This is a genomic window from Acetobacter persici, from assembly GCF_018256955.1.
In the GTDB taxonomy this organism is placed as follows: domain Bacteria; phylum Pseudomonadota; class Alphaproteobacteria; order Acetobacterales; family Acetobacteraceae; genus Acetobacter; species Acetobacter persici.
This window is the reverse complement of the sequence record NZ_JAERKU010000003.1, coordinates 342,249-399,919: the sequence shown is the minus strand read 5'-3', so window position 1 is coordinate 399,919 and position 57,671 is coordinate 342,249. Positions and strand designations below refer to the sequence as shown.

Below are 57,671 nucleotides of genomic sequence, written 5' to 3'. Positions count from 1 at the left end.
ATCCCTAATCTGTCTTCCCGTGAAGAGAGTTTATCTGGTTGAGCAGGGCGATCCGATAAGGCAGGAGCAGATCAGGCGGACGTTCTGCGGACCATAAAAGGTCAAGGTGGGTTCCATGAAAATTACAGAACAGCTCACATCTGCCGTCACCAAAACGGGTGACTTCATGACACTGGCCAGTCAGGATGTCTCCGGCATGCTCTCCCTTCTGAATGACCTGCTCGGTCCGGTGCCCCGCCCGGATGCCCCCAGTAAGCTGGAACAGCGGGCCAGTGCGGCAGGGATGATCGACGTTATTCGTCTCTGGCAGAGGCAGGATGATGCCCCCGCCGCCACGGAAGAAGAAATCCGCCAGTTCTTTACAGAAGAAGAACTGACCCGGTTTTCCAATGAAACCGGACTTTCCGCCACGGCAACGCTCAGCATGCTGCAAACACTCCTGCCACGGTGCGTCAGACGCCGGGCATTGCATGAGCCGTTTACGCGCTGTTCTTGACACGTCCCGGCTTTGCGGCTTTCTGAGGGGGCAGAGAGGCAGGTTTTTACAGGTCTGCGCACCATGAAACCTGTCCTCTGCCAGACGTAATCAGATAGTCTCGGGAGCAGTCTTTTTTGGAAGGCTGTTAAAGGGGCAAAGCCTCTGCTTGCAGTATGCCTTGTTGCTCTGCCTCGAGACGATCTGGTGACAGAAATGCTGTGTCACGGGATCAACGCCACTATGCCACTCCGCTTCTACCAGTCCATCAGGTTGGTAACCTGCTGATGTGGCGTCGGTTTTTTCTTATCATGCTGCTCTACTCCGGGCCGACTACCACTCTGGCCGCGCCAAAACACAGGATTGCCTCGCTCAATCTGTGCACTGACCAGCTTGTGCTGATGCTGGCAAAACCCGAAAATATAGCGGGGCTTAGCCCCATGGTGCGTGACTGCCAGAATTCTGTGCTGTGTGAACAGGCTCGTACAGTGCCGACCTTACGTGTTTCCGCCGAGGCTGTTGTCGCAAGCAACCCGGATATTGTGCTGGGTGGCACCTATACGGCGCGCGTAGCGATGCAGGTCGCCAGATCTCTGGGGTTACCTGTTGTCGCACTTCGTCCTGCGGATAAACTGGAAGATATTCCGGCTCAGATTATGAGCGTTGCGGAGGCTATTGGTGAGCCTGAGCGAGGCCGAGAACTGGTTGCGTCTTTTCGGCAGCGCTTGGCGGAGCAGAGCGTTACGGCAGCAGACGGCTCTGTTGCGGCGATCTACGCGGCCAACGGATTTGTAACCCAGCCGGGGAGTCTGCCGGACGATGTTCTGCGTCATGCGGGCTTTCAGAACTATACAGCCCGCAAAGGCGCCGGGCATATGGCAAAGCTCCCTCTGGAAACTCTGATAGCACATCCGCCTGATCTGCTCATTCTGGATCGTTCTGGTCGTGGTTATTCCATAGCGCAGTCCATGCTGGATAATCCTGTTTTACAGAACGCCTTTCCGCAGGCGCACAGGGCAGATATTCCGGCCAGATTATGGCTGTGTGGTCTGCCGCAAACGCTGGACGTGATCAGCCGCCTTAAAGCCAGCAAGGCTGCATTGGAGGCGCTCAAATGACCGGAGACAAGCAGATACGGAGCCTTTCCCTTTCTCTGGCTGCGTGCGTTGGCGTGCTGTTTCTTGTGTCACTCTGGCACGGGGAAAGCTCCATTGCCGGACTACAGGCCTTGCAGGACAGTCTGGCGGGCCGCCATAGCGCAGGCGCGATTATTCTGGAACAACTGCGTCTGCCCCGAGCACTTCTGGGGCTTCTGGTCGGGGGTGTTCTGGGTCTTTCAGGCGCAACCTTACAGGGCTATATGCGTAACCCGCTTGCGGACCCCGGTATTCTGGGCGTATCGGGCGGTGCAGCGCTGGGGGCGGTCTGCGTCTTTTACACCGGACTGATGCAGCTTTCGTTAATAGCACTCCCACTGGGGGGGCTGATCGGCGCGTTTGCTGCCGTGGCTTTGCTGATGTTGCTGGTGGGCAATGGGGGTGTACTGGTGCTGTTGCTGGCAGGCGCGGCCTTAAGCGGATTTACTGCGGCTCTGACAGCCCTGACGCTTAATCTCGTCCCAAGTCCTTACGCCTCTTTTGAAATTATGCACTGGCTGATGGGGTCACTGACGGACCGGACATTCACGGATGTCGCCATCTGCCTGCCCGGAAGCATTCTGGGTGTTGCGCTGATGCTGACAACAGGCCGCGCGCTGGATGCTCTGACACTAGGGGAAGACGTCGCGAGCAGTATGGGCTTTGCTCTTACTGGCTGGCGCGGCGTCCAGATGCGGGTTGTGCTGGGGACTGCTCTGGCTGTTGGGTCCTGCGTTGCGGTTTCTGGTGCAATCGGGTTTGTCGGACTGGTTGTGCCTCACCTCCTGAGAGGATGGACAGGATATCAGCCCTCACGCCTGCTCTGGCCATCCTTCTGGGGTGGGGCCGCTTTGCTTCTCGTGGCGGATAACATCGTGCGCATGACCGCTTCCGGTCCTGAACTTCAGCTTGGAGTGCTGACGGCTCTGGTTGGTTCCCCTGTCTTTTTCCACCGCGTGCTGAGACTACGGAAGGACGGAGTATGAACAGGCTGACTGCGCTGGATGTGTCTCTGTCTCTCGGTGAACGACAGATCCTGCGGTCGGTGACCCTCTCTGTGCAGGCCGGGGCCGTGGTGGGGCTTATCGGACCAAACGGGGCAGGGAAGAGTAGTCTGCTCCGTGTTCTTGCCGGGCTTTTGGCACCGGATATGGGGCGTGTGATGCTTGGCGAGGACTCTCTTGCGTCTATACCTCCATCAAGACGGGCGCGGCAGATTGCCTTTATGCCGCAGGAGAGCGTGCGCCCACCTCCTATGAGCGTGCGGCACGTTGCCGCACTGGGCAGGCTTGCGCATGGGGAGAGTGGCACTGTCGCGCTAAGGCACCCCCAAGTCGCGGAGGCATTGCAAAAAACAGGTCTGACTGAAAGTGCTGATCGCGCAGCGCATCGTCTTTCCGGGGGTGAACTGGCCCGGCTGGCTTTGTGCCGGACGCTCTGTGTTGATGCGCCCGTTCTGCTCGCAGATGAACCTGTTGCCGCACTGGACCCGGCCCATGCGCTGATGGTGATGAACCTCTTCCGGCAGGCTGCGTATCAGGACGGTAAAGCGGTCGTCGTCGTCCTGCATGACCTCGGACTGGCCGCCCGTTTTTGTGACAAGCTTGTCCTGATGCAGAACGGCGCAGTCCGGGCCCATGGCCTGCCAGAGCAGGTGCTATCAGAAACGCTGGTCCGCTCAGTTTACCATGTTACCACACAGCGGATCGGGATGGTTCCCGTACCGTGGGAATTATGCCCCTGACACATCCGGTCGACTGAGCAGTTTTTCCATTTCCCTGATCAGCGTTGCCGGGGCGTAAGGCTTGCGCACAACCGGCACATCCCGGAATTCGGTCGGGATCATGGAGCGGTCCGCATAACCGGTGGCAAACAGGAACGGAATCTCACGCTCCCTCAGTGCACGTGCAATATCGGCAGAAGTTTCATCCCCAAGATTGAAGTCAAGCAGGGCACAGTCAGGCTGATCCGTGCGGATAGCCTGAAGGGCTTCATACACAGAAGAGACAGAGCGCACCTGAGACAATCCATAGTCAGCAAGTGCCTGTTCAACATCCATCGCGATCAGAAGCTGATCTTCTACAATCAGAATGTTCTTGTCCTGCAACCGGATGCGATCTGCCTGCATGACGTCTGCTCTCACGGGCTCCTGCATGGCGCTGTTCTCCTGTGTGATCAATTCAGCATGGTGGGCTGGTAGATCAAAACGGATGAAAAGCCCTTCAGTTCGAAACTCTTTTTGTGTTTTGCCATGCAACTCATGCGGAACAGCCCGGTCCAGCAGAATGGAACCAAATCCCTTACGGGTAGACAGGCTGATGGTGGGGCCGCCGGTTTCCTGCCAGGTAACTATCCAGTCCTGCGTTGCCTCATCCTGCCACCAGCGCACATGCAGGCGTCCTTCCTGCGTAGAAAACGCCCCATATTTCGCGGCATTCGTCGCCAGTTCATGCACAATCAGCGCCATGACGGACAGCGCACGCCCCGTCAGCCAGACAGGCGGGCCAGACAGCGTGATGGTATCCGGCAGAAGCCGGTAAGGGGCAAGTTCCGCATCCAGCAAGGGGTAAAGCAGACCGCCGCCATCTGTGCGGACAACCTGATCATGCGCATGGGCCAGCGCCTTCACGCGGCCCTGCAGCACATCAAAATGCTCCTGCAATGTCCGGCCCTCGGGCACAGGCTGCGCCATGAGAGAGCGGACAACTGCAAGAATATTTTTGACCCGGTGGCTGAGTTCCTCATTCAGCATGCGCTGGCGGGTATCAGCCTGCGCACGTTCTTTCAGTTGCTGCTGGTGGTAGGCACTCATGACCTCAATCAGACCGGAACGCACCAGTCCCGCCGCTTCCAGATTATTATCTGTCCAGGGGAGGCATTTTTCCCGAACTTCCTCTTTCCAGATGGCAAAACTGGTACGCGGCGTCAGGCGGGGGCCAAGCGGGCCGTTGGTATAGGTTTTGTTCGGGTCACCGCCCCAGTTGAGAGTCTGGAGGATTTCCCGGCGGAACAGAAACACATAATCGTTCGGCTGGGCCGAAATCGGGATAATCATAACCCCGGCCACGTCCGGCAACATAGCCGGTGCATCGGGAACAATGTCCTTCAGGTGGTCCGTATGCCAGATCTGGTGTCCCGCCCGTTCATGAGCGATGGAAACAAGGCTGAGAACCGTCTCCGGGGCGATGGCGCTGTGCCATAGGTTGTCCATTGTCCGTCAATCCACAACCCGATGCCATCACAGGGAATAAGCGGGGCCAGATCCGCAATATGCTCACGCAGGTAAGAGGGCATGTCCGACATCGGAACAGCGTCTCTGAGGAAATTTTCAATCAGACTATGGGTTTGCTGGGTGACGTGCAGGCGGCTGGTTCTGAGCAGAACCACAATCCGCAGCGCAACAAATTCGCCAAAAATCTTGACGATTGTGCGCTCCCCCAGCGTCAGAATTTTAGGAGAATAATTATGGCAGGCAATCATGCCCCATAATTTTCCGTCCACCATCAGAGAAATGGACATGGACGCCCCCACGCCCATATTGGACAGATATTCGCAATGAACGGGCGAGACACTCCGCAACTGGGAAAGAGACATATCCAGCGCGCCCAGCCCCGGAAGTTGCTGCATAGGCACAGGCGTGTAGCTGACATCCCCGATCATACGGATCAGGGCCCGGCGGTAGAGTTCTCTGGCCTGCACGGGAATATCCGCACTGGGGAAGTGCTGCCCGAGAAAGCTTTCAAGCGCAGAAAAGCGTGCTTCAGCAACAATCTTGCCAGACCAGTCCGGGTCAAAGCGATAGATCATCACGCGGTCATAATGCAGCATGCCCCGCATCAGCCGCACAACGGCGCTAAACAGCCGCTCCATGTCCGCTATGTCGCGCAGGCGGTCGAGCATCATGCGCAGGTTGGCAACAAACTGGTTGTTGTCTTCCGGCGCGCCCTCTGGTTCGCACTCAATAACCATATCGTCACCAGACATATGGACTGAGAGATCAAACCGGCCGTGCTGCGTAATCTGCTCACCAAAAACATAGGCCGGACGGCCTAGTGAGAGGCTGTTTGCCAGAGCATTCCGCAGCGTATGCAGCGTGGCGGCACTCAGATGGTCTGAAAGCAGGCTGCCGGGGGCAAGCCCTTCCAGCCCCAGCATGGAGGCCGCGTTGGCGGACAGACGCCGCACCCGGAACCCCTCGCGCTCACAGGCCAGCAGACAGCCATGCGGCTGAATACTGCCGGGAATATGGATAGGTTCTTTATCGCAGCTTGTGAGGTCCGCCTGACCAAACTCAACCATGATAGATGGCAGTAAGGCTATCCGTGTGCCTTACGGAATGGAGTGCATACTGGAACAGGGTGCGGGCGCTACCTGCGGCCTCTTCCGCATCCCATTCGGACGAGGCATCCAGACGATGTAGAAAATGCTGCCAGTTATCAGGGGAGGCCGTCTGAACAGCCAGATGCCTTGCTCCAAAATCCTGTGAATAGCCCAGTGTCGCCACCTGTCTGGCCAGAAAGCGGGCTCCGAGCGAGGATCCTTCCAGAACGTAAAGAGCGCCAAGCAATGCCGGAACAGACGCAGGCGTAGGAAATGGGGGCAGGGGTGTTGTACTTTCCTCAAGATCGTGCAGATCAGCCTGCATCGTACGGCCGAGAGAGACAGGGGACCAGCCAGTAAGGCTTTCTGGCCAGAGTGCCTTACTGACAGCCTGCTCTGCTCCGGCCCGGAACGCGGCAAGGCTTTTCAGATAGCGGCGATAAGCCGTCTCAGAAGTCAGAGGGCCAATAAGCTGGTCCAGCTCTGTATGGTCAGCGTGTGTTCTGTCCCGCAGAAAAAAACGACGTGTGTCGCGCGCCATGCTGAGCCTCGTGCCATCTGGATAAAAAGACTACGCCAGAGGCGTCCCGCATGATTTTTGAAAAAGCAGGCAGCAGGATCTGCGTATCAGGAACTTATCGGTACCATTACACCCATGTAGGAAATACGCAAGATTTGTAGCGCAGATGATATGATTTAGTGAGCATCACTAACCCGTGCCTTATCATCGCGGCTGAGCGCAAGCGCTGCTTCAAACCGAGAGCGTATTGCCGCACCCATGCGCGCCATGCCGCAGGCTTTGCGCATGGTGGCAATCAGCTCTTCATCGGGCAGTCCGGTAGGAAGTAATGTCTTTGCCAGACTGACCAGCATGGTAAGCGGCACCGTTGCCGGGTCCAGCGTCTCACTCGTTGCAGGCGCCTTAAAAGCCAGCGGTTCTTCCGGAGATAGTGTCTCCGGCCAGATAAAAGTGCCGACCTCTTCCTGCGTGCGGGCGAACGAGGAAGGAATAAGCCCCTGAAGACGGTCCCGGATATCACGCCCGGCCCGCGCAAAACCGTGCTGGCGAGAGAGAGTTTGCACAAGCACATCTTCCCGCACTGGGCCAAGCCTGTTCACTGCCTGCCTGATGAACTGAAGGAGGACAGGCGTATAGGTCTCTTTGAAAAACAGCGTCTGATCAGGAACTATGTCCATCTGGCCTTCGCACGAAGGCTGTTCTGTAAATGACAGTCGTCCGTTTGACTGTGACATCAAATACTCCGGGGCGCGCGCATAAGGCTGCGGTGCGTCCGGGGATACCTTACGATCAGAGCCGGATGTGTGCTGAGAGACTTCCTGACTGTCTGTTTCTGGCGGAGATAATTCTCTGTTCGGCTCCTCAGATGCACCGTCCTCAGCCTCGGCAGATAATTGCGGCATCTGAGCACGTTGCTCTTCTTCCTGTAAGGCGCGCTCTTCCCGTGCTCTGTCCAGCAGGTCCTGCAAGGCCTTGTCGAGCCTGTCACACTCACGCTGCGCATTGGTCCACCAGTCGGTTGACCAGATTCTGAGGATCGTCCAGCCCAGATTTTCCAGAACTGCCTGCCGCAGCCTGTCACGGTCACGCGTTGTGGCACTCCGATGATAGGTGGCTCCGTCACATTCTATCCCGGCAAGGAATGTCGTCGGGCGATCCGGATCGACAACCCCCAGATCTACACGGAAGCCGGAAACGCCGATCTGCGGCACAACCTGCCAGCCTTTCAGGCGCAGCAGGGCAGCAACTTCTTTTTCAAAATCGCTGTCAAAGTCCCCAACGGAGCCTTCATGCAGCCCGGCGAGGGCTGTGGCACCATGTTCTGCAAAGGTCAGGAACTTCCGCAAATCATGCACACCGAGCGCCTGTGTGCGTGCAATGTCAATCTGATCTCCGTGCAGAGAGCCGAACACGATCAGGCGTTCCCGAGCGCGGGTAATCGCCACGTTCAGGCGGCGCTCTCCCCCATCCCGGTTGAGCGGACCAAAATTGAGGGAAATTTTGCCTGCCTGATCGGGACCGTAGGTCAGGGAGAACAGCATGATATCCCGCTCTTCGCCCTGCACGTTTTCCAGATTACGGATCAGCACCGGTTCAGCCGCCTCATCCGAGAAGAACCGCTCCAAAGCCGGATCTTCGCTCCGGGCATTATCCATCAGGTCCGTAATCAGGGTTTGCTGGTCACTATTAAACGTCACGATACCCAGTGAACGCTCAGAGCCATCCTGCAACAGACGTAAAGCCTCCGCCACAACGGCGCGGGCTTCAACCGGGTTGGTGCGTCCGGCTCCCCGCATATACACGCCGTCCGGCACAAAGCGGAAAGAAACGGCATGATCTCTGGTGACAGGCGAGGGGAAGGTGATCAGTTGTCCGCCATAGTAAGCCTGATTGGAAAAGGCGATCAGACTTTCATGCCGGCTGCGGTAATGCCAGGACAGATAGACCGGGGGCACACCAGCTCCCAGACACTCATCCAGAATGGATTCCAGATCACACGTCTGGGTTTCAATCAGTTCATCAGTGTCGGATGTGGTCCGGTTAAAAAAGTCTGTTGGGGGGAGCTGTTTGGGGTCTCCCACCACAATAACCTGCCTGCCACGCCCGATGGCGCCGATGGCATCCCATGTTGGAATTTGTGAGGCCTCATCAAAAATCACAAGGTCAAAGGCTGTGGCATCTGCTGGCAGATACTGCGCAACGGACAGCGGGCTCATCATCAGGCAGGGCGTTAAACGGCGCAGGGCCGTTGGCATTTTTTCCGCCAGTTGCCGGATGGGCAGATGCTGCATTTTCTTCGCCAGTTCCCGCGTCAGCACCTTATATTCCGGGTCTGTCTGGCGGGTTCTGGCATCCGGGATCTGCCCGGCAAGCTGTGCGCGAATAAGCCGGACGGACATGTCCATCAGCTTACGGTCCAGCGCCCGGAACCGTTCAATCCGTTTTTCATGCGTCGCGGCGACAAAGCTGCGGAGCAGGGGGGACTGGTCAATGGCAAAGCGCACCCACCAGCGGGCATAATTGGCTTCAAAAACCCACGGAACATCCTGAGCCGCCACCAGTCCCTGTTCAATAGCCGAAATCAGGGGTGTCAGGCCCTGCCTTACCGCGTTCTGGCAGGCCTGTTTCCAGGAACACCAGTCCCGCAGATCACGCGCGGACTGCTTCCAGGCCTCAAGCGTTTCCATCATGGCATTGAGCCATGTGGCATGGCTGTTTTCGACAAGGGCCAGCGCATCCGATCCGCTGAGCGCGCCAAGGGCGTCCAGACTGCTCAGACAGTCTGCCAGCGCCGTCTGGAATACCGTCAGCGCGTGATGAACGGGACCACCGGAGCGCAGCAGATCCATGCCGTCACGCAGCAGTGCGTTCAGATGCGTTCGTGCTGCCAGCAGCCCGGCGGTATCCCCCGCACAGGCAGCCAGAGCCGTACGTGTTTCAGCCCCCCATCTGTGCATGGCTTCAATTGTGCTGAAGTCCGTTTCCAGCCCCTGCCAGACAGCGCCGACAACGGTCTGATGCTGCGCGTCTCTGAGCTGTTTTTCCAGCGCCTGTATTTCCGCAAGCCGGATCAGGTCATCTTCACACGCTTCCGGCACCGCATTGGTATGAGTTGCCAGCTTTTTCCGCAGGGCTTTCTGGATTTTAGACCGGGCAAAAATCCATTTGTCTTTAGACTCCTGCCATTCCTGCACCATATTTTCCAGCGGCAGGGTCAGTACCCCCGGCGTCCACTCCGTCAGGAGTTCCCCTTTAAGCTGTGCGTGGCGCGCAATGGGCGTTTTCTCTGCCAGAAGCGTATTGAGCGTTTGCTGAGACGTATCCGGAAATGCCCATGCACAGGCTTCCGGCTTCAAAAGCTGGCTGCACAGACTGTTGATCTGCCGCAGGCGGCGCAAAGACAGATCTGCTGTGCCAAGCCCCAGAGCGCGGGCAGCCTCCCCGGCTGTGCTGCGCAGACGGTTCAGGCTGGAAAGTGCCGTTGTGACGGCATCAAGAAGCCGTCCTTCCCAGATGGGCGACCACTCAACGTGCTCAAGCCCGACCAGTTGAGGAGACTGCACGACGTCACCAATCCGCTCATGCAGGCTGGCAAGATTTTCCGCCGTCTCTGCCAGCGTCTGATAATCCTGCGGGGTATGACTGTTGCAATCGGGCCATGACAGCGGGACAGCGAGCGTCTGTGCATCATCCGCCCGCAGCGTTACGCCAATCGCACGGTAGGCTGTCCAGCCGTTGCGCCATTTCTGGTGCAGAGCGAGAACGTAACTGTTCAGCTCCGTACGGAGCTGGTCAAGCTGCGCGCGGCTCTGCGTCCATTCTTCCGGGTTAAAATTCTCCAGAACAGTCTGCGCAGCCTCAAGCTGCCCCAGCACGGCCAGTTTACTGGCTTTGGGAGAAAACAGATCCAGACAGAATTCTGCCAGACCGATCTGCTTCATCCGGTTGCGCACAACTTCCAGCGCTGTCCGTTTTTCCGCAACGAACAGAATAGTGCGGTTTTGCGCCAGGGTGTTGGCAATAATGTTGGCAATTGTCTGGCTCTTGCCAGTGCCCGGCGGGCCGATAAGCACAAAACTTTCCCCGGAAGCGGCCCGGGCAACCGCTTTCATCTGCGAGGAATCTGCTTCCATCGGGCAGATCAGATCGGCTTTGACCAGCGCATCATCCAGCGAGCCATCAACCTCAAAAAAACGAGGTAGTGGCGCGGTCTCAGTGTCCTCTGCCGTAATGCCGTCCAGCAGACGGGTTGCGACTTCACTTGTCCGGAGGGTGTTGCTGCGTTCCTGAAGGTCTTTCCACATCAGGAATTTGGCAAAGGACAATGTTGTCAGCGTGACGTAATCCCGCACTTCCCAGCCCGGAACGGACCGCAGGCCCGCACGAAACACGTCCAGAATACGGTCCACATCCAGCCCGGCTTCATCCTCCGGCAAACGCTCTTGATCCAGAGAGGGAAAGCGCAGGCCGTAGTCAGCCTGAAGCATTTCCAGCAAGGTCGCGTTAATCCGGCTTTCATCCGGGTGAGCACGCAGAACAAAGCCGGATTTAACGCTTGGGCGCTCCAGAATAACGGGAATGAGGATCAGCGGGGCAAGGTAGGGTTTGTCCCGTCCCTCCGGCATCCATGCCAGAGCGCCAATCGTCAGAAACAGGACGTTGGAGCCACCCTCATACTCGGCAGCCCGCCCACGACGGTAAAGTTCCGTCAGGGCCGCCTGAATCTGGGTCTCCTTGCGGGAGACCAGCAATTCATTCCGTTCCAGAGCTTCTTCAGCATAGGCGCGGGAGGCATCCTCGTGATGCCGCTCATGGTGCAGATGGGCCTGACGCGGGTCTCCTGCATCCATCATATCTGGCCATGAGCAGAAACGGAGCGGTTTTGTTAGCCGGCCGGCCCGCATCGCGGCCAGATGGTTTTCAAGCCCGGATGCGTTGGGGCAATCAATTACAATCAACTGCTTATCGGAACGCGGCAGATTGAGCAGTCGGTTCCGCCCGGACATATCCAGCAGCCGGTTGCACCAGCGCTGGAGACGGTCAGCGGGTGTGGCCGGTTTATCCTCTTCCATCTCCTGCGTATCTTCCCGCAGCATGGGAGCCGCTTCAAACACGGGGAGGGCGGCTTCCGGCTCTACCGTCTCACCGGGGCCATCTGGCAACTCTGTGGGAAGAGTGCAGGAGAGCGGATGGATACGCCGCAGTCTGGCGCGGTGGATATCAATAATCTCGCGGAATGTATTGTCTTCGTCTTCGCCTGCATGACGCAGGCTGGCCTCTCCCTTTTCACACGCGACGGAGAAGCTGGGTTTACGGGCCGCCGTGACCAGTGTTGTTTCAAAAACAGCAAGGTCCTGCAATTTCAGGCGGTTCCGCACGGCAGGCAGATCCTGCATAACAGACACCCCGGCATCCAGCTTCGCCAGCCAGAAGCCGGTAAAGGCGTGACCTTGTGTGAGGACAATAACCGGACGAATACCGGCTGCTTCCAGACAGGCCGCAAACAGCACTGTTGTATCCAGACAGGTCGCCAGACGCTCTTCCACGCTCTGGCTGGGCAGGCGGATACGCTGGCCGTGATCAATGAAAGACGCAGGCGGGTTGATATAAGCAAGGTCCAACTGGCACACAGCGCACCAGATCGCCTGCGCCTGCTGCCAGACACGCTCCTTGTTCCCCTGATACCCTTCAAGGGAAGAGGTAAGACCTTCTTTTTTCAGAATTTCCGTGGCGCTGCGCAGAATACGGGCAACGGCCGGGTCATTCGGCAGAACAAAGGCCGCCAGAATGTCCGGAATACCGGAAAGCCCACCCCACTCATTCCGCGCCAGAACGCGGAGATCGATGACGGTACGGGTCAGTTCTTCTCCGGTTTCCTTATCCTTGGCAAGGAAGGTGACAGAGGCACGGGAGGCTTCTGTCTGTCTGTTCAGAAAGGCACCATCCAGCTTGAGATCAAGATCTTTCAGTGTGCGAAACTGGCCCGGCTCAACCTGCTGAAGATGCCAGGTGCGTGGGCGGATCACAGGTGGCTCACTGGTAACTGTAATATCAATCTGGGAAAAACTGCGCTCTGTATGGTTCTGCAGGGCGAGTTCCAGCAGCACTGGCACGCTGTTTTCCCACAAGGAAGCGTTCAGAGCGTCCTGAAGGGAAACTTTCAGGGCAGGAGAGGCAGGGAGAGCCGGAACGGGGTCCGGCTGTGCAGTTTCCGTTACCGTGGAAACGTCTTCCATATGCTCTACATCCATGCGCCATTCTCCAGACCTCAGTTTGTGCGGGCAGGAACCGCACAAAAATCTCTGGGGCTGTTATGGGGCCTGACGCGGCAAAATGTAAGGGACATTTGCAGAACAAATTTTGTCGAACGCCTAAAATATTTTCATTATCAAATGGTTGTCGATCTGACCGCTCCTTGTTGCAGGAGCATCAGAACTGTATGACGGTTGTCAGGAAACCAGCGCGCCTCTGCCCGTATTGTGACATAAAAACCCCCAGTCCGCTGCCGTTGCGGATCTGGTAGCGTTCATCAAACAGGTTGGTCACATCCACCCGCAGTTTCAGCCCTTTAAGAGGGCGGATGTTCCGGAAGACGTGCTCGTACCCAATATTAATGACGTGATAGCTGGGCTGCTTTTCCGTATTGGCAAAGCCTGAGCGCAGGCCGTAGCCATACAGGAAATCGACATAGGCTTTATTGCCAGCCCAGCCATAGGAAACACCGGCGCTGGATGTAAACTCGCCCTCATGGTCCAGCTTGATGGCATGGTTTTTAATGTACTCCAGCTCTTCGGCGGGAAACTGATACTGGGCAGAATTCACATCCTTTGCGGCGGTATTTACAAAAGAGAAATTCCCGAACACCGTCAGGCCTTTGTAATGGTAATTACCGCCAAACTCCGCGCCGTAGACCTTGCCCGTTCTGTAGCTAAACGGTGTGAGAATAACCGCACGGCCAAACTGCCCCAGATCTCCAAGATTTTTCGCCTGTTTGTAAAATCCGTCGACTGTAATGGAGAGACCTTGCGGGAAACGATGGGACAGGCCGATATCGAAATAATTGGACCGCTCAACCTTTGTTGCTGTCGCATTGAAATTTTCGGGGGAGTTTGTGGTGCCTGCAAACTTCAGAAGCGTTGCCTGCCCGATATACTGAGCCGTGGGGGGGGCAAAATAACGGGAGTAGCCAAAATGCACGGTGGTGGAAGGGTCAACCTCCCAGACCAGATTAGCGCGCGGACTGGCCTGACCTTCATGATCAAAAGACGATTCAAACCGGTCATAACGCACACCGTAATTCAGGGTGACGCCTTTCAGCAGTTTCCATTCATCCTGAAGATAAGCACCCGCTTCCGCCGCCCAGTTTCCGGAATTATCCTGAATGGACATGGGATGAACAGAGGCCTGAAAACCAGCCTCATCAACAGGCAGCACGTCCGTCCGCGTCCATAATGTTTCAGATGTATACTGGCCCAGAACACCAAAACGAATGGTATGCGCTTTGACAGCATCATAGGAGGCGTCAAACTGAAGGCCGCCTGTGGTGAAGGTATTATTTTCCTTTTCCGCCACCCCCTGAAACACCATGTCCCGCACTGGGTCCGGGGTGTAGTTGATCGCTCCATAACGGAAGTAAGGCGAGACCTGATAGTTCAGTTTGCTCCCCGTTTTCTGGTAAGACAGCACAACGTAATAATTCTGCTCATTCTGCCGGTCATTCACATCCTGAGACTGCACGTCGCCAACGCCGTGGATGTCATAGAGCTTCGGCAGCCCGGCAGCATTGGGGATTTCAAAATTAGCATTTGAAATACTGGTCAGCAGGCTGATGCGGCTTGTGTCATCAAAATGATAGGATGCGTAGCCGAATGCTTTGCCCTGTTCCGTAACATCGTGCGTTGCCCGAAAAGCCGGGGTTGGGTTTTCAATCCCGATATTGTTGCGGTTGAAGGACCCAGAGACAAAATATTCCCATTGCCCTTTTGTTCCACCCACCTGAAAAGAGGGATTAAAGGTGTTATAACTACCGCCATAAAAAGAAATTTCTTTATTATTCAGAGAATTCCCTGACTTTGCCGTCACATCCACAATCCCGGCCGTCCGGAAGCCAAACTGGGCGGGGAGGGTGCCTGTCATCAGGGTGACGGAATCAATAATGCGCGTATCCAATTCCTGCCCAAAGCCATTCAGCCCTTCTGGCAGCAGGACGCCGTTAATCCGGTATGTCAGACCACCATGCTCGCCCCGCACATGCTCTTCACCAAATGAATCCATTACCACGCCGGGCATCCGTAGCAGGACCTGATTAAAGGCCGCGTTTTCTCCGCCCGGTGTTGTATTGATCTGCGCCTGCCCCATGCGATAGGCGACCGCCCCCAGATTAGGAGCAATACGCGCACGGGCTGAATTGAAGGCGGCATGCACAGTCACCGCTTCTGTTTTGCCTGAAGCAACGCCTGCCGCCTGAGGCGCATCGGTTTTCCGGACTGTGTCCTGCGGCCCCCTCACAGAACGCGCGCCCTGAACCGGAGGGGCTGCTTTGACCGCGTCAGTCGACCCTTTTGCTGTGCTACGCCCGGCATGAATGGCCGAGCGCGTTTCCGCATAAGCCTGCGTGAGAGGCGTTGCACACCACAAAGCCAGAGCCGCACAGGGCGCGGACTTTACAGCCCGCGATAAGACCGGACAAAATTTGCCTTTTGCGTCACAACAAACATGAGGCATGTTATTATAGTATTTGCTATATTTAGGATTGAGCGGAAGCACGTCGCGCATCTCTTTCACAGCCAGAAAATCAGAGGGAAGAAGGCGGTTAAAAACCGTGCGCGGTTACCCGAACACGGTGTCATACAGCAGTTTAAAGTTCAGGATCAGGATAAGCCCCGCAACACACCATGACAGGAGTGACATGGGGCGGGAGAGCGCAAATTCCCCCATTTTCTGGCGATCGGACACAAACCAGACCAGCGGGATCACGGCAAAAGGAAGCTGCATGGACAGGACAATCTGGCTCAAAACAAGCAGATCACCAGTTCCTTTTTCTCCCCAGAGCAACGTAACCAGAATAACAGGGATAATTGCCAGTCCGCGTGTCAGCAGGCGTCGCGCCCAGGGAGCCATGCGCAGATGCAGAAAGCCCTCCATAATGATCTGCCCGGCCAGCGTGCCCGTCACGGTTGAATTCGTCCCGGCAGCCAGCAGCGCAACAGCAAACAAGGTGGAGGCAATCCCCAGCCCAAGAAGGGGAGAAATCAGTGTGTAGGCCTGCTGAATTTCCGCAACATCCTGATGCCCGGTTGTGTGAAACGCCGCCGCGGCCACAATCAGAATCCCGGCATTGACAAACAGGGCCAGCATCAGGGCAATGGTGCTATCCAGCGTGGACCAGCGAATAGCCTCACGCCTGCCAGCAGACGTCCGCGCATAAGTCCGTGTCTGCACCAGAGAGGAATGCAGGTACAGATTGTGCGGCATGACCGTAGCACCCACAATGCCAATGGCGATGTAGAGCATCTGCGGATTGGTCAGAATAACCGGGGAGGGGAGAAACCCTTTCATAACCGCAGCAATGGGCGGGCTGGCAGCCGCAATCTGGAAGCCAAAACAGACCGCAATCAGCCCGAGCAGCGCCATGACAAAAGCTTCCAGCCACCGGAAGCCCAGCCGCATCAGCAGCAACAGCAAAATGGCATCCAGCGCGGAAAGACACGCGCCCAGCAGCAGCGGCATGCCAAACAGCAACTGGAGCGCTATGGCGGTACCAATCACCTCTGCAAGGTCACACGCGATAATCGCAACCTCACAGGCCAGCCACAGCAGAATATTCACGCTGCGCGGGAAATAGGCCCGGCAGGCCTGAGCAAGGTCATGCCCTGTGGCAATACCCAGCCGTGCTGCAAGAGATTGCAGCAGAATGGCCATCAGGTTGGACAGCATAATGACGGACAGGAGCGTAAAGCCGAACTGTGCGCCGCCAGCAAGGTCGGTCGCCCAGTTGCCGGGGTCCATATAACCCACGGAGACCATGTAGCCCGGCCCCACAAACGCCAGAAAACGCCGTAGTCTGGACGCCCCTTCAGGCACCGTGACGGACGCATGGGCCTCGGGCAGGCTCAGGCGGCTTTCCTGCGCGGAAAAAACGGAATGCAAAACAGAGCGGCGAGGGGAATCCGGAGGCGAAGCCATGCAATAAAGAGCTTTATCAAAAGGTGATGGCAGATATTACCGACACACCTCACAAATATGCAATAGGCTATAAGGTAGAGATAAGGCGTTTTTAGTTTTTGTCTCTCGGGAGCGCACGGCGGTGTAAGGTGCTTTTGCTGGAGGGGTGAATTCGCTATAGCTCCCCCACCACGCTGTTCCATGGAGATCCTCAGTTGAAAGAACGCCCGCCAGTCATGCCTGACGTTGAAAGCCAGAGTGAGGGCTTTCGGCATGCGCGGGAGGCAAGGCGCAATGTTCTGATCGAGGACTATGTTGAACTGATTGATGACCTGCTGACAGAAGGGCAGGAAGCCCGGCAGGTCGATATTGCCGACCGGCTTGGCGTCTCTCAGCCCACGGTAGCCAAAATGCTGGTACGTCTGGAAGCGGAAGGGTTTGTAACCCGCAAACCCTATCGTGGTGTGTTTCTGACGGAGGCTGGCGTTGCTCTGGCTGAGACAGTCCGGGCGCGGCACCATCTGGTTGAAGAGTTTCTACTGGCTCTTGGCGTGGATGCCGTAACGGCCCGGCTTGATGCTGAGGGCATGGAGCATTTTGTGAGTGATGCAACGCTGGAAGCGTTTCGTCGGGCGCTAAAAACAGGCACGCTCAGAACACGGCAAGTTTAAAAACCTGTCAATTTTATGTCTCTTCTCTTGCCTTTGCTCGGGCAAGACCATAAGAGGAAGCGCCAATGGTCGGTGACCTGCGGCGATACTCTGCTGTCGGGTGCCCCCAATCGCAATCTGGTCAAGGGTTCCCGTTGTATGACTTCTTCCCCCTACAGCCGTGTTACCGAAGCCTTGGCGTTTGATGACGTTCTCGTCGTTCCCGCTGCTTCCGAGGTTGTCCCCAATCAGACGTCTGTGCGCACACGCCTGACACGTTCCATCCAGCTCAATATTCCCCTGATTTCCGCGGCCATGGATACGGTTACGGAAGATCAGATGGCTATTGCCATGGCGCAGCAGGGTGGCCTTGGTGTCATTCATAAAAACCTGACGCCGGAAGAACAGGCCGAGCATGTCCGTCGCGTCAAACGCTTCGAATCGGGCATGGTGGTTAATCCCGTGACCGTCGGCCCCGAGCAGACGCTTGCTGAAGTGCGTGAGATCATGCAGCGCAACGGCATCAGCGGTCTGCCCGTCGTTGAGCCGGGCACGCAGAAGCTGATCGGCATTATCACCAACCGTGACGTACGCTTTGCGGTGGACCCCGCCCAGCGCGTTTCCGAACTCATGACGCATGACGGGCTTGTCACCGTGCGGGACGGCGCGGACCCGGATACAGCCCGCCAGCTCCTGCACAAGCACCGCATTGAAAAACTTCTGGTGGTGGATGAGGCAGACCGCTGCGTCGGGATCATCACCGTCAAGGACATGGATAAAGCGGTGGCCTACCCGCTAGCCATTAAGGACAACCTTGGCCGCCTGCGCTGCGCTGCGGCAACCGGCGTGGGAGAGGACGGATTTAGCCGCGCAAAACTGCTGGTGGAAGCCGGGGTTGACGTTCTGGTTGTGGATACGGCCCACGGCCACTCCGCTGGTGTGCTGCGTGCGGTTGAACGCCTGAAAGCACTAGATAGCACCATTCAGATTGTGGCCGGGAACGTCGCCACACCGGAAGCCGCTCAGGCACTGATTGGCTCTGGCGCAGACTGCGTAAAAATCGGTATCGGCCCGGGCTCCATCTGCACGACCCGTATTGTGGCGGGTGTTGGCGTGCCGCAGTTCTCTGCCGTGCTGGAAACCTCTGTGGCCTGCCGTGAGCTGGATGTACCCTGCATTGCCGATGGTGGCATCCGCACATCGGGTGACATTGTGAAGGCTATTGGCGCGGGCGCGAACGTCGTGATGGTCGGCTCCCTGCTGGCTGGCACGGAAGAAGCTCCGGGCGAAGTCTTCCTGTATCAGGGCCGCTCCTACAAATCCTATCGAGGCATGGGCAGCCTTGGCGCCATGGCCCGCGGTTCGGCTGACCGCTATTTCCAGCAGGAAGTGCGGGATTCCCTTAAGCTCGTGCCGGAGGGGATTGAAGGGCGCGTTGCCTATAAGGGTGGAATGGCAGCCGTGATCCATCAGCTTGTCGGTGGTCTGAAAGCCGGGATGGGGTATACCGGGTCACCGGAACTCACGGACCTGCAAAAGAATGCGCGTTTCCGCCGCATTACCGGTGCAGGCCTGCGTGAAAGCCATGTTCATGACGTGTCCATCACGCGTGAAGCTCCTAACTATCGTCGGGACTGAACCTTACCTATGACTCCTTCTGCTCGGCTGGCCGCCTCCATTGATCTTCTGACATCCATGGAGGCAACCCCCAGAAAACCGGCTGACGCCGTTGCCAACAGCTTTTTTCGTGAACGGCGTTACATCGGTGGGGGGGACCGTCGGGCAGTTTCCGGCATGGTCTGGGAGATCATGCGGTCCTGGCGCAGGCTTGGCTGGTGGCTGAGCAAATGCGGGGCCGAGAGCACACCACGCACACTGGCCGCGGCCAATCTGGTGCTCAAAGGCTGGCCTGCGCGGGAAATTGCAGCCCTCTTCGCGGAGGGCCGCTTTGCTCCGGGTGCCCTGAGCTATGCCGAGCAGGACGTTGTGACGGCTCTGGCGGGCGGCACACTGGATAATGCGGATATGCCGCGCGCAGTCCGTCTGGAACTGCCGGACTGGCTGCTTCCGCGCCTTGAAGAAACATTTGGTGACACGCTGGAAGCTGAGCTTGCGGCTCTCTCTGAGCCTGCAACGCTTGATCTGCGCGTCAATATTCTGCGTACAAACCGCCGGGATGCCCAGAACGCGCTGGGCCGGGAAGGGCTGCACGCTGTTCTGACCCCTCTTTCCCCGTGGGGCCTGCGGCTCAACGGACGACTGCCCGTCACATCCACAACGCCCTTCAAGGACGGCCGGATCGAAATTCAGGACGAAGGCAGCCAGCTTGTTGCCGCCATTATGGGGGTGACCCCGGAAATGCGCGTTCTGGATTATTGCGCCGGAGCGGGCGGCAAGACGCTGGCTATGGCCATGATGATGGAAAATAAAGGCCATATCGCCGCGTGCGATGTGTCTGAAGTCCGTCTGGATGGCGCTGTCCGCCGCCTGCGGCGCGCCGGGGTGCATAATGTCGAGCGCCATCTGCTGCAAGCCGGAGATAAATGGGCAAAACGGCGCGCTCAGTCGTTTGACCGCGTACTGGTCGATGCCCCGTGCAGCGGCACGGGCACGTGGCGGCGCAACCCGGATGCGCGGTTACGGATGACGGAGCAGGATCTGGAAGAACTGCTTGTCAAACAGTCTGACATTCTGGACAGAGCCTCTTCTCTTGTAAAACCGGGTGGCCGGATGGTCTACGCAACCTGCTCCATTCTGCGGGCCGAGAATGCCAGCCAGGTTGAGGCGTTCCTTACCCGACATCCGGACTTCCAGCTTGTCCCCTCAGACAGCACGGCCTTGCCGGATTCACTGCGCGGCACATCCATGTTCTCGCTCACTCCGCATCAGAACGAAACTGACGGCTTTTTTGCTGCGGTGCTGGAACGGAAACCAGAAGTAGCTCCAGAAAAAACAGAAATTTAAGAGCCTGCGGGCTCAACAAAATATAGGGTATCTGACTTATTAAGCCTGCGCATAGTGTGTGGCGTTTGCTTTGCGTGCAGGCATTTCAAAAGGTTTAGTAAGATGGGTACCCATGAGTAACAGCGTACTAGTCTTTCTGTTTTGCGTTCTGGGCGGCAGCATGCTCGCCCAATGGACAGCCTGGCGTTTCCGCCTGCCTGCCATCGTCTTGCTGTTCAGCCTCGGCCTGCTCTATGGTCCGGCGCTTGAGATCCTGCATCCTTCGGTGATGATCGGTTCAGCCTTCCATCCGCTGGTGTCACTCGCCGTGGCGCTGATCGTGTTTGAGGGCGGCCTTGTTCTGGACTTCAGACAACTGAAGGAAGCCGGGGAAGGGGTCATTCGCCTGACGCTTGTGGCGCTGCCCATCAACCTGATTCTGGGCAGCATGGCAGCCCATTATATTGGCGGTATGGGGTGGGGGCCTGCGTTCCTGTTCGGCTCCATTATTGTTGTGACAGGGCCGACGGTGGTTCTGCCGCTTCTTCGGAATGCCAAACTGCACCCTAAAGTCGCAGCTTTCCTCCGTTGGGAAGCAATTGTGAATGACCCGGTGGGTGCCATTCTGGCAACTCTGGTGCTGGAAGTGCTGCTGATGCGGCCGGGCGAGGGGTCAGGAACGTTTTTTGGCTTCATCCTGCCTCACATGCTCGCCAGCGCTGGACTGACCATTGGTCTGGGCATTGGTGCGGCCTTAGGGGTCCGCTGGCTTCTGGTGCGGGATCTGATGCCGGAAGTGCTGAAAAGCTCGATCCTGATCACCATCGCGCTTGTTCTGTTTGCACTCGGCACACTGACAATGGACGGGGCAGGCCTGATCGCCTCCACCACCTTCGGCATGGCGCTCGTTAATCTGCGTATTCCGGGTATGGCAGAAATCCAGAGAATGAAGGAATCTCTGGTCGTTCTGATTGTCTCCGTCCTGTTTGTGCTGCTGACAGCCGACCTTCAGCGCGCGGAACTTTCCAACCTTTCATGGTCCATTGGTGCTCTGACGCTGGCTGTTCTGTTTCTGGTCAGACCTTTGGGGATTTTTCTTGCGACGATGGGCTCCAGCCTGAGCTGGGCCGAGCGCATTTTTGTCGGCTGGATTGCGCCGCGCGGTATCGTTGCAGCGGCCGTGGCAGGTATTGCCGGCATGCGGTTGCAGGATGCGGGTTACCCCGGAGCCGGGCTGGTGATGCCCGCCGTCTTTGCCGTAATTGCCTCCACCATGATCCTGCATGGTTTCAGTCTGCGGCCACTGGGCCGAAAGCTGAAACTGACTTTGTCCGATGAACAGGCTCTAGCCATTGTCGGCGCGAATGACTGGTCAACGGGGCTTGCCATCGCTGTGCATCAGGCAGGCGCCCCTGTACTGCTGGTTGATAATTCCCGTCAGGATCTCCAGAGAGCCGAAAAAGCCGGTGTTCCGGTGCTGAGGGCGGAAGTCCTTTCAGAAGAGGGCGCGGAAAGTCTGGAAGAGCGCCCCGGTGATTACCTGATCGCAGCAACTCCGGACGCAATTTATAACGGGCTGGTCTGTGCGCATCTTGCCCCGCACTTTGGCCGACAGCGTGTCTATCAGGTAAGCCCCGGCATCGCCCGGCTGGACCTGTATCGTGGCCTGAGCCGGGATGCGCGCGGAAAGGTCATGGGGGAACCGGCATGGAACTTCACGCTGCTGGATACACTCATTCGGGAAGGCTGGCAGTTCCGGAGTGTCGAGGTCACCGCGGATAATCAGGCCAGTCTCCTGCATGAGAGCAGTAACCTGCTGGTCTTCCTTGTTTTGCAGAAGGGTATCTCAATGACCATTGTCTCGGCTGAGGATGAAGCCTTGTCTCAGCCGGATGTGGGGCAGTGCGTCATCGCGCTCGTACCGCCAGAGCGGGACAAATCAGGAGGAGAGGCGCATTAGCCTCCCGTCTCAAAGACGTTCACGCCGGGGCATGCACCTGCACCGCATCCGCTCCGGCGCCCAGAACGGCGCGCAGATCTGATTCGGTAAGGGCCAGGCATCCTTCCGTAGGGGAGCGATCCGGGCGTTGCAGGTGCATAAAAATCGCTGAGCCGCGACCGGGGATAGCCGGATTATCATTATATCCTATCACGACTATGAGATCATAAACGTGGTCTTCACGCCATAACCGCTCGTGCCGCGCGGGATGCGGGAGCCTGACAAAATGGTTATAATCAGAACTTGCCGGGTCATCACACCAGCCATCACGCGGGCTAAGTGGTTCTAGTGGAAGTATTGTTTTTGGTTTTAACAGGCGGTCCGCCCGGTAATACACTTTTCTGAGAGGAAAAATACCAATGGGGGTCGCGTGGTCCCCTTCCTGTTTTTGCTGCGCCAGACCATTTTTTCCAATTACGGCGCTCATGACTTTGTGTCCGCAATGCAGTTGTGCGTCAGACCCGCTGTATGAGGCAGACAAGAGGTGTATCATCATGGTTAAAGATTGCCTGTTCGCAGATTTTTCATGAAGGTCGCATAGCACGCTCACACTAGAGGTCTGAGCCGAATCGTGACAAGTTTATGAGAACACGAACTGAAGAGACAGCCTGCCGCAGGGCTGACACTAAGGAGATGAAAACCCAATGACGGGTGCACGTCCAATATTGGTTGTTGATGACGACCGGATACTTCGCCAGACCCTTGTTGAGCAATTGCAGCTTGAAGGGGAATTTACGGTTCAGGAAGCAGCATCTCTTGCCGAGGCGCGGGAAAAACTGAAGACCCCCGACAGCCGGTTTGATGCCCTTCTTCTGGATGTCAGCCTGCCCGACGGCGATGGACGTGACTTCTGTGCGGAACTGCGGAAAGATGGTCTGCGGATGCCCATCATCATGCTGACCGGGTCAGATGATGAAGCCGACATTGTGCGCGGTCTGGATGCCGGTGCGAATGATTACGTCGCCAAGCCCTTCCGGATTGCAGAACTTCTGGCGCGTCTGCGGGCCCAGATGCGCCTGTTTGAAAACAGTGAAGACGCCGTTTTCAGCATCGGGCCATATACGTTCCGCCCGTCTGCCAAACTGCTTCAGGAACCGCAGAAAAACCGTCGCATTCGTCTGACGGAAAAAGAAACAGCCATCCTCAAATTCCTTTACCGCGCTGGCACGCGCCCTGTGCCCCGTCAGGTACTGCTGAATGAGGTCTGGGGCTATAATGCTGCCGTCACCACGCATACGCTGGAGACGCATATCTACCGCCTGCGGCAGAAGATTGAGCCGGACCCGGCTAATGCATCCCTGCTGATTACAGAAGGTGGCGGCTACCGGCTGAATCCGGAAGTCGCTGCGGTGCCTGCGCACTAAAAGCTAGCGATACGCCCTGTTACAGATACGGATCAGACCTTAAATCTGATCCGTATTTTTTTATCTGATGTGCGCCGGATGGGCTAAATGCCGTCCTGCATAGGGCGTTGATCAGATCAGCCCTTCTTCCTTCAGTGCCTTCTGCGCTGCGGGCCGCGCAAAGACAGTATCTCGCAAAGCAGCGGCTTTGGGGTATCCTGCAAGATCTATCTTGAGTGGGCCAGTCCAGTTCAGAATGACGGCCATAAGCGCATCCGCCTGAGTAAACCCTGATGGCAGAAGGTAGCCATTCGTGCCATTTGCCAGTTGCTGTTCTACCTGTGACAGGCGGCGGGTGATAAGAACCTGCAATCCTTCGCGCGTTACATCCGCCAGATGCGGGGCAAAGAGTGCTCCGATTGCACTATGCACATCCTCGCAAAAACCCAGAGCCTCCAGCAGACGGAAAAATTCAATGCTGTCCGGAACAGGATGAAAAGCCGGATTATCCGATTGCTGACCAATATAGGTCAGGACGGCAACATTTTGCGTCAGCACAACACCGGGTGAAATTTCCAGCGCAGGCACGGCACCGCGCGGGTTAATGCTGATGTAATCCTGACCATCAGCCGTTTTTTTCTCTTTCAGGTTTACGTGCACAAGTTCATGCGGCAAGCCAGTTTCGTTCAGGATAATATGAGCAGCGAGTGAACAGGCCCCCGGCGTGTAGTAAAGCTTCATAGTAATATCCTTTGTTTCCAAATTGAGAAAAACAGCAGATGAAACAAGCGATCTTTCTGCCTCACAAAGAGCGTCGCATATTTCCACAATGAGGGGAATGAGACAAAATTATTAAAAGCAGTGATAATTTTTACAATTATGAGAGGCTACCGGAAATAATCGGCCGTGCAACAGATGATGTTTCAGCAAGACACACTCTGAGCACAAAGCATCCCGATTGTCGCCTTACGGGCGCAATCCCAATGCCACGTAGAAAGAGTTAATAATACCAAAACGCAGTGTATCGCCAATAAGGTCCGCGTGAAAAAGGGCGTGGTGCTTAACCAGCACCCAAAAGATTGCGCAGATCTGGCACGGATCTATGCGTGCCAAAACGCACTAAAACACATCAACTTGTCTTAATTTTTTTCGGGAAAAACCGGAAGCCACGTAAAACCCGCAGAAAACTGCCGTTTATCGTGGTGGGTGCGACAGGGATTGAACCTGTGACCCCCGCCGTGTGAAGGTGTTGAGATAATATTTTAACGCATTGATTTTAAATAATAAAAAATAATACCTCCTGATTTTGCACCAGTTTTGCACGTTTACACGCCGAGTCGCACCCCGCCAGTTGATGGAGCGTGCAGCTTGTCACCAGCCAGCCACATCAGAACATCCGCCCGGTACGTCTCCGGCATTTTTTTGGCATAACGGGCCACCATGGTGATGGTGTGCCAGCCACCGTCTTCTTTCAGCTTCAGCAGATCCCTGTGGATGCAATAATGCCAGGAGGCAAACGTGTGCCGCAGGCAATGGGGCGTGAGATCCGGGACAAACTGGACCTTCTGCCGGTTGCTTCCTTTGGGAACCCAGATGCGGTCATGCCCGGGGAGGCCAGCTTTTCGGCAAGCCGTGGCCCATGCGGTTTTTATCTGGCCACCGCCGGTGCGGCCGGTGTCATGATAGGCCTCACCAATTTCTTTACCTCGAAGAGCACCACGAGGCTTCCGGCTCCGTCGCGGACGGAAGACCCGACCCGCCCGCCATTCAAGGCTTTCGAGCGCCTGCACTACGATGGGCGGCAGATCAATATGCCGTTCATCATCCTGCTTCTGCCAGACCACGGCGCGTTTGCCGCGCAGATCCACGTCTTTCCAGTCCAGTTCCAGTGCCTCAGACATGCGGGCGCCGGTGCCTATCAGGAAAATCAGGAGCGGCTGAATGTGTGGGGCGGCAGCTTCCACCAACGCAGTAGCCTCGGCCGGGCGTAGAAACTGCATGCGCACCTGCCGAACCTTTGGCCGGGCGAAGGCAGGCTTGGAACACCATCCGCGAATCGCGGCAAACTCGAGCACGGCCCGAAGCGGAGTCAGCACAGCGCGAATTTTGGTGGCGCCAGAGGCGTGAGCGCCTTTGGTCAGAATCGCCTTGTAAGCGTCATCCAGTTCCTGCTGCCCAATATGGTCCAGTCGGGTGGTACCAAAATGGAGCAAAAGTTTATGCAGATGGGTGCGGGTGGTTTCAGTCCGGTCTTCTGCCTCAAGGTAAGCAGCAACAGCGTGAGCAAATGTTACGACCGCACGTTTGCCATAGACCGATTGCGTCCAGAGTTCCGCTTCACGCTTGGCGCGGTAGGCTTCGGCTTGTTCGGCATCAGTAGTTCCAGTGCTCTCGAATACGCTTTGTCCTCTGACGGTACCGCGAATGTAGAGCGCCGCGCCACCTTTGCGCGTGACGACTTTGAGGGACATTCTAAACTCTCAAGCAGGCGTTCATAATCTCCCTCGCGGAAGACAATTTTGTTTCCAAAGCGGCGGTGTGTCGGGCCGCCGCCATATTCGGGCATCTGTTGCAAATGCGCTGTCAGCTTGGTGCGGCCCATAATGCCTTTCAGCCGTTCCAGCACATCCGCAATGGTAAGGATTTTTTCTGCTGCCATCATGCTGCCCCTTAAAGACCGGGGGCAGGGGGTGGAATATCCAGCACAATCAGGGCTGTATTGGATACTTCCGGCGGCAAAATACGCACCATGGCGGCCGGTGCCGTGCTTTGCCTGCCGTCCGGCAGAGTGAGCCGGTAATTGAGAGGGTGGCCGCACAAGGTGCGCTGGCGCTCAAGCTGGCAGACCTGCGGGAAGGCAAATTCCGGGAACTGCCCTGTGGCATCATAGACTTCGGCTTTGCCTGTGCAGGCATGAGACTGGATGCCGTAGGACGGCGGTACCGAGGGCAGGGGTGTGCCGACCACGGCAGAATGAAAGCGACGGCCGAACTTGCGGAGTGAGGTCAGGCGCATTTTTTCGGCTCCAGAATGTGCTTTGCGCTGTCCTCAAGAACATCTGCGCGGAAAGAAAACCAGTGAGCCTCGTTGCGCGCCAGATTTGCCAGGCGATGCCAGGCGGACGCTCCTTCCGGGTTCTCGCTGGCGGCGCAGGCTTCCCGATAGCGTTCCAGTGCTTCTGCATGCTGGAGAAGAATCTCGTTTTGGGCGCGAAGCAGGCCAATGCGGCTGGAAATTGCTGCCGGATGATTATGGCTTGTAGCCAGACCGGAGAAAGACGCTGATCGGTCTTCTAAAATAGCTGACAAAGGTTATCTCCATCACGGGTTGCGATGGAGATAAATTTCACTAAATGAAATTATGTGTCAACGAAAACTTTCTTTAGCGGAAACTTTAGTCTCGTTTTCTCATAGCTTTCCCTGCTGCAATCCATGCCTCAAAAGCTTCTGGATCAAGGTTTTCTGCCAGTTCAGCCGCTTCTTTATATTTTTGCGCCTTATCTTTTTCGGCGGGATCAAAAAGAAGCTCTTCAGGGCGAGCCTCTAAAATCTCAGCAACACGCACAAATTGAGAGAGTGTCATATTCACCTTACCGTTCAGCCACTTAGAAACTGACGGTTCGGACATGCTGAGATCTTCAGCAAGCTTTCTCTGCGTGATTTTACGCAGCTTCATCCAAGACTTAACGAACCGCAGAGTGTGGCGGTTTTTGGCTACTTCTTCCGGGGTAAGCTGCTTTTCCTTCATGCAACCATTCTGCCCCTTAACTGCGGGGGAGTGGATGCAACCAAAAGAAAACTTTCTTGACCTGAAAGTTTCATCAGAATAAATCTTCTGCATGACTCTGAAGGCCATCCTTAAAGAGCAGGGGAAGACCCAAGCTCAGCTTGCTGCCCTGATTGGGGTGAGTGAGCCAACCGTCTCTCGTTGGGTAAGAGGTTCGTCTCTCATTCCGACGCAGATGCTTCGCGCCGTCTCGCAAGCATTGGGGGTGCCTTTAGAGGTGCTGGTTCCTGAAAATGCAGAGATTGCGGCATGAATGTCCATAAGGAGAACCATGCCGCCGTGGCTGATACGTGTCAGCCGAATGGTGTTCGGAAAGCTCCGTTGTTCAGGCTTGTCGCATCACTCGCAAGCTACACGAATGGCGTGGCGAGACGGTTTATTCGGGCCGGAAATGTGTGTGTAGGGGGGATTCGGGAATACGATGAAAACCGTATGATTGCGGAAGGTGAAACTGTTTCTATTTTTCGCAAACCATACGGTCGTCAGGAGTTCAATATTACTTCCGGGATGCTTTGGGCGTCATTAAATGATCATGGGGTGTCCTGATCATGTTGGCTAACTCATCAGCAGCTTGCGCCTCTGCATGCAGAATTTCTTCTGCGGCGTATTCAACTTTTGCCTCAGGCTTAACGCACCCTGTATTGAGTTGGTCCGCTGCTTTTGCATGGCCTTCAATTAGGGAGAGAATTTCTTCTTTATCTTGCTCAGGCAGGCGTTTGATGACTTCTGCTATGACGCGGCCAAGAAGACCAACACGTGCCCACTGGATGTTTTCCCAGTCTTCTTGCGTCATAGGCAGAGTGCCGTTCTCTGAGCATAAATTCTTTTCCACGAATTCGTCCTTTTCTTGTTTGGGGAAACAAAGAATGGACGATGGCGGGCGGTACGGCAACGTGCCGCCCAATGCCCCCAGACAGAATCTCAAAAATGAAGGAATGGCGGCATGATTCCCCCATTCTCATCCCGCTTTCTGGCGGGCATAAAAACCGCCACCAAGGCTGCTGTGCAGGCTATTGGGGACTTCCGGTCTGCGGCTGGTTTTACCCGCGTGCAGGAAACGCAGTTGCATGCGTACACCAGCCGCACTCAGCCCAGTGTGGTGCCGCTTGATGTGGCGATTGACCTAGACCACTGCGCGGAGCGGCCCATCCATCTGATGGAAATGGCCCATGCGCTTGGTTACGTGGTGCTGCCGCAGCATGTCGGCCCCGGTGATTTTGGGGAGGATATGAGCGCGTTTGCCGTCTCCTCGGGTGATGTGCTGGCCTCGGCCGTGCGTATCCTGAGTGATGGTCGCGTAGACCCGCAGGAAGCGCAGGAAATTGCCCCCAAGCTAATGCATGCCAAGCACATTCTGGACCGGGCTCTGGCCTGTGTTCACAAGGTGCAAAAGAGCAACCAGCCGCATGTGGTCTCCGATAGGGAGGCAGGATGATGTCTCACCCTGAAATTATGGAATTTGACCGCGATAGCGTGACCCCTATGCGGATTCTTCGCTCAATGTCGCCAGAGTTGCGCGGCGTCGTCACGAATCTGATGGACGCCCTGAAAGAGCTGCGCTCCTGCGTGTTTCGTGCCGGAGCCTTGGTTCTGACGGATGAACAGGTAGCGCGGCAGGCGTGGCTGGAGCCCGATGCTCTGGCCCGTACGCTGCCAGTCATCATTCAGGCAGGCTTCATGGCCCGTGATGATGCCGGGGCGCTGTTTAGCCCGCATCTGTATGACCGTCTGTTGCGGAAGGAAGAGCGGGCGGCCCGCAAGGCGCAGGCGGACCGGCAGTGGCAGCAGATGCAGGAAACCGGCGTGGTGCCGGATGGGCTGACGCGCAAGCAGATTGCAGCCCGGCTGAATGGTGCCAAGGGTGGCCGCCGTCGGAATGGGGAAACACCGGAAGAGTATAAGGCGCGCCGGGAGCAGGATGTGCAGGCGCAACAGGTTCAGCGGTCCATGCCGCTCATGGGTGTTGTGGATGGCGGGAAGGGTGCCGCTCATAACCCAAGCAAAAAAGCTAATGCGTCTGGGGATAGCCAAATTTCGGTTGCTGGGTTTCCCATAGATCTAGATCAGAGAGATATAAATATCCCTTCTAGTTCTAATTCTAGCCTAACCGACGAAACCGAAATCCAGCCTGTGGACCAAGCTCAGGTGCAGCAGCTGGCAGCCCGGATGATGTCGGCTTCCGGCCTTGGGGCAGATCAGGCCGGATTTGCGGTCTCATTCGCTCGGGGATGGCTGGGGCAGGGCATTTCCGCAGATCTGATTGTCTCCGCTATTGCCGCGCATCGCCGGAAAATGGATGAAAACCGCGAAATTCCGCGCACAATGGGCGTTTTCAAAGCCCCGGTGCAGCGGGCCATAAGCGGCGAAGAGGTGGTGCAGTTGGAGGCTAAGGACAGCCCACAAGCTCCCCCTGAGCCTGAGTGGAAGCGGCAGGCGGCCAAGGCGTGGGCGCAGCAAGCCGTGGTGTTTGGCAACACCATGCGGGAATTTGGGGATTTTGGGCGCGTGGTGCGTGAATGGCCGGAGATAGCCGCCAAACACGGCCTGCCGGACTGCAAGCGGGACCGTGCCGCCTATGAGGCGTATTTCCGCGATGGTGTGCAGGAGGCGGCATGAAGCCGGGCAGGCTGAGCATGCTGGTGCGGAACCTTCGCTTGCGGGCGGAAGGCCGGCCAAACCCTATTGATGCGATGGAAAGCCTAAAGGCCGCACTGGCTCAGGAACAAAAACGGCGCGCAGAGGCTGAATTGGAAGTCACCACCCTGCAACGCCGTTTACACGCATTCGAGAAACCCCGTGATGCACAAGGACGGTACACGAGAACACGCGGGGCAGCAACGTGCGCGATATCAAACCAACAGCAGAAAGACTGGCAAAAGGCGACGTAACGGAAGTTTACGTTCAGGAGCAGGAAAAGCAGCCGCCAGAGAAGCGTTATCGTTCCTCTGGCGCGCTGTATGCGTTGCGCCGGGCTGGCACTATCACAGACGCCCACGTAGCGGCTGCCGAACTGTGGGCAAGGGATTACGAAACCGGCGTGCTGGGTGCCAGAGACCCGGAAGCAGGCCGCAAAGGCGGCGTAGCAGACCCCCACACCATCATGCTGGCCCGCGCCGCGGCTGTAAGCCGGTGCGAATACGTGCGCAAAGCCCTGGGCACAACAGGAGAAACCCTGCTGCGCCGCATGATGCTGGACGGCATGAACGTGCAGGCTATTGCAGAGGCTGGTTCCACCCATAAACTGCGCGTTTCAGGCGCATTAGAATTGCTTTTGGACCAGTTGGTAGAAATTTTGGATGGGATCGACGGGAGATTGTGGTTGTATTAACACTCAGGCGATTACGCATAAAATTTGGAGTATACAATATAAAAGAGTTAACTAATTTCTCATATTGAATATTGAAACCATCGCATAATTTAGAAAAAAGAGACTCGTCCTCATACATTTCCACTGTTGTTGTTAAATTTCTTATTCTAAATTTATATATCTCTTCTAAAGCATCCCAAGTTCCATTGAATGCATAGAAATCATTCCTATCAAACAAAAAAGTTTTTTTTCTATGCGAGGAATTAAATAGAACAAAAGATTCGGTCAATTTTTCAGCTGTTTCGTAATCTTTTGATACTAGCTCATCATAAAAATCTTGATAGGACACAAAAATAGAAAATCTTTTATCAAATGCGTCAAGGTTAAGTTTATCTAGAGCAATATCACGTTGTTGCTGTGTGAGCTGCCTTGCTCGATAAGCAACATACGCAGCGACCAGTATGCTGCAAACCGAGCAAGAGAATGAAAGCGCAGGAGCTGCTTGAGCCCAAAAGCCTGTATCTTGTTGGAACAGAACCTCTCCCGTCAGAGGGTTGTTATCTGGCCCAGAAATAATCCAATACATATTTATAGTCCTCACCTTAGCGTATCAGGAAGGCTCCTTAATGTAGCGGCCAGAAATGGGCATTAAAAAAGAGGGCCTAAGCCCTCTCGTGTGTTGCATAGGTGACCACCACGGCGTTGGAGCCGTCGGGGGAGGGAGTGACTTCCTTGTCCACCATATGGAAGCGGCGGGATGCGGCCTGTTGGGGGCTTTCGCCTTTACGGGGCCTTCCGCCAAGGCTGCCGTTGTGGCGGCTTGCTATGCGCTTGTTTTCAGTCATTCGGCCGCGGCCTGAGGGTTCGGGTGGCAGGACGCCGGGCGGGAGGTCCAGAGCGGCTTCCATCAGCATCCGCACCGCCTGCTTGCGGGGCATGGGGAAGAGCGGGCCGAGGGTTTGCCAGTCTTTCCGGGCGGCGTCCTCACCCAGAGTGTCCCACAGGCACAGGATGCGGGCGAAGAGGTTGAACCACTCCTGCGGCTTGGTCGGTAGGCCGTAGCTGCCGGTTTTGCGGATGGCGGGCAGCACTTCGCCCGTCACCCACTTGCGGAACCGTCTGGCCTCCGGCTTCCGGCTGGTGAAAATGAGGTTGTAGAGGCCGCTTTCATTGATGATGCTCATTTCCTGTGGGCCGCCAAGGGTGTCCACAGTATGGACACCCTTTTCATCCTCATCCAGCCGATCGGTGACGTTGCGACTGTTGGCAATATCCAACACGCTGCACACATCAGCCAGCACGAACCACGGCTCATCGCCGCGGGTCAGCACCCGTACGGCATATCCATCAAAGCTGAATGGCATTACGGGGCTCATGCTGCGCTCTCCCGCACCAGATCGCGCGCCAGAGAGAGGATAATCTGCGTCTCTCCGTCCATTTCGCTATAGCGCAGGTGCTCCGGCAGAAGTGCGAGAATGATTTTGGCCTTCAGGCGCTGCCCTTGCGGGGTGAGGGCAGGAATGGCGGCCAGTTCTTCAAGACGGTTGCACTCTTCCAGCACCAGTGCATCAAACCGGGCCTCGTAAGCATCAGCTTCCGGTGTGTTGCAGGCTGGCTCTGGCTGGTTGCTCATGGCGCGTGCGGCAGAATAGGCAGCCTGAAACCGATGATGGCAGGCAAATAGCGGAGCATCGTCGGGCTGTCGGGCTATGGTCGCAGAAGGTGCGACGGCCAGCAACGGTGCAGCCATGATTCCGGTAAGCACACAACGGCGTTGTGTGGTAGATAAGGCGTTAGCCTTGGGCATGGGATAATCCCCCTTGCTTGAGGTTAGGGCCGGTTGGAAGTTGCACCTTCCTCCCGGCCTGATTTCTTGATATCATCATGATATGAGCGAATCAATATCTGATATCAAGAAATCCAAGAGGGGGCGCCCTAAGCGTGCGACTACTCCCATTATGGTTCGTGTGGATGAAGCGGAACTAACGTCCCTAGATGCATGGATTGCCCAGAACGGTCCTCCCTACGTGACGCGACCTGAGGCTATTAGGCGGTTGGTGCAATTAGGGCTCAATCATCCCAAAGATATTTAAATATTTGGAGAAATCTAATGGCAACCGAAACAAGAGTAGGAGAAATAAAGAAATCTTTCTGCGCCAGTTGTAATGGCGATAGAAACTGCAAAATAGAAGGTTTTCATCAAACAGTTTATTCAGAATATTATTTACTGTTAGAAGAGTTTTATATTCTGAAGTGTCAAGGGTGCGATTTTTGTTTTTTTATGAAAGAAACAATAACTGATGATGATTTAAGTCAAGATGAAATGACGGGAGAATATTATAGCAAGGGAACAAAAGAATATTTTCCATCGCAGTCTAAACGCGATATTCCTGCATGGCTAAAGACACACCAATCAAAAATAGAAAAAAATAATAAAAGAGAGTTGGTTTTTGAGTCTTTGCTAGAGGTTTACGGCGCACTTAATGCAAACTTACTCACATTCGCGTCGATAGGAATTAGAACCACTTTTGATATTGCATCGGAATACCTTGGGATTGATTCCTCTCTACCGTTTAAAACAAAAATAGAAATACTTAAAGAAAAGAATATGTTAAGGAACGGGGAAGAAAAAAGTATAAATATTTTAGTCGAAGCAGGAAATGCATCAGCTCATAGAGGATGGAAACCTGATTTTTCAGATATTAATACGGTAATGGATATCTTAGAGGAATTCATACATAGGGAGATTTTTTTGCCCGCACTCTCACAGGAGAGAAGGGAGAGGGAGCAAGACCTTCAGAAGCGAGTTCCGCCCAGACCAAAGCGCGCACCAAAAAGCTCTGAAGGAAAACCTTCACTTCCAGAAAAATCCCCTGTGTCGAAATGAAGGTGGTTTACAAAAAAGATTCAGGTTGACAAAATTTCTATAATGCCCAGATTAACGTGCAGAATTGAAATGCACGATGGCAGGCATGGGTATGGAACGAAAAACTCCTCAGGATTATCATCCCGATCTTACAGAAGAGCGGCTAATCATGCTTGCGCAAGCCATTGCCCAAGGACGCGCAAATGCTGTTATTCACCATATGCCTGAAATTGGAGATATCGGTTGGACGTTAGGCTCCAGAGGATTCACGTGTAGTCTTAAGGAAATCGCGGATCTCGCCGAAAGAGAAGATTGGCTTTCTCTAGAAGATGCAAGCCTCCATTTTGTGTTTAAAATCGGCGCTGCAACAGTAAGATTTTATAGAGGTGAACCTGATAAACCTAACCGCAGGACATTGCGGCGCACACATTCTGAAGTTTTGCAGGGGTCTTTTTTATTTCCTGAGGAAGATGATGATGTCATTTTCCGTATCGCTGTAGATACAGACGCAGAAGGATATGCTGACAACATTTATCTGGTCTGTTGCCGCGGAGAGGCGGTGGTACAAAACTGGATTATCCCATATAAAGAAGGCGCGGTCAGCATTCCGGTTGTTCTGGAAGATGTTGCCAAGTCGGAAGGTGTGGAGATACCACCTGCTCCTGTTGGCATTCCTGGCGAAGAGAAGAAACAGGACGACGCCTCTTAAACACGGTTTGAAAGCGCTTTTTCATGAGGATCAGGTGTTATGCAACGCTCTGAGAAACCATTCTCTGGCGGTCAGTTGCGCATAGCGCGTTTAGCAAATTGTTTTTCGTTGGATGAAATGGGGGAGAAGGTAGGCGTAACACGGCAATATATGCATCAACTGGAATCCGGGGCGAAGCTTCCTAATCAGGAAATGGAGGAAGCTTTGGCTGACGCTACCGGTGTGTTGTCACGTTTCTTCAGGCTTACTGATCTGGCACCATTGGTGCCGGAACAGTGTCATTTTCGGAAGCAATCTACGACGCCCCAGATGGTAAAAAGTCAGGCGCTTGCGCGCGGGACAGTTCTTGGGATGGTCGTTGATCGACTTGATACAATGCTTAGCCTGCCGCCTGTCTCGTTCCCCAATATTCCCGTTCAGAGTGCGGAAGATATTGAACGTGCAGCTGAGCAGTGCCGCATAGAGTGGGGATTGGGGCTTACTGGCCCTATCACCAACATCATACGTGTGGCTGAAAATTGTGGTGCGATTGTTAGTCACTTTGAGGGCGTATCTGAGCGTGTAGATGCTCTTTCAATGGATCGTAAACGGCCATTGATCTGCCGTAGTGAAGCTAAACCCGCGGCTTGCCGTTTGCGGTTTGATATTGCGCACGAAATTGGGCATCTGGTTATGCACCAAGGCGTGCAAACCGGAGATCGTGAAACCGAAGGTCAGGCCCATAGGTTTGCTGGAGCGTTGTTAATACCTAGGTCGGTTTTCGTGCGTGAGTTTCCAAGTGCAAGGTATCTCAACTGGCAAAAGCTGGAAGCTATGAAGCTGCGCTGGAAAGTTTCTTTGAGTGCCATCATTCGTCGTGCACACGATTTACAACTTATTGGGGCGGATCAGTATAAACGAGCCTACATTCATCTACGCAAAACCGGACAAAGCAAGATGGAACGGCATGATGATTACATCCAGCCGGAAGAACCAGAATTGCTTGAGAATGCACTCAATGTATTGGAAAACCATCAGAGTGGTTCTATCGCCAGATTGGCGGTTAGCACTGGATTGAAGAGCGAGATGTTTGAACTGGCAACAGGCCTTTCTATGCCTGCTGAAAAAATCCTTTCGACTCCGGAGAATGTCGTCAGCCTGTTTTGAGAAACCGATTACTTGACGCTTACCCCTAACTCACAGTAAACAGTCAAAATCTTTGAAGTCGTGTGTCCAACCGGGCTCACGGCTTTTTTTATGTCTCCAGAAAAGTGAAGAAGCATGAGCCATCATGAGCAGCGCGTCTGCCGTGGGGCCGTTGTGCTGCGCGGAAAATGGCCGGTCCTTGTGGTGGCTGTTCGCGGTGCGGTGTGCGCGGTGGTGCCACTGGCAGCGCCTTGCCTGCCGCATCACCGGGCAGATGTGCCGTTGGCGGGCTGCTCTGCGGTCCGTGGTTACATTGCCCGTTGCGGTGCGCCGGTTCTCGTCAGGGCAGGGAGCTTTGCCGGGATTCTCGGCATGGTCAGCACAGAGTGCCTGCGCCGGATGGATATCGCTCTGGCAGCGGAACACACGGCCCGCCAGTTAGAGCGCCTGCGTCCCGGTGTGGTCCGCTGCGCTCTGGCCCGCGGTTATCGCCCCGGCAGCAAGGGCCGCAAAATCGGCGGCGCACCCCACGCGGAATAACGGCCCCGCATGCCGGTGAAAACCGACATGATAACGCAGAGTTATCTGACACGGCCTATCTGGCGATGCGTCAGATAACCCGCAAACACCCCCTTAAACCCGTCAGATAACCGCAGTTATCTGACGCTTTTTGAGGGGTCAGAAAGACCCTATAACGTAGGAAATTCAAATGGTTAGCGGTGATCAGTCCAGATCGGCCGCGCCAGCAGTGCCAGATGAGCCGTTTGCGCCGGCCGATATCATGCTTGTCAGAACGTGGCTCCATAACCGCAGCCTGCACACGGCGCGAGCCTACCGCGCAGACGTCGCGGAGTTCGCCCGCTTCACCGGTAAGCCGATGGCTGAGGTGCAGCTTGCCGACCTTCAGGAGTGGCATGACAGCATGAGCAGCGCGTCCGACGCCACGCGACGGCGGCGCATGAGCGCGGTCAAATCCGTTCTCACACACGGCGCAAAGCTTGGCTTCCTGCCGCATGACGCGGGTGCCGCGTTCCGTCTGGAGCGCGGGCGCGACAGCCTGAACGAACGCATTCTTTCGCGTCCGCAGACGCTGGCCATGCTGGCGGCGGAGAAAGACCCGCGCCGTCACGCACTGCTGGCGCTTCTATATGGCACAGGCCTGCGGCTTTCCGAGGCGTGCGGTCTACGCTGGCGCGATATGACACGCCGCCAGTCGGGCGGCATTGCAACGATATTCGGCAAGGGCGGCAAGACCCGGCATGTCCAGGTCTCTGCGTCATTGTGGAAAGAGATCATGGCCGTGAAGGTCGATGGCGGGCCAGATGCGCCCGTAATCCCCGGCCATGATGGCGGTCCGCTCCACGTTCGCGCAGCACACCGCGTCGTGAAGCGGGCTGCGAAGCGTGCGGGATTGCCTGATGATGCATCAGCACACTGGCTCCGCCACGCTTTTGCGTCTCACCAGCTGGATGCCGGGCAGCCGGTCCATTGGGTGCAGGCGCAGCTTGGTCACAGTTCGCTGGCCACGACGACACGATACAGCCACGCCAACCCGGATGCGATTGGCGCGGATCTTCTGGCCTGACGCAACCGGCGCGGGCACACCTGACAATGACGGAGAACGACGATGCAAACCGTGCCTGACGGTTTCATGATGGACAGTCGCGGGCGGTTGGTACCGGAAGCGAACGTGCGCCCATCTGACAAGCTGCAAGACGAACTGGTGCGCCGCCTGCATGAGCAGGGTGACCCGGTGCGGCAGTTCATGCGGGATTTCAAGACGCTCTGCTTCACGGAAGTCCATGCGTTTCTTGAGCTGGTAGCCGACCAATACGGCACCAAGATCGGCGGCGAGAAAGGCAACGTCACGTTGTCGAGCTATGACGGCACGCTGCGCGTCACGGTGGCGGTCGGCAACTGTATTTCGTTCGGTCCAGAAATTCAGGCGGCCAAGAGCATCATTGATGGCTTGCTGACCCGGTGGTCTGAGGGTGCCAATGCCAACCTGAAAGCCATCGTGCTCGATGCGTTTGACGTTGGGCAGGCTGGCAAGCTGCAAGCCGCCAAGATCCTCGCATTGCGTCGTCTGGAAATTGATGACGAAGAGTGGCAGCGCGCCATGACTGCCATTTCCAACAGCGTGCGGCTGGACGTCACGAAGGACTATGTGCGCCTGCACAAACGCTCTGGCGCCGAAGCCAAGTGGGAGCTTGTGTCCTTCGACATGGCCAAGCTGGACACATGAGCCGCAAACAGGCGGTTCTGACGTGCCTGAAGCCGCTTGTTGGCGCTCTGGACACCAGCATAGCCAAAGAGCCACCGAAGCGCGCTGACGGATTTTATACCGGCCCTGAATGGCGTGCCCTGATGAAAGAGATCAGGGCAGAGCGGCCTAATTGCTGTGAGCGGTGCGGACGCACCGGCACGCGCCTGTTTGGGGACCATATCGTGGAACTGAAGGACGGTGGCGCACAGCTGGACAAACGGAACGTCCAGCTGCTCTGCGGCTCCTGCCACACGACCAAGACAGCGCGTGAGCGGGCAAAGCGAAACGCGGTGGAATACTGAAAAACGGCAGTTTTCCGCCATTTCTCAGAGGTATGCGCTCACATCATGCATAGCTGCCGCGCATGCGGCCAGCGGGTAGGGGGGAGTGTCAATCTTGAGACAGCATGAGGCACCTGAACCGCGCCAGTGCCACGCGTGAAAAATTTTCCGTTTCCAAGGTTTTGAAGTGCGCACTTTCAGCGCAAGGGGAGGGGCTGTTGGCCAGAAAATCCGCTATCAACTGGACAGCGGTCGAGACGGACTTTCGCGCTGGACGTCAATCAAACCGCCAGCTTTCGGAAAAATATGGCGTCTCTGAAAGTGCCATCCGCAAGCGCGCCAGTGCAGAGAAGTGGGTGCGCACCAAAGCGGGAAAAGTGCGCACTTCCACGCAAAGTGCGCACCATCCCGTGCGCACCACCGCGCCACCCCCCGAAAAGCCCCGCTCCAACCCGGCTGAACCTGCCGATCATCTCCTGACTGAGCGCATGGCGTCGCTTACGTCCCGCCTGCTCGGTGAGCTGGAGGATACAACGGCGCATCATGGGGAAATTGCCCAGGCGATTGAGACGGAAACGGCTGACGACAACAACGAGCGCCGCCGGAACGCCATGATGAAAGCCATCAGCACGAAAGACCGTGCAGAGACGCTGCGCACCCTGAAACAGATCCAGCAAATGGAGCAGGGCAAGGCTGGCAAAAAGGGTGTGAAGGAAGAGCGGAAAGAGGCAGCGGAAAAGGCGGCATCAGGCCGTTTTGCCCGCATGCCGTCCCCAAAGCTGGTTGTGAGTAATGGTAAGTGACGCGCCTAAAAAGCCTACGCGGGTCCGCCGTAAGGCCGCACCACGCAAGCGCGCACCAGCCGCCGAACCAGAGAAAACGTCTGCGCTGACGTGGACCACGGCCTGCCCGGACTGGGAAACACGCATTCAGGCCGGCGAAAGCCTAGTGCCCTGCAATCCGCTTTTTCCTGAGGCGGCAGAGCAGGGCATGGCGGTCTTCAATGCGCTCAAAATCGTGGATGTGCTGCACGAACCGACCATCGGCGAGTCCTGCCGGGACTGGCTGAAGGATTTCGCTGCGGCAATTTTCGGTTCCTATGACCCGGATACCGGCACGCGCCTGATTACAGAGTTCTTCCTGCTGGTCAGCAAGAAGAACACGAAATCGACCATTGCCGCTGGTGTGATGCTGACGGTGCTGATCCTGAACTGGCGGCAGTCTGCTGAGTTCTTGATTCTGGCACCCACGAAAGAGGCGGCTGACAACGCCTTCAAACCTGCGCGTGACATGATCCGGGCTGATCCGGATCTTGAAGCCCTGTTCCATGTGCAGGACTACACGAGGATCATCACGCACCGGGAAACCGGTGCCACGCTCAAGGTTGTTGCGGCTGACGGATCTTCCGTGGTCGGCAAGAAGGCCACCGGTATTCTGGTCGATGAACTGTGGGAGTTCGGTAAGAAACCCACGGCTGAAAACATGCTGATGGAAGCGACGGGCGGTATTGCCTCGCGTCCGGAAGGGTTCGTGATCTACCTCAGCACACAGGCGGATGAAGAGCCCGCCGGGGTATTCAAGAGTCGTCTGGACTATGCCCGGTCAGTGCGGGACGGAAAGATCAGCGCACCCCGGTTCCTACCGGTCATCTATGAGTTTCCTCAGTCCGTGCTGGACGAAAAGGGCCAGCATGACCCGGATAACTGGTACATTACCAACCCCAATCTCGGGGTGTCTGTGTCAGAGGAGTTCCTGAGCGACAAATATGCGCAGGCCAAAGAGGCCGGGGAAGGTGTTCTTCGGGTCTGGATGGCCAAGCACCTGAATGTTCAGGTCGGTCTGTCCCTGCGGGAAAAAGCATGGGCCGGGGCCAAATACTGGGAACGGCGCGGCAATAAGGTGCTGACACTGGACCTGCTGAAGGACCGTTCTGACGTAATTGTCTGCGGCATTGATGGCGGCGGTCTGGACGATTTTCTTTCTCTGGCTGTGTTGGGCCGGGACGAGGAAGTTGGAGACTGGCTGCACTGGCAGCGCAGTTGGGTTTTCCATGATGTGCTGAAGGACAGAAAGGAAGAGGCCCCGCGGTATCTGGATTTCGAGAAAGAGGGCGACCTCATCATCCTTAAGGAAATGCGGGAAGACAACCAGCAGTTGGCGGATCTGGTGAAAGAGATCGACCAGACAGGCAAGCTTTGCATGGTCGGCCTGGACCCGGCCGGGGTGGCGGAAATTGTCTTTGCTCTGCATGGGGCGGGCATTGAACAGGAGCGCATCGTCGGGATCAGTCAGGGCTGGAAAATGACCGGTTCCATCAAGACGCTGGAACGCAAGCTGGCGGATGGCACGTTCTCTCACGGGGCGCGGCCCATCATGGCGTGGGCCGTAGGGAACGCAAAGGCGCAGGCCAAGGGCAACAATGTGGAAATCACCAAGCAGTTGGCCGGTGGCAAGAAAATTGACCCGCTTATGGCACTGTTTGACGCAGTCGCCTGCATGGCCCGCAACCCGGAGCCGCCTAAGCGCAGCATTTATGACAGGGAGGAGTTATGGGAGTCCTGAACAGGCTGTTCGGCACACAGGCCCCACGCATGGAGCGCAGAGAGCCGACCTTTCAGGCTGCTGGCAACCCCGAAGATCCGACCACGCCTTTGACGGAGATCCCGAGCTGGTCAGAGTGGCTCGGCTGTGGCGGGGAGCATCAGGACTGGGCACCGCGTGTGACAGAGCAGACGGCAATGGCCTGCTCAGCCGTCTATCGGTGCGTGACGCTGGAAGCCGGGGTGATTGCAGGCCTGCCACTGAAAATCTGGAAGCGGGAGAAAGACGGTCAGCGGGTGGAACAGCCAAACCACCGGCTGGCTCCCTTGCTGAACGTCATTCCCTATCAGGGCCGGTCTCTGACGGCTTTTGCGTGGCGGGAGCTATGGGGCATCAATGTCCTGCTGTCCGGCAACCATTTCAGTGCCATCCGGTATGACGGCGCGGGCAGGGTGGTCGGGTTTGAGTGCTTCCAGCCATGGCAGGTGCAGGTGGTGCGACTGCCCAGTATCCGGGGCGTGAATTTCTATGTCTGCACCCATTTGGATGGAACGACGGAAACCTTCACGCAGGATGAAATGCTGCACATTCCCGGCCCCGGCTTTGACGGGATCAAGGGTTTGTCCCGCATTCAGGCCTTTGCGCGGGGTTCCATCGGTCTGGCGCGCACGATGGAAGAGCGCACCGGCCGCATGCACCAGAATGCAGCGCTCCCCAGCGGGGTGATGCAGGTTCCGGACAAAATGAGCGATCCGGCCTTCCGCCGGATGCAGGCGCAGCTCAAACAGAACTATGCGGGTGTGAGCAACTGGGGCCGCACGATTATTGTGGATGAAGGGGCAAAATACACCCCGTTCCAGCTCAGCCCGCAGGATCTGCAAACCATTGAGGCGCGGGGGTATCAGGTGGCGGATATTTCCCGCTTTTTTGGTGTCCCGCTCCATCTGCTGAACCAGACGGAGAAAACGACATCATGGGGCACCGGCCTTTCTGAAAACACGCTGGCCTACCTGATTTTCACGCTGGATGCGGACCTGAAGCGGATTGAGGCGGAGCTGAACGCCAAGCTGTTTGCTGGGTCTTCCTGCTATGCCGAGTTTGACCGCGAAGGCCTGCTCTCCATGGACCCGCTGAAGGCGGCTCAGGTCACGGCTCAGGAAATCAGCAGCGGGCAGATTACCATTAACGAAGGGCGGGCCAAGCGGAGCCGGCCGCCGGTTCCGGGGGGTGATACCGTGCTGGTCAACAGCACGAACGTCCCGCTGGAGCAGCAGGCGGTGAGGCCGCAGGGCCCGCCAACACCGAACGACTGAAAATGACGAAGCCCCCGGCTGTGGAAGCAGCGCGGGGGCTTCTTTTATCCACCCCTGAAGACAGCAGGAATGAACGTGGCAGAGTATAAAGCTGAACGGGTACGCTTGTACATGAAAAACATTACAAATTTTGGCTTCGATTGCACCGGTATAAAGAGTGGGTGGCTGGTGTTTTGCCTTGGGCTTTCCACTCTTATTTTGGCGCTGTCGGTTCTGGTTCTGGCGTGTTGCCCGATGATGAAGGTTGTGGTGCCTGTGATTGCGCAACAGCATCCCGCTGTGATTGATCGGTAAAATCCATTGCCCGAATGTGAAGGTTTGCGCGCAGAACTTTTTCAAGCAATCGGAAGCGCTCTGCTCCCTCTGTTAAAACCATTTCAGTATAAGGCGTGTCAATTATAGCATATGGGTTTTCAAAAATATTTACTTTTTCTTCGCAGCAATAAGACAACAAAAGAAGAAGTGAAGAAAATGATTTATATAAATCCTCACTAATAAATATACTTTTTTTCTGTATAAGGAATATTGCATTATCTACATTATCATTACATCTCTCAAGTTCTTTTTCCTTGGATCTTTTAACTACCATTTCTATTTTTGATTCAGTGTCTAATTGTTCCAACAATTCAATTTCGTCTTGAGTAAAATCAAAATCAAAATCAAAATCAAATTTAGATTTTATGCTAATATTTCCCGTTTTTTTGTTTATTGATACTGATATCTTCGTGTCTTGGCAAAGATTAAATGTCGATTGGCAAGCCTTTTGAATAGCATTCCAGCATTCAATACAGGCATCATATTCATGCTCATTGGACCGTGTTCTTCTATCCTGTATTTGAGATGTAACCGTTTTAAACATCTCAAATTTTTGCTGAATCTCATTCTGGTAGTTTGCAGCCTTTTCTTGCAGTTCAGCTCTATAAGCTTCTAATTGCTGATTAAACCCATGAGAAACTCTATTTTGAATCCAATTCAAAAACCAATTTTTCGTCACAAAGGCAATGATTAAACCGAAAGACAGAATGGCCGCCGTTGTTAACGAAGCAGTCTTCCAAGTTTCTTGATGAACGATATCGATAACAGATTGTTTTATTTCGTTTGGGCTCATGAAGGTTTTTGCTCAGATGCAAGGCCTAACTGGATTAGACGTCTTATGGCTTCGGCGCGCGTGACACCGTTAGCATCAGCCCATGCGTCAACGGCACGGACTAAAGGCATCTCTGCCCTTGACCTTAACTGCTCACTTTCGACAGGAGGCCGACCAATACGTTTCTTTTTAGGCTCATTAAGTGTTGACATGGTGATTTTATAGGCTCAAAAAAAGCGAGAGGCAAGCGGCCTTGACCACCGCAAGCCTCTCTAACCATAAGCAGGGAGATTACCCCATGCCTAAGGCTAACGCCTTATCTAACACACAACGGCGTTGTGTGCTTGCTGGAATCATGAGCGCCCCTCTACTGGCTGGCACGCCCACTGTAGCAGCCGCTCAGCAGGACGATGGCCCGCTTTTTGCCTGCCATCAGCGGTTTCAGGCTGCGTATTCTGCGGCACGCGCCATGAGCAACCAGCCAGAGCCAGCCTGCAACACGCCGGAAGCCGATGCTTATGAGGCCCGGTTTGATGCGCTGGTGCTGGAAGAGTGTGATCGTCTGGAAGAACTGGCGGCTATTCCGGCTTTTACCCCGCAGGGGAAACGGCTGAAGGCTGAAATTATCCTGGCACTTCTGCCGGAGCATCTACGCTATAACGAACAGGACGGAGAAACGCAGCTTGTTCTCTCACTGGCGCGGGATCTGGTGCGGGAGAAGGAAGCATGAGTTCCGTAATCCCGTTCAGCTTTGAAGAGCATGATGTTCGTGTCGTCACTTCTGAAGATCAGCCGTGGTTCGTTCTGGCAGATATTTGTGGCGTATTGGAAATTGCCAACCCCACACGGGCTGCAAATCGTCTGGAACCAGATGAACACGCCCTTCATAGTATGAAGGGGGCGGATAACAGGATTAGAGAAACGACCATCATCAACGAAAGCGGTCTCTACGCTCTTATCCTCACCAGCCGCAAAGCCGCCGCCAAACGTTTCCGCAAGTGGGTGACAGGGGAGGTGCTGCCCGCCATCCGCAAAACAGGCGGATACATGGCGGCCGCGCCAGAAGAAACGCCGGAAGAACTGGCGCTCCGGGCCATGACCATCCTGCAAGCCACGGTGGAGCGGCAGAAAATGCAACTGGCCGAGGTCCAGCCCAAGGCCGAAGCGCATGACCGGCTTGCGGGAACAGAAGGGAGCATCAGCATTACGGAAGCCGCCAAATTGCTACAGGTCAGGCCGAAAGACCTGTTTGCATGGCTTTCCTGCAACGGCTGGATTTACCGCAGGCCGGGTAACACCAACTGGCTTGGCTATTCCAGCCACACCACCAGCGGAGATCTGGTCCACAAAGTCACCACCGTTCTCAAGCCAGATGGCTCGGAACGTGTGGCGGAACAGGTGCGCATTACGCCAAAGGGTTTAACCAAACTGGCAAAACTTATGCCAGAACGGTTGAGCGCCGTGGCGTGATGTAAAAGGTAAGCTGCCCGTCAGGGAGTTGTTACGGCGGGCAGCTTGTTGAATGTCACACGGTCACCATCGTTTGTTACCCATATTGAATGGCTATCTTGCACACCTAGAGTAATCAGTTCATTTTTGTAGTTTTTAACCACACAAACTCTGTTATCATGGGCTACCAAATCTTCCATTTTAAATGGATCGCATGGATTTGATGTGGTTTTGTCTAAGTAATTAATAAAAGTAATAGTTGTTATTTTTTTTGGACCATCTGACATATACTCTTTTGGCCAAATTTTCATTACATATTTTGTTCCGGGATTCAGGAGGTTTGCATTAATGCTTAACGGATCCTTATTGCGTCTCATGATTTTACTTTCAAAAAAACAGAACACCAATTTTCTCGCATATTTAAGATAATTTTTTCTTACTAAATTTGCATAGGTGTTTTGCAAATCTAAAAGTTTAACCACACAAGCCGAAAAATAGGACATCCTGCATGTATCGCTACAATGCACAGGGCGCACGGTTTTCCAGCCGTGCGCTTTTGGCGTACGCCCAGACCGGGCTGGCGCAAACGCTGGACGTGCGGCCGCGGGCCGCCAGTCAGCCAGCAGAACTCCTGCTGTATGATGAAATCGGGCTGTGGGGCGTCACCGCCAAAGCCTTCACGCAGGCTCTGGCCACAGCCGGGCCCGGGCCGCTTACGCTCCGCATCAACAGCCCCGGCGGGGATGTGTTTGATGGGCTGGCGATGTTCTCCGCCCTCAACCAGCATGATGGCCCGGTGACTGTCGTTGTGGATGGGCTGGCGGCCTCGGCAGCCTCCTTCCTTGCGCTGGCAGGAAACACCATCAGCATGGCCCCCAACGCCTTCCTGATGATCCATAACGCATGGGGCGTCGTGGTCGGCAACAAAGGCGACATGACGGACACGGCAGGCGTCCTGACCAAAATCGACGGGCAGCTTGCCAGCCTCTACGCCCAGAAAACAGGGCAGGGGACGGATGCCATCGCCCAGATGATGGATGCCGAAACGTGGTTTACGGCACAGGAAGCGAAGGATGCCGGGTTTATCGACACCATCCTGCCTGCCAGCCAGAACAAGGCTGCTCCCACGCTGAAAGCTGGGGTTTTTGAACACCAGCCGCAGCCGCCCACAAACACTCTTTCCGTTCCGGACATTGCGGCCCGCCGCCGCACGCTCCGACTGGCCGAAGCCGAAGGCTGACGCCTCTTTCATTCCCTCACCGGAGACAATTTGATGACATCTAAGGAACTGCGCGCCAAACGGGCGAAGCTGATTGAAGACGCACGCGCCCTGACCAACGGCGAGAGCATGACGGCCGAACAGGTCACCCAGTTTGATGCCATGATGGGTGAAGCCAGCCAGATCATGGACCAGATCACCCGCATGGAGCAGGCGGACAACGCCGCCAGAACGCTGGCTGAAGGCATTGCGGCCCGTGCAGAAGCAGGTGGCGTCAGCGCGGATCAGCAGGAAAGCGAAGAACGTCAGCAGGAGCGCGTGTTTGTCGCGTGGCTGCGGGGCGGCATTGAGGCTCTGAGCGGGGAAGACCGCGCTTTTGCCATGCGCCGTGTGCAGGCCTATCAGGCCAGTTTTCAGAATGCGGGCGATATGGGCACCGCAACAGGCCCCGGTGGTGGATACCTCGTTCCGCCTGCCTTTGCCGGGCAACTGCTTGTTGCGCTGAAGGACTATTTCACGGCGCTCAATCTGTTCGACATGATCGAAACCAGCACCGGTGCGGATCTGCCGTGGCCGACCAATGATGATACGGCCCGCCGCGCCAAAATCATTGGCGAAAACCAGCAGATCAGTACGGGCGATATGCAGTTCGGGCAGGTCAGCCTGAAAGCCTTCCTGTATGCGACCGACGCCATTCTGGTGCCGTGGACGCTGTTTCAGGACAGCTTCATGGATCTGGACGGCTTCATTCGTAACGCCATTGCCACCGCCTTTGGCCGCACTCTGGCGGATGACCTGACAACCGGAACCGGCGTCGGCATGCCGCAGGGCGTTCTGACCGGTGCCGCCGCAGGCCCCACCTCCAAAGGTTCGGATCTGATCTATGATGATTTTGTAGAGCTGATTCACAGCGTGGACCGCGCCTACCGCACCGGGGCCACGTTCATGATGAACGATAACACCACCAAGGCCCTGCACCTGCTGAAAGACCAGATCGGCCGCCCGCTGTGGGTGCCCAGCCTTGTCACCGGGATGCCGGACACGTTTGCCGGGTATCCTGTTACGGTCAATGAGAGCATGCCGGACATTGCCGCCGGTGCCACGCCCATCCTGTTCGGCAACCTCAAGAACTACAAGTTCCGCATGGTGAAGCAGGTTTCCGTGGTGCGCCTGAATGAGCGGTATGCGGATTATCTCCAGACTGGGTACTTCGGCTATGCGCGCTTTGGTGGTGGCCTGCCGACGGCAGCCGCGCCCCTCAAAAAGCTGGTCATGGCTGCCAAAGCAGGGGGCTGATAATCCATGATCAGCCTCGCTCTTGATGGTCCTGCCGATGCGGTCCCGCTGGCCCTGCTGGCGGACCTCAAGGCGGATCTGAGTATCATGGATGACAGCAGCGATGCGCGCCTGACGCGCCTCCTGCTGGATGCCTCCAGTATGGCGCTGGCCTATATCGGCCAGCCCATCCTTTCCGGCCTGTGGACGGAAGAGATTGTGATCGAACGGCCGGACAGGCTGAAGCAGATTGTTCTCTCTGCTCGTCCGCTTCTTTCGATCCAGAGCCTGACACGCAACGGCACGGACTGGACCGCAGACCAGATCAAGGGCCTCGTCATTGATCGCAAGGCGGGTCTGCTGTCCTGTTCTTATGCAGGGTGGCACCACTGGAAGTTCGGGGAATATGCCCTGACATATGAAGCCGGATATGTGCCGCCCTCAGTTGCAGCAGACGGTACCGTGCAGGCTGGCACGCTGCCGCCTGTCATCAGCCGGGCGGTGATCCTGACAGCCTCAGCGCTATGGGCAGCGGGAGACCGAGATCCAAACCTGAAATCGGAAAGCGTGCAGGGTGTCGGTTCGACCAGTTGGGCAACGGCGTCCGGAACCGGTGGCATGCCGCAGAGTGCTGCGGACATGCTGGCACCGTTCAGGGGGTGAGAGCATGGGCTGGATCATTCAGGCGCGCCGCCGCCAGATCAACGCCAAGGGCCGCCCTATGACCATTCGGCGGCCGGGCCAGTCGGGTGGCGTGACCATGCGGGGCTATGCTCCGCCTGCGCAGGCCTCCCAGATCGTCAACGGCATGGGGTCTGCCCCTTTTGTCTGTCAGGTCATGGCAGATGCGCTGGCGTCCTACGGCCACCCCGCCAAGGACGATCAGGTGCAGGACGGCCCTAAAACCTACACGCTGACAGACGCAACGCCCGTTTATGACGGGCCGACCCTCTGCGGCTGGACACTCATTGCAGCAGGAGGCGAGAGCCATGACGACACCGGCAGTCTGGTCTGACGCTTGGACCCGTGCCACGGCCGCTGCTCAGGCAGACGGCACACGGGTGCTGGATCAGGCCGCTCAGAATCAGGACGTGCCTGCCGGGCCGTTCTGGGTGCTGGAAACCGCCTCCAGCACGTCTGACCGTGCGGGGGCCGGTGAGCCAGTCAACGTGGAGGACGGCACCGTCTGGTTGCACCTGATGGTACCCAAGGGCACCGGCTCACTCCCGGCGCTGACCAGCCGCAAGGCCATGTCCAATGCCTTCCGGGCAGCCACTAACCTGCCGCCCGGCCTCTACTACCACGAGCACAGTTTTGACCCGCCAGACCTCAATCAGGCGGGCAACCGTATCCGATTTTCCCTCGGTATTGACTACCAGTATCAGGATATCCTCACATGAAATTCTTCGCTCTTTATGAAATTTCGCCCGGATCGGGCACCTACCAGCTTGGCACTGTCGAGATTGACGCTGCCAGCACCTCTGCTGCTGTCGCTATTGCCGCAAAAACTGCCCCGGCAGGCTGCCGCACTGGCGTCTGGCCCTACAAGGCCGTTGCCGGTCTGCCCGATAGCCTGCCGCCTGCTACCGGAGAAACTGGCCAGATGTATGATGTGCTGGCCGAGCCCGCAGGCCCGACAGGCACATTTGCCCCCAGCGGACAGGTGTTTGGTTCATTTGGCGCGGACGCCAGCGGCATGACCCTCTCTCTGGAGCGGTTCTTCGGATATCGGCTTGGCCTGATCCCACAGGGAGCAAAACCTGCTCCGGCCACAACACCAGCACCGGCATCCAGCAGCGGCACCACATCGGCCGCAGGAACAACCTCTGGTAGCGGTTCCACCGTCAGCTCCGGAGGCTCTGCCACGCTGGCAGGCTAACGCGCCTCTCCCTTCTTCATCTGTTTTCACAGGCCGCACTGAGCGGCCTTTTTTTATGGAGGGCCGTATGGCCTACACAGGCGCTACCACCGGTTACGCAGCCGGTGCCGAAACCAACACCACCACGGTCGATTATGCGCTGGAAACAACCTACAACCAGCCTCCGACCGGGGCGTATCAGGCTATCCGCTATACGGATTGCTCACTGGCGGTCAATGAGACGGAAAGCCAGCCGGACGAAATCAATGATATTCCGGAAATGGCACAGTCGGTCCTTAACGGCCGGACCACACAGGGCAGCATTAACGGCATCCTTTCTGTGGGCACGTTTGAGGATATGCTGGCGGCTGTGATGACCTCTGACTGGAGTTCTGTCTCTCTCACCTCAAGCGGAGATGTCAGTTCCAGTATAACCTTTCAGTATTTCCCGGAAATTCTCGGAAACTCCGATGGGAGCTGGGGCATCAAGTTGTGGGGAACAACGGCATTAGGCAGCAACTTACCACCGTCCGGCATTATAATTATTAATGATCCGGGGAATGGTATTAACAATGCCTCAGCCCGGTATTTTGTCAGCAGCGTTGATAATTCTATGCTGAATGTCATGCCGCAATGGACTAATGCGCTCACAAAAGACACAGTTGCATCAAAAAATGCGACGATGATCTTTAACGGGATCACAAACGGGAAAATCGGGAAAACCTTTACCTTCCGTAAGCCGCTTTCCGGTAAGTGGGAACTGTATACCGGGACAATGATCAACCAGGTGCAGATCTCCCTGCAAAAGGGACAGCCTGCTGCCATCAGTATTGATCTGGTGGGCTCTGATCTGACGCTCTCAGATACGGATAATGCCGCATCAGTCACGCCGCGCACAGCTACACCGCTGATTAATACCGTGGAAGGATTTCTTGGCTGCTCCATTTTCGGCAATGCGCCGTCTGGCTGCATCCAGTCTGCCACCATTACACTCTCACGGGATGGCTCGGGTCAGGACACCGGTATGGGCCATGTCGGGGCCTGCGGTGTGCGTTTTGGCAGCTTCAAGGCCGCGATGGAAATCACCTACCTGTTCCGTGACTACAAACAGTTTACAGACTGGGCAGCCAGTAAAACTGGTCCGGTCACAGTTGGTGTGCAGGGCAGTGATGGCGTGGGCTACCAGTTTGCAGTGCTCAACGGCATTATCCGCAACCCGAAAACCCCTATTTCCGGGAAAAACCAGACAGTGGTGGCAACTGTCTCCATTACGGCAAATCCGGTGCCCGGCGGTGGCACGTTTACCATTACGCGCGTCAGTAACTGAGTGACGCCATAACACCCTGATTGCCCGCCTACTTTTTGGTGGGAAAAATCGACATCACCCACATGGCCGCCTCTGAGCGGCCTTTTTTCATGGAGGTCAACATGGCCACTCTCGCAGATCTCAAAACTGACAGCGCCGCAATCAACGATGGTGAGTGGAAGAAAATCGACAAATACCCCGGCCTTGAAATCAAAAGCCGTGGCTTCACCGATCAGTTTATTGATGCGCAGAACCGCCGCCTGCGCAAAGTCGCGGAAAAATACCGCGGTGACGTCTCTGCCATTCCCAATGCGGTCCGCCGTCAACTCAATGCGGAACTGCTGTGTGAGTTCCTTGTGCTGGATGTGCGGGGGCTTTTTCACGACAAAGAGCAGCATCATGCGGTCTCTGTGGAAGAGTTCAAAAACCTTCTGCCGAACCCGGATTATCGTGAACTGATGGGTGCCTGCTGGGAAGCAGCTGGTCTCGTCACGACTGAGGCCGGCAAGCAGGCCGAGGACGCAACGGGAAACTGACAGCGGCGCTCGGCTGGTGGCTTGAGTGGGGATCGTATGACGAAACCCTCTGGGCAGAGTTGGAGGGCACAGAAGAGGCCCGTGTTGATCCTCTGCCCGAATGGCAGTGGATTTGGCGCGCCTGGCATCGGCTCTCTGCTGAGCGCCCCTACGTCACGCAGGGTTTCGGCATCCCCATGGGCGCGACGGTTATTGAGGGCCGCCCCGGAGTGATTCCATGGAGTGCCGTTTTGCGCTGGGCAGAACATCATGGTCTGACCTGGTCCGAGATGGCTCTGCTTGATCGTGTCCTGCTGGCAATGGACAGCATCTACATTCAGCACTGGGCTGCAAAATTTAAAGCAAAGGTCTCCTGATGGCGATTGCTGAAAAGATCAATGCCCGTATCCAGCTGATGGTCAGCCGGACGATGGACGGCGCTCAGTTCAAGGGTCTGATTGGCAATCGTATCCGGCAGGAGCGGGATGCCCTGATCGCATCAGGGGCAGCCGCGCCAGAGTATGTGCGCCGGGTCGATGGCAGTCTGAGCAAGCCGGAAGAAGCTGTGCGGTTGCATGGCGGCACGGTCACCTACATTTTCAGCACGATTGCTCAGGCAACAGCATGGGCACTGGCTGAGTGCCGTAATCGTTCCCCCGTCAGCAGCGGCGCGTTCCGCGATAGCTGGTCCGTGCTGGTGGATGGGAAGGCCTGGACAATATCCCCGGCTCAGATCCCGGCTGGATCAGAGGTCTGGATCGTCAACACCATGCCGTATGCCCGCAAGATTGAGGTGGGCGGCCAGCAGATCCGCGTGCCGCCCCGCATTGTGGAGTCCGTCCGGCAATCGCTGATGCGCCGTTATAAGCGGGTCAAGGCTTTGCGGGCCTTCAAGCCGCTGCAAGGCGGCCGGGACGCACGGGGCGAGCCCGTGCCTTACATCCTGCGGAGCGCAGGTATCGCATCCGGAATTTCATGGAACAAAAAAGAGGGCTGGGGCCGCAAACATGCCGCCTATGTCAGCCGCCGGAAAGACCGGCAGGCAGGTGAGCAGATGCTCTACCCGACCCTCATCCTGACAGAGAAATGGTAAAATCCCATGACAGGGCAGACACAGGTCGAACAGCTGGACGTTATCGTCACCACCCGTGACGAAACTGCTGACGGTGCAGCCAGCGCGCTGCGCAATCTGGAGGCTGTGGAGGCGCGTGGCGTCTCTCTGACCGATGTCCTGTCCGGCATGGGCGACGCCAGTGGGGCGGCCACAAAGACAATGGCAGAGGGTGCTGCCGGTGCCGTCACGTCCTTTGACGATCTGGGCACCCGTGCAGCTGCGCGGGTTAGCGAACTGACCAAAGAGCTGACGCATCTGAGCGGCATGCAGGAGACCCTGCGCACTCAGTCCCAGAAAGCGCTGTCTGAGGGTGTGGATGCCAGTGCGGCCACGCAGGGGCTGGAAAAAGTCGATGCGGAAATCGGCCGTGTTGCCGGTGAGCTGGAAGAGGTACAGGCACGCCTGCGCGCTGCTGCCGTCTCAGAAGACGCATGGAACGGCGCGCTGGGTGAACGCAATGCCATCCTTAATGGCCTGCGGGCTGCTCTGGATGGGCAGACCGAGGCGCAGACCAAAAGTAACGCAGCCACGGCCGCCGGTATCGCACAGACGCAGGATCAGGCATCAGCTCTCTCAGGCGTCTCTGAGCATCTGCACGGAATGGAAGAGGCGGCAGACGCGGTTGTGCCGGCTTTGCATGATGTCTCTGACGCAGCCGAAAAAGGGATACAGGACGTCACCCGGATGGCACAGGCCGGGGAGAAGGCCATGGAGGGTATCAGCACGCCTGACCTGTCTCTGAGCGCCAGCAGCACGGTCACCGTCGAGACGCCTGATATGGGGGATGTCAGCCGCCAGACTGATAAGATCAGCGAGGGGCTGGACAGCCTCAGAACCGAGGCTGGAGCAGTATCCTCTGCACTGGATGGCATGGAGACATCGGCCGGTGCTGCCACCCGCACGCTGAGAGAGGGCGCTGCCGGTGCGGTGGAGGCGTTTGACACGCTGGGCACTCGTGCGACCACCCGCGTCGCCTCTCTGACCGCAGAGCTGACGCGCCTGAGCAGCTTGCAGGAAAACCTGCGGGATCAGGCCCAGAAAGCCATGGCTGGTGGTCTTGATACCTCCACACTGACGCAGGACCTGGCGCAGATTGATGCGCAGATCCAGCGCACGTCTGCCGACCTCACGGAGCAGCAGAGCCGGGTGCGTCAGCTCAAGGCCGCACAGGATGCCCTGAATGCGTCTGAGGCCAGCGCTCCGGGGGTGGCCGGTAGTTCTTCGGCTTCCGTGTCTGCTCCATCTGTCTCGTCCACAGGCGCGCAGGCGCAGGCTATGCAGGCAGATCTGGCTGCCATCAAAAATGCGGCCGGACTGACTGCAGGCGAAATGGCGGATCTGGAACGCGCCGAGGCGTCTGCCTTTACCGGCTTGCAGGCTGGGGCTGACCGGAGTGCTGCCAGCATGTTGCGCACGGCCCGTTCCAGCAGCCAGCTGGCGCGCACATTGCTTCAGCTCGCATCAGCTGAAAGCCGTCTGGATGATCTGCGGGCGCAGGCTGATGCGGTGCCTGAGAGCCAGATGGACAGCTCTGTCAAAAATGCCATCCTTCAGGATGCCCAGCAGCGGGTGACTGTCCTCCAGAAACAGCGTGACACGTTGCTGGAGACCGCTCAGGCGAACGACACTCTGACGGAAGCAGAGAACAAGGGTGGCAGTCTGGTCAAGCTTGAGTCTTATCAGGTTGGCCAGCTGGCAGATGAGGTCCATAAATTTTTCGACCAGATCATGGCCGGTGGAAGTGCCATGCAGGCAGCCTTTTATCAGGTGCCGAACATGGTGCAGGTCATGGGCGGGTTTGGTGCGTCTGTCTCCCGCGTCAGCTCATTTATTTTTGGTCCGGCGGGTCTGGTTGCAGCAAGTGCCGCCGGTGGTCTGGCTCTGTATGAGATGGGGAAATATGCGGAAAGTGAATCGGAAAAACTGGCAAAGCTGAGCCAGCAGCTCCGGGCCACGCGCACGGATGCGGTTGCTATGGCCAGCACCATTACCTCTGCATCCAAAGATCTGGGCAGTCAGCCCGGCTGGACGGATGAAACTGCCCGCACGGCCGCAATCAGTATCGGCAGCACCTATAATTTCAACGGCACGTCAGCCGATATCCAGTCCATCGCAGGTATGGCGCGGGATATTGGCGCCGTATTTGGGTCTCTTGAGGATGGGCTGAAGGCGGTTAAAACCGCCATGGAAGATCCGGCCGCCGAGATCGAGGCGCTGTATAAGCAGCACCTTCCGGGTGTTGATCAGGCGCTGGTGGAGCAGGTTAAAAACCTGCAGGCCGCCGGGCGGCAGGGTGATGCTTATGCACTGGTAATGGGCAAGCTGACGGCTGCCACCAAAGGGGCGTATGAGGACAGCCTGACACCGTTCCAGCGCGCGATGGAAAACCTCAGAAAAGCTGCTGATCCTGCAACGGATAAAATCAAAGACCTGTCTCTGGCCATTGGTCAGTATCTGGTTGAGGGCGTTACGGATCTGCTTAATCTCACGCAAGGCAAGTATGCTCAGGGTGATTTTAAATATGCAGCGGGCACAACGCCGGTTTCCGCGTCTGGGGATGTCTCCGGGACATCTCTGACGGTCAACAAAGACCATCCGCAGATGGTTGGCCTGATGCAGATCAACACGGATTATAAATCCAAATACGATCCCACAACGCTGGATGGAAATATTGATGAGGGGATTACGCGCTTCCAGAATTTCCTGAAGCAGACGGGAAATGTCCGGAGCGCGTTGTCTCTCTATGGCGGTGCTACGCCCGGCAGTGCAAACGCGGATGCCTATGTCAGCAAGCTGGGTCAGCAGGTTGTTTCTCAGCTTCCGCCGGTGATTTCCGGACGCATTGATGCCGAGGCGGAAAAGCTCGGTGCGTCACCCGGTATCGCCAACATCATGAAAATGATTGCCATGGCGGAGAGCAGCGGGAAACAGTGGCAGGACCAGACATACAGCAATGTTGCGCCAAAATCGGAAGGTGCTGCGAATGATAATGCAAAATCTGCTGCCGTTATTGACGACCAGCGCTCTCTGACGGGTGGGGCCGCCAATGATGCTGGCGGTTATAGCTCCAGCAGCTGGAGCCAGAGCCGCACGGAAATTGAATCCTACATCCAGTCAGAACAGAAGCTCCAGCAGACGCAGGTGCAGGGGTCTGAAGCATGGAAAGAAACGTCCGAGCGGATCACCACGGCCCGCATTGCTCTGGCTAATACACTCAGCCCGCAGGAGCAGATTACGCAGGGGCTGAAGGATCAGGATTCAAGCCTGAATTCCCAGACGGGATACTGGCGCAGCATGGCCGAAGTTGTGGCTCAGTTCGGAACTGAGGCCAGAGGTACGGGGGTTGATCAAAAGGCGCTTTCTGCGGCGCTGCAGGAAAGGCAGCGTCAGCTGGCCGCTGCGTATGATGATGGCACCGTTGCCGTGCAGAGACAGGCGCGGGCTCAGCAGGCCATTGCGTCTGTTGCAGGGGCATCTGCGCAGGAGATCCAGCACGCCACAAACTATCAGCAGGCCTATAATGAGGCCTTGGAAAATTTTGACCCGCACTCCCAGCAGTTTGCAGATGCCGTCAATAAACGTGTGACGGCTCTCAACAGCCTGAGCGATGCCCAGCAACGGGCGCAGCAGCTCCAGCAGAACGCCGGGTTGCAGGACAACCTGTCTATGGTGCAGGCGGAGACGGATAGTCTGGGGATGAATGCTCAGGCCCGGCAGGTCATGCTGGCGCGCATGCTGGCGGAAATCCAGATGCACCGGCAGTATGGTGCAATCCTGCCGCAGGAGGCTCAGGACTATGTTGAGCTGACAACGCAGATCGCGCAGGCCTCGGCAGAATACGAGCATCAGCAGCAGGTCCTGCAGGACGTCACTGGCAGCATCTCCGGTATGGCGGACGAACTGAGCAGCGATATCACACAGGGGTTTGTGCAGGGCACATCCAGCGGCATGTCCTTCAAAAACATGCTCAAGGGTGTGGAGACGCAGATTGCGTCTCTGCTGGTTAAATTTGCGCTGATCAACCCGATGCTCAACGCGATTGATGGCCAGTCCCGCACCACATTGTCCGATATCAGCGGCCTCCTGTCCGGGTCAGGCTCTCAGACGTCTACCGCGGCCACGGCGTCCTCTGGCGTATCTGAGGCGGACATTGCCAAAGCTTTTGCTGGCACCGGCATCAGTGCCAACGAGACGGAGAGGACGGAAAGCCTTGCTGGCCTGCAGAATTTTGACGGCGGAACTTATGCGTCTGGCGTCAACGGATCATCCGTGCCGCAATCAGCGGCCGGTGGATTTGGCGGGATCTCGCAAATGTTTGGCGGGACTGGCGGTCTGATGACCAGTAGCGGCATGCAGGCGGCAGGAACGGTAGGGGGTGCTGCCTCTCTGGCCGGTGGTGCAATTGGTGGCATGACGACAGGTTACGCTGTCGGCAAAATGGCCTCTAACCTGACGGGCGGCGGTCAGGGCGGCAAGATTGGTGCGGCTATCGGGAGCGGCATCGGCACTGTCGCCGGGACCGTTTTTGGGGGGCCAATCGGGGGCATGATCGGTGGTACTGTGCTTGGTGCTATCGGCGGGATTATTGGTGGCCTGTTTAATAAGCCTCACTGGTCCTACGATGCGGTTTCCGCATCAGGCGGTCAGCTTGTCGCGGGTGCAAACCGCAGCAAGCATTCCGGTGACGATGTGACTTCCGGCCTCAATACAGATCTGGCCAGCGTCAACGCCGCCTACATGGATGCAGGCATCTCTGTGGTGGACGGGGATTACGGTCAGGTCGGGCATTACCATAAAGGGAAAAAGCACAGCACAACCAGCCTTCAGGATCTGCTTCCGGATGTTAAGCTGCATAGTGATGATGCCAATACCAATCTGGCATTGCAGCAGCTCATGCCAAAAAGCTTCGACAGTGTCGAAATCTATACGCAGACCATTGCTTCCATCAGGCAGCTTGCTGAAACGCTGGACAGCCTGCACGTCTCTGTCAGTAAATTTGATGATCAGACTCATGTAACTGTTGATCACATCACCGGTTATACCGGTGACCTCGGCAAGGTGCTGTCAGGGTTTGACGGCAAAACAGTGTCCACGTCGGCGCTGCAAAGCATGATCGGCAGCTTTAAATCCCTGCTGGATATCACGGATGCAGGGTCGCAGAGCATTGTCAGTCAGGTCGCGGATCTGAGGGAGCAATATAAGCAGGCGGCAGATCAGGCCAAGGCGTACGGGCTGGATTATCAGGTCATCCTTGATAAGGGCGACGCCATTGCCGCCAGGACGATCCAGCGGGAAAACCTGTCGCTCTCTCAGGCTGATGCATCGGTTAATGCCCGCTATCTGGCCGCAAAAGGGGATCAGGAAGACGCGGATCTGGTCAATTTTGACGTGTCAGCCGCACAGCAGATCCAGCAAATGCAGGATAACTGGGAGAGTTATCTCGGGGAGACCTACACAAGCAATCAGGATTACGCCAGCCAGATGGCCGATCTTGAAAAAACGCTTGGGGCAGAACGGATTGCTATCCAGAAAACCTATGCGGACAAGGCGGCGGAAGCAGCGCAGGAGGCAGCGGATAAACAGGCTGAAGCCGCCAAAGAGGCTGCGGATAAAGCCGCGCAGGCGGCACAGGAAGCCGCTGAAAAGCAGCAGCAGATACAGGATCAGGCCACCCAGTCCCTTGCATCAACCTTCAGCGGTCTGACGGATTATGCAAAAGGGCTGAGCACGTCTGACGCATCGCCACTGTCGGTTGCGGATAAGTATGCGGCCGCCAATGATAATCTGCATGCAGACTATCAGGCCGCACTGGGGGGAAACAGCACAGCACTGGGGTCGATCCAGAGTGACATGCAGACCTTCCTGTCTCTGAGCAAATCGCTCAATGGCGGGGGCATTGGCTACACGACTGACTACCAGCAGATCGTGACCATGCTGCAGGCCCTCGGCAATATCGGCACGGGGGATCTGACGGCGGATGCCATGCGCAAGATCACTGAGGACCAGACAACCACGCTGGCAGGCAATCAGCAGCTTCTGCTGGCGGCCGTCCGGCAGCTCCTGTCCGAGATCCGCTTTCAGAACAGCAAGGCTGCGGCCTGATT

General features: G+C 56.4%; 53 protein-coding genes. 36 read left to right on the top strand and 17 right to left on the bottom strand.

Going from position 1 to position 57,671, the window contains the following annotated elements:
• The first annotated feature begins 115 nt into the window (after positions 1-115).
• From JK199_RS06305 to JK199_RS06290, 4 genes are all read left to right on the top strand, one after another.
• Positions 116-496 carry a hypothetical protein gene (locus tag JK199_RS06305; RefSeq protein WP_025825603.1) on the top strand — a complete coding sequence of 127 codons (381 nt, stop codon included), beginning with the start codon at positions 116-118 and terminating at the stop codon, positions 494-496.
• A 290-nt stretch (positions 497-786) separates the two neighbouring features.
• On the top strand, positions 787-1,593 hold the full coding sequence (locus tag JK199_RS06300) for an ABC transporter substrate-binding protein (RefSeq protein WP_212374704.1): 807 nt from the start codon (positions 787-789) through the stop codon (positions 1,591-1,593).
• Positions 1,590-2,597 carry a FecCD family ABC transporter permease gene (locus JK199_RS06295; RefSeq protein WP_212374586.1) on the top strand — a complete coding sequence of 336 codons (1,008 nt, stop codon included), beginning with the start codon at positions 1,590-1,592 and terminating at the stop codon, positions 2,595-2,597. Before JK199_RS06300 ends, JK199_RS06295 begins: the two co-directional genes overlap by 4 nt.
• Positions 2,594-3,355: an ABC transporter ATP-binding protein gene (locus JK199_RS06290; protein WP_212374584.1), complete on the top strand. Its 762-nt coding sequence runs from the start codon at positions 2,594-2,596 to the stop codon at positions 3,353-3,355. The genes JK199_RS06295 and JK199_RS06290 overlap by 4 nt, the downstream gene beginning before the upstream one ends.
• Here JK199_RS06290 and JK199_RS15960 read toward each other — a convergent pair.
• The 6 genes from JK199_RS15960 to JK199_RS06265 all read right to left on the bottom strand — a co-directional run bounded on the left by JK199_RS15960 (position 3,344) and on the right by JK199_RS06265 (position 16,636).
• Complete coding sequence (locus JK199_RS15960) at positions 3,344-4,822, bottom strand: HWE histidine kinase domain-containing protein (RefSeq protein WP_280528585.1); 1,479 nt, start codon at positions 4,820-4,822, stop codon at positions 3,344-3,346. The genes JK199_RS06290 and JK199_RS15960 overlap by 12 nt on opposite strands.
• Positions 4,717-5,910: a GAF domain-containing protein gene (locus JK199_RS06285; protein ID WP_280528584.1), complete on the bottom strand. Its 1,194-nt coding sequence runs from the start codon at positions 5,908-5,910 to the stop codon at positions 4,717-4,719. Before JK199_RS06285 ends, JK199_RS15960 begins: the two co-directional genes overlap by 106 nt.
• Positions 5,903-6,472: a biliverdin-producing heme oxygenase gene (locus JK199_RS06280; protein WP_212374582.1), complete on the bottom strand. Its 570-nt coding sequence runs from the start codon at positions 6,470-6,472 to the stop codon at positions 5,903-5,905. The genes JK199_RS06285 and JK199_RS06280 overlap by 8 nt, the downstream gene beginning before the upstream one ends.
• A 155-nt stretch (positions 6,473-6,627) precedes the next feature.
• Positions 6,628-12,687: a DUF3320 domain-containing protein gene (locus tag JK199_RS06275; protein ID WP_408742344.1), complete on the bottom strand. Its 6,060-nt coding sequence runs from the start codon at positions 12,685-12,687 to the stop codon at positions 6,628-6,630.
• Positions 12,688-12,880: 193 nt separating this feature from the next.
• Positions 12,881-15,226, bottom strand: coding sequence for a TonB-dependent receptor (locus JK199_RS06270; protein ID WP_244984924.1), 2,346 nt, complete (start codon positions 15,224-15,226; stop codon positions 12,881-12,883).
• A 54-nt stretch (positions 15,227-15,280) separates the two neighbouring features.
• Complete coding sequence (locus tag JK199_RS06265) at positions 15,281-16,636, bottom strand: Nramp family divalent metal transporter (protein WP_212374578.1); 1,356 nt, start codon at positions 16,634-16,636, stop codon at positions 15,281-15,283.
• 194 nt (positions 16,637-16,830) lie between these two features.
• Here JK199_RS06265 and mntR point away from each other — a divergent pair, with 194 nt between their 5' ends.
• From mntR to JK199_RS06245, 4 genes are all read left to right on the top strand, one after another.
• Positions 16,831-17,286: a manganese-binding transcriptional regulator MntR gene (mntR, locus tag JK199_RS06260; RefSeq protein WP_255029042.1), complete on the top strand. Its 456-nt coding sequence runs from the start codon at positions 16,831-16,833 to the stop codon at positions 17,284-17,286.
• Positions 17,287-17,424: 138 nt separating this feature from the next.
• Positions 17,425-18,903 carry an IMP dehydrogenase gene (gene guaB, locus JK199_RS06255; RefSeq protein WP_077929898.1) on the top strand — a complete coding sequence of 493 codons (1,479 nt, stop codon included), beginning with the start codon at positions 17,425-17,427 and terminating at the stop codon, positions 18,901-18,903.
• A gap of 9 nt (positions 18,904-18,912) precedes the next feature.
• Positions 18,913-20,229, top strand: a complete 1,317-nt coding sequence (locus JK199_RS06250) for an RsmB/NOP family class I SAM-dependent RNA methyltransferase (protein ID WP_212353153.1) — start codon at positions 18,913-18,915, stop codon at positions 20,227-20,229.
• Positions 20,230-20,341: 112 nt separating this feature from the next.
• A complete protein-coding gene (locus JK199_RS06245; RefSeq protein ID WP_077929899.1) occupies positions 20,342-22,168 on the top strand; it encodes a cation:proton antiporter in 1,827 nt (608 codons plus the stop codon).
• Positions 22,169-22,187: 19 nt separating this feature from the next.
• Here JK199_RS06245 and JK199_RS06240 read toward each other — a convergent pair whose 3' ends face one another.
• A complete protein-coding gene (locus JK199_RS06240) occupies positions 22,188-22,703 on the bottom strand; it encodes a L,D-transpeptidase family protein (protein WP_212374576.1) in 516 nt (171 codons plus the stop codon).
• 148 nt (positions 22,704-22,851) lie between these two features.
• Between JK199_RS06240 and JK199_RS06235 the strand changes: the two genes are divergently transcribed.
• Entirely contained in the window at positions 22,852-23,571 is a 720-nt protein-coding gene (locus JK199_RS06235) for a response regulator transcription factor (RefSeq protein WP_077929900.1), read from the top strand.
• A gap of 111 nt (positions 23,572-23,682) precedes the next feature.
• Here the strand turns inward: JK199_RS06235 and JK199_RS06230 are convergent, their stop codons facing one another.
• From JK199_RS06230 to JK199_RS15745, 5 genes are all read right to left on the bottom strand, one after another.
• The gene (locus JK199_RS06230) at positions 23,683-24,291 is read right to left on the bottom strand and encodes a glutathione S-transferase N-terminal domain-containing protein (RefSeq protein ID WP_212374574.1); all 609 of its coding nucleotides are present in this window, start codon (positions 24,289-24,291) and stop codon (positions 23,683-23,685) included.
• Between the two features lie 584 nt (positions 24,292-24,875).
• The gene (locus JK199_RS06225) at positions 24,876-26,021 is read right to left on the bottom strand and encodes a tyrosine-type recombinase/integrase (protein ID WP_212374572.1); all 1,146 of its coding nucleotides are present in this window, start codon (positions 26,019-26,021) and stop codon (positions 24,876-24,878) included.
• A 199-nt stretch (positions 26,022-26,220) separates the two neighbouring features.
• Positions 26,221-26,565 carry a hypothetical protein gene (locus JK199_RS06220; protein WP_212374570.1) on the bottom strand — a complete coding sequence of 115 codons (345 nt, stop codon included), beginning with the start codon at positions 26,563-26,565 and terminating at the stop codon, positions 26,221-26,223.
• Positions 26,556-26,858, bottom strand: coding sequence for a hypothetical protein (locus JK199_RS06215; RefSeq protein ID WP_212374568.1), 303 nt, complete (start codon positions 26,856-26,858; stop codon positions 26,556-26,558). The genes JK199_RS06220 and JK199_RS06215 overlap by 10 nt, the downstream gene beginning before the upstream one ends.
• An 85-nt stretch (positions 26,859-26,943) precedes the next feature.
• Complete coding sequence (locus JK199_RS15745) at positions 26,944-27,390, bottom strand: helix-turn-helix domain-containing protein (RefSeq protein ID WP_237590723.1); 447 nt, start codon at positions 27,388-27,390, stop codon at positions 26,944-26,946.
• Between JK199_RS15745 and JK199_RS06205 the strand changes: the two genes are divergently transcribed.
• Positions 27,389-27,589, top strand: coding sequence for a helix-turn-helix domain-containing protein (locus JK199_RS06205; protein ID WP_212374566.1), 201 nt, complete (start codon positions 27,389-27,391; stop codon positions 27,587-27,589). The genes JK199_RS15745 and JK199_RS06205 overlap by 2 nt on opposite strands.
• 243 nt (positions 27,590-27,832) lie before the next feature.
• Here JK199_RS06205 and JK199_RS06200 read toward each other — a convergent pair whose 3' ends face one another.
• Entirely contained in the window at positions 27,833-28,168 is a 336-nt protein-coding gene (locus tag JK199_RS06200; RefSeq protein ID WP_212374564.1) for a hypothetical protein, read from the bottom strand.
• Between the two features lie 111 nt (positions 28,169-28,279).
• Here JK199_RS06200 and JK199_RS06195 point away from each other — a divergent pair, with 111 nt between their 5' ends.
• From JK199_RS06195 to JK199_RS06185, 3 genes are all read left to right on the top strand, one after another.
• Complete coding sequence (locus JK199_RS06195) at positions 28,280-28,771, top strand: hypothetical protein (protein ID WP_244984923.1); 492 nt, start codon at positions 28,280-28,282, stop codon at positions 28,769-28,771.
• Entirely contained in the window at positions 28,768-29,952 is a 1,185-nt protein-coding gene (locus JK199_RS06190; protein ID WP_212374562.1) for a hypothetical protein, read from the top strand. The genes JK199_RS06195 and JK199_RS06190 overlap by 4 nt, the downstream gene beginning before the upstream one ends.
• Positions 29,953-30,175: 223 nt before the next feature.
• On the top strand, positions 30,176-30,664 hold the full coding sequence (locus JK199_RS06185; RefSeq protein ID WP_212374560.1) for a hypothetical protein: 489 nt from the start codon (positions 30,176-30,178) through the stop codon (positions 30,662-30,664).
• Positions 30,665-31,305: 641 nt separating this feature from the next.
• Here JK199_RS06185 and JK199_RS06180 read toward each other — a convergent pair.
• Together JK199_RS06180 and JK199_RS06175 are read right to left on the bottom strand one after the other, a co-directional pair.
• Complete coding sequence (locus JK199_RS06180) at positions 31,306-32,019, bottom strand: BRO-N domain-containing protein (RefSeq protein WP_212374558.1); 714 nt, start codon at positions 32,017-32,019, stop codon at positions 31,306-31,308.
• Positions 32,016-32,393 carry a hypothetical protein gene (locus JK199_RS06175; RefSeq protein WP_244984922.1) on the bottom strand — a complete coding sequence of 126 codons (378 nt, stop codon included), beginning with the start codon at positions 32,391-32,393 and terminating at the stop codon, positions 32,016-32,018. Before JK199_RS06175 ends, JK199_RS06180 begins: the two co-directional genes overlap by 4 nt.
• A 360-nt stretch (positions 32,394-32,753) precedes the next feature.
• Here JK199_RS06175 and JK199_RS06170 point away from each other — a divergent pair, with 360 nt between their 5' ends.
• From JK199_RS06170 to JK199_RS06125, 10 genes are all read left to right on the top strand, one after another.
• Positions 32,754-33,530: a DUF4145 domain-containing protein gene (locus JK199_RS06170; RefSeq protein WP_212374557.1), complete on the top strand. Its 777-nt coding sequence runs from the start codon at positions 32,754-32,756 to the stop codon at positions 33,528-33,530.
• A 91-nt stretch (positions 33,531-33,621) separates the two neighbouring features.
• Entirely contained in the window at positions 33,622-34,218 is a 597-nt protein-coding gene (locus JK199_RS06165; RefSeq protein ID WP_212374555.1) for a hypothetical protein, read from the top strand.
• A 39-nt stretch (positions 34,219-34,257) separates the two neighbouring features.
• A complete protein-coding gene (locus JK199_RS06160; protein ID WP_212374553.1) occupies positions 34,258-35,364 on the top strand; it encodes an XRE family transcriptional regulator in 1,107 nt (368 codons plus the stop codon).
• Positions 35,365-35,478: 114 nt separating this feature from the next.
• A complete protein-coding gene (locus tag JK199_RS06155; protein WP_212374552.1) occupies positions 35,479-35,883 on the top strand; it encodes a hypothetical protein in 405 nt (134 codons plus the stop codon).
• A 169-nt stretch (positions 35,884-36,052) separates the two neighbouring features.
• Positions 36,053-36,928 carry a tyrosine-type recombinase/integrase gene (locus JK199_RS06150; protein ID WP_212374550.1) on the top strand — a complete coding sequence of 292 codons (876 nt, stop codon included), beginning with the start codon at positions 36,053-36,055 and terminating at the stop codon, positions 36,926-36,928.
• A 42-nt stretch (positions 36,929-36,970) separates the two neighbouring features.
• Positions 36,971-37,588 carry a DUF3164 family protein gene (locus JK199_RS06145; RefSeq protein ID WP_086654884.1) on the top strand — a complete coding sequence of 206 codons (618 nt, stop codon included), beginning with the start codon at positions 36,971-36,973 and terminating at the stop codon, positions 37,586-37,588.
• The gene (locus JK199_RS06140) at positions 37,585-37,911 is read left to right on the top strand and encodes an HNH endonuclease signature motif containing protein (RefSeq protein WP_212374548.1); all 327 of its coding nucleotides are present in this window, start codon (positions 37,585-37,587) and stop codon (positions 37,909-37,911) included. The genes JK199_RS06145 and JK199_RS06140 overlap by 4 nt, the downstream gene beginning before the upstream one ends.
• Positions 37,912-38,108: 197 nt before the next feature.
• The gene (locus tag JK199_RS06135) at positions 38,109-38,693 is read left to right on the top strand and encodes a terminase (protein WP_212374546.1); all 585 of its coding nucleotides are present in this window, start codon (positions 38,109-38,111) and stop codon (positions 38,691-38,693) included.
• A complete protein-coding gene (locus JK199_RS06130; protein WP_212374544.1) occupies positions 38,683-40,452 on the top strand; it encodes a terminase large subunit in 1,770 nt (589 codons plus the stop codon). Before JK199_RS06135 ends, JK199_RS06130 begins: the two co-directional genes overlap by 11 nt.
• The gene (locus JK199_RS06125) at positions 40,440-41,744 is read left to right on the top strand and encodes a phage portal protein (RefSeq protein WP_212374542.1); all 1,305 of its coding nucleotides are present in this window, start codon (positions 40,440-40,442) and stop codon (positions 41,742-41,744) included. The genes JK199_RS06130 and JK199_RS06125 overlap by 13 nt, the downstream gene beginning before the upstream one ends.
• A gap of 193 nt (positions 41,745-41,937) precedes the next feature.
• Here the strand turns inward: JK199_RS06125 and JK199_RS06120 are convergent, their stop codons facing one another.
• Complete coding sequence (locus JK199_RS06120; protein ID WP_212374540.1) at positions 41,938-42,852, bottom strand: hypothetical protein; 915 nt, start codon at positions 42,850-42,852, stop codon at positions 41,938-41,940.
• Between the two features lie 334 nt (positions 42,853-43,186).
• Here JK199_RS06120 and JK199_RS06115 point away from each other — a divergent pair, with 334 nt between their 5' ends.
• Positions 43,187-43,561 carry a hypothetical protein gene (locus JK199_RS06115; protein ID WP_212374539.1) on the top strand — a complete coding sequence of 125 codons (375 nt, stop codon included), beginning with the start codon at positions 43,187-43,189 and terminating at the stop codon, positions 43,559-43,561.
• Entirely contained in the window at positions 43,558-44,301 is a 744-nt protein-coding gene (locus tag JK199_RS06110; RefSeq protein WP_212374537.1) for a phage antirepressor KilAC domain-containing protein, read from the top strand. The genes JK199_RS06115 and JK199_RS06110 overlap by 4 nt, the downstream gene beginning before the upstream one ends.
• 20 nt (positions 44,302-44,321) lie before the next feature.
• On the opposite strand, the gene JK199_RS06105 is transcribed toward JK199_RS06110, so the two are convergent.
• The gene (locus tag JK199_RS06105; RefSeq protein ID WP_212374536.1) at positions 44,322-44,783 is read right to left on the bottom strand and encodes a hypothetical protein; all 462 of its coding nucleotides are present in this window, start codon (positions 44,781-44,783) and stop codon (positions 44,322-44,324) included.
• 5 nt (positions 44,784-44,788) lie between these two features.
• Here JK199_RS06105 and JK199_RS06100 point away from each other — a divergent pair, with 5 nt between their 5' ends.
• The 11 genes from JK199_RS06100 to JK199_RS06050 all read left to right on the top strand — a co-directional run bounded on the left by JK199_RS06100 (position 44,789) and on the right by JK199_RS06050 (position 57,669).
• Positions 44,789-45,520, top strand: a complete 732-nt coding sequence (locus tag JK199_RS06100; protein WP_212374534.1) for a head maturation protease, ClpP-related — start codon at positions 44,789-44,791, stop codon at positions 45,518-45,520.
• 33 nt (positions 45,521-45,553) lie between these two features.
• Positions 45,554-46,795 carry a phage major capsid protein gene (locus JK199_RS06095; RefSeq protein WP_212374532.1) on the top strand — a complete coding sequence of 414 codons (1,242 nt, stop codon included), beginning with the start codon at positions 45,554-45,556 and terminating at the stop codon, positions 46,793-46,795.
• A gap of 6 nt (positions 46,796-46,801) precedes the next feature.
• Positions 46,802-47,437 (top strand): head-tail connector protein, encoded by a 636-nt coding sequence (locus JK199_RS06090; protein WP_212374530.1) that lies wholly within the window; start codon positions 46,802-46,804, stop codon positions 47,435-47,437.
• 4 nt (positions 47,438-47,441) lie between these two features.
• On the top strand, positions 47,442-47,789 hold the full coding sequence (locus tag JK199_RS06085; RefSeq protein WP_212374528.1) for a hypothetical protein: 348 nt from the start codon (positions 47,442-47,444) through the stop codon (positions 47,787-47,789).
• Positions 47,764-48,174 carry a hypothetical protein gene (locus JK199_RS06080; protein WP_212374527.1) on the top strand — a complete coding sequence of 137 codons (411 nt, stop codon included), beginning with the start codon at positions 47,764-47,766 and terminating at the stop codon, positions 48,172-48,174. Before JK199_RS06085 ends, JK199_RS06080 begins: the two co-directional genes overlap by 26 nt.
• The gene (locus tag JK199_RS06075; RefSeq protein WP_212374525.1) at positions 48,171-48,653 is read left to right on the top strand and encodes a hypothetical protein; all 483 of its coding nucleotides are present in this window, start codon (positions 48,171-48,173) and stop codon (positions 48,651-48,653) included. The genes JK199_RS06080 and JK199_RS06075 overlap by 4 nt, the downstream gene beginning before the upstream one ends.
• A 67-nt stretch (positions 48,654-48,720) precedes the next feature.
• Positions 48,721-49,959, top strand: coding sequence for a phage tail tube protein (locus tag JK199_RS06070; RefSeq protein ID WP_212374523.1), 1,239 nt, complete (start codon positions 48,721-48,723; stop codon positions 49,957-49,959).
• A gap of 101 nt (positions 49,960-50,060) precedes the next feature.
• Positions 50,061-50,474, top strand: coding sequence for a hypothetical protein (locus tag JK199_RS06065; protein ID WP_212374521.1), 414 nt, complete (start codon positions 50,061-50,063; stop codon positions 50,472-50,474).
• A gap of 59 nt (positions 50,475-50,533) precedes the next feature.
• Positions 50,534-50,830: a hypothetical protein gene (locus JK199_RS16125; protein WP_244984921.1), complete on the top strand. Its 297-nt coding sequence runs from the start codon at positions 50,534-50,536 to the stop codon at positions 50,828-50,830.
• A complete protein-coding gene (locus JK199_RS06055; RefSeq protein ID WP_212374519.1) occupies positions 50,830-51,546 on the top strand; it encodes a hypothetical protein in 717 nt (238 codons plus the stop codon). The genes JK199_RS16125 and JK199_RS06055 overlap by 1 nt, the downstream gene beginning before the upstream one ends.
• Positions 51,547-51,552: 6 nt before the next feature.
• The gene (locus tag JK199_RS06050; protein ID WP_212374517.1) at positions 51,553-57,669 is read left to right on the top strand and encodes a coiled-coil domain-containing protein; all 6,117 of its coding nucleotides are present in this window, start codon (positions 51,553-51,555) and stop codon (positions 57,667-57,669) included.
• Positions 57,670-57,671 lie beyond the last annotated feature (2 nt).

Bases quoted from the DNA above. Each gene is read 5' to 3' on its own strand.
- JK199_RS06305 (WP_025825603.1), top strand. From the start codon at position 116: ATGAAAATTACAGAACAGCTCACATCTGCCGTCACCAAAACGGGTGAC.
- JK199_RS06300 (WP_212374704.1), top strand. From the start codon at position 787: ATGCTGCTCTACTCCGGGCCGACTACCACTCTGGCCGCGCCAAAACAC.
- JK199_RS06295 (WP_212374586.1), top strand. From the start codon at position 1,590: ATGACCGGAGACAAGCAGATACGGAGCCTTTCCCTTTCTCTGGCTGCG.
- JK199_RS06290 (WP_212374584.1), top strand. From the start codon at position 2,594: ATGAACAGGCTGACTGCGCTGGATGTGTCTCTGTCTCTCGGTGAACGA.
- JK199_RS15960 (WP_280528585.1), bottom strand. From the start codon at position 4,822: ATGGACAACCTATGGCACAGCGCCATCGCCCCGGAGACGGTTCTCAGC.
- JK199_RS06285 (WP_280528584.1), bottom strand. From the start codon at position 5,910: ATGGTTGAGTTTGGTCAGGCGGACCTCACAAGCTGCGATAAAGAACCT.
- JK199_RS06280 (WP_212374582.1), bottom strand. From the start codon at position 6,472: ATGGCGCGCGACACACGTCGTTTTTTTCTGCGGGACAGAACACACGCT.
- JK199_RS06275 (WP_408742344.1), bottom strand. From the start codon at position 12,687: ATGGAAGACGTTTCCACGGTAACGGAAACTGCACAGCCGGACCCCGTT.
- JK199_RS06270 (WP_244984924.1), bottom strand. From the start codon at position 15,226: ATGCGCGACGTGCTTCCGCTCAATCCTAAATATAGCAAATACTATAAT.
- JK199_RS06265 (WP_212374578.1), bottom strand. From the start codon at position 16,636: ATGGCTTCGCCTCCGGATTCCCCTCGCCGCTCTGTTTTGCATTCCGTT.
- guaB (WP_077929898.1), top strand. From the start codon at position 17,425: ATGACTTCTTCCCCCTACAGCCGTGTTACCGAAGCCTTGGCGTTTGAT.
- JK199_RS06250 (WP_212353153.1), top strand. From the start codon at position 18,913: ATGACTCCTTCTGCTCGGCTGGCCGCCTCCATTGATCTTCTGACATCC.
- JK199_RS06245 (WP_077929899.1), top strand. From the start codon at position 20,342: ATGAGTAACAGCGTACTAGTCTTTCTGTTTTGCGTTCTGGGCGGCAGC.
- JK199_RS06240 (WP_212374576.1), bottom strand. From the start codon at position 22,703: ATGATGATACACCTCTTGTCTGCCTCATACAGCGGGTCTGACGCACAA.
- JK199_RS06235 (WP_077929900.1), top strand. From the start codon at position 22,852: ATGACGGGTGCACGTCCAATATTGGTTGTTGATGACGACCGGATACTT.
- JK199_RS06230 (WP_212374574.1), bottom strand. From the start codon at position 24,291: ATGAAGCTTTACTACACGCCGGGGGCCTGTTCACTCGCTGCTCATATT.
- JK199_RS06225 (WP_212374572.1), bottom strand. From the start codon at position 26,021: ATGTCCCTCAAAGTCGTCACGCGCAAAGGTGGCGCGGCGCTCTACATT.
- JK199_RS06220 (WP_212374570.1), bottom strand. From the start codon at position 26,565: ATGCGCCTGACCTCACTCCGCAAGTTCGGCCGTCGCTTTCATTCTGCC.
- JK199_RS06205 (WP_212374566.1), top strand. From the start codon at position 27,389: ATGACTCTGAAGGCCATCCTTAAAGAGCAGGGGAAGACCCAAGCTCAG.
- JK199_RS15745 (WP_237590723.1), bottom strand. From the start codon at position 27,390: ATGCAGAAGATTTATTCTGATGAAACTTTCAGGTCAAGAAAGTTTTCT.
- JK199_RS06195 (WP_244984923.1), top strand. From the start codon at position 28,280: ATGATTCCCCCATTCTCATCCCGCTTTCTGGCGGGCATAAAAACCGCC.
- JK199_RS06190 (WP_212374562.1), top strand. From the start codon at position 28,768: ATGATGTCTCACCCTGAAATTATGGAATTTGACCGCGATAGCGTGACC.
- JK199_RS06180 (WP_212374558.1), bottom strand. From the start codon at position 32,019: ATGAGCCCCGTAATGCCATTCAGCTTTGATGGATATGCCGTACGGGTG.
- JK199_RS06175 (WP_244984922.1), bottom strand. From the start codon at position 32,393: ATGGCTGCACCGTTGCTGGCCGTCGCACCTTCTGCGACCATAGCCCGA.
- JK199_RS06170 (WP_212374557.1), top strand. From the start codon at position 32,754: ATGGCAACCGAAACAAGAGTAGGAGAAATAAAGAAATCTTTCTGCGCC.
- JK199_RS06165 (WP_212374555.1), top strand. From the start codon at position 33,622: ATGGAACGAAAAACTCCTCAGGATTATCATCCCGATCTTACAGAAGAG.
- JK199_RS06160 (WP_212374553.1), top strand. From the start codon at position 34,258: ATGCAACGCTCTGAGAAACCATTCTCTGGCGGTCAGTTGCGCATAGCG.
- JK199_RS06155 (WP_212374552.1), top strand. From the start codon at position 35,479: ATGAGCCATCATGAGCAGCGCGTCTGCCGTGGGGCCGTTGTGCTGCGC.
- JK199_RS06150 (WP_212374550.1), top strand. From the start codon at position 36,053: ATGGTTAGCGGTGATCAGTCCAGATCGGCCGCGCCAGCAGTGCCAGAT.
- JK199_RS06145 (WP_086654884.1), top strand. From the start codon at position 36,971: ATGCAAACCGTGCCTGACGGTTTCATGATGGACAGTCGCGGGCGGTTG.
- JK199_RS06140 (WP_212374548.1), top strand. From the start codon at position 37,585: ATGAGCCGCAAACAGGCGGTTCTGACGTGCCTGAAGCCGCTTGTTGGC.
- JK199_RS06130 (WP_212374544.1), top strand. From the start codon at position 38,683: ATGGTAAGTGACGCGCCTAAAAAGCCTACGCGGGTCCGCCGTAAGGCC.
- JK199_RS06125 (WP_212374542.1), top strand. From the start codon at position 40,440: ATGGGAGTCCTGAACAGGCTGTTCGGCACACAGGCCCCACGCATGGAG.
- JK199_RS06120 (WP_212374540.1), bottom strand. From the start codon at position 42,852: ATGAGCCCAAACGAAATAAAACAATCTGTTATCGATATCGTTCATCAA.
- JK199_RS06115 (WP_212374539.1), top strand. From the start codon at position 43,187: ATGAGCGCCCCTCTACTGGCTGGCACGCCCACTGTAGCAGCCGCTCAG.
- JK199_RS06110 (WP_212374537.1), top strand. From the start codon at position 43,558: ATGAGTTCCGTAATCCCGTTCAGCTTTGAAGAGCATGATGTTCGTGTC.
- JK199_RS06105 (WP_212374536.1), bottom strand. From the start codon at position 44,783: ATGTCCTATTTTTCGGCTTGTGTGGTTAAACTTTTAGATTTGCAAAAC.
- JK199_RS06100 (WP_212374534.1), top strand. From the start codon at position 44,789: ATGTATCGCTACAATGCACAGGGCGCACGGTTTTCCAGCCGTGCGCTT.
- JK199_RS06095 (WP_212374532.1), top strand. From the start codon at position 45,554: ATGACATCTAAGGAACTGCGCGCCAAACGGGCGAAGCTGATTGAAGAC.
- JK199_RS06090 (WP_212374530.1), top strand. From the start codon at position 46,802: ATGATCAGCCTCGCTCTTGATGGTCCTGCCGATGCGGTCCCGCTGGCC.
- JK199_RS06085 (WP_212374528.1), top strand. From the start codon at position 47,442: ATGGGCTGGATCATTCAGGCGCGCCGCCGCCAGATCAACGCCAAGGGC.
- JK199_RS06080 (WP_212374527.1), top strand. From the start codon at position 47,764: ATGACGACACCGGCAGTCTGGTCTGACGCTTGGACCCGTGCCACGGCC.
- JK199_RS06075 (WP_212374525.1), top strand. From the start codon at position 48,171: ATGAAATTCTTCGCTCTTTATGAAATTTCGCCCGGATCGGGCACCTAC.
- JK199_RS06070 (WP_212374523.1), top strand. From the start codon at position 48,721: ATGGCCTACACAGGCGCTACCACCGGTTACGCAGCCGGTGCCGAAACC.
- JK199_RS06065 (WP_212374521.1), top strand. From the start codon at position 50,061: ATGGCCACTCTCGCAGATCTCAAAACTGACAGCGCCGCAATCAACGAT.
- JK199_RS06055 (WP_212374519.1), top strand. From the start codon at position 50,830: ATGGCGATTGCTGAAAAGATCAATGCCCGTATCCAGCTGATGGTCAGC.
- JK199_RS06050 (WP_212374517.1), top strand. From the start codon at position 51,553: ATGACAGGGCAGACACAGGTCGAACAGCTGGACGTTATCGTCACCACC.